General features: G+C 70.2%; 60 protein-coding genes (1 of these 60 cut by a window edge). 28 read left to right on the top strand and 32 right to left on the bottom strand.

The features are described from left to right. The 4 genes in view from ACEU5R_RS11530 to ACEU5R_RS11515 are tightly spaced (at most 52 nt apart) and all read right to left on the bottom strand, a layout consistent with a single transcriptional unit that may run on beyond the window. Positions 1 to 427, bottom strand: the beginning of a protein-coding gene (locus ACEU5R_RS11530) for an AMP-binding protein (protein ID WP_233772465.1). It extends 1,139 nt beyond the left edge of the window; only the first 427 of its 1,566 coding nucleotides appear in the window; the start codon lies at positions 425 to 427; its stop codon lies off the left edge, out of view. Then, entirely contained in the window at positions 424 to 1,281 is an 858-nt protein-coding gene (locus tag ACEU5R_RS11525) for a MaoC/PaaZ C-terminal domain-containing protein (RefSeq protein WP_392410234.1), read from the bottom strand. The genes ACEU5R_RS11530 and ACEU5R_RS11525 overlap by 4 nt, the downstream gene beginning before the upstream one ends. Before the next feature lie 52 nt (positions 1,282 to 1,333). Then, positions 1,334 to 2,317 carry a Bug family tripartite tricarboxylate transporter substrate binding protein gene (locus ACEU5R_RS11520; protein WP_392410233.1) on the bottom strand — a complete coding sequence of 328 codons (984 nt, stop codon included), beginning with the start codon at positions 2,315 to 2,317 and terminating at the stop codon, positions 1,334 to 1,336. 41 nt (positions 2,318 to 2,358) lie between these two features. Then, positions 2,359 to 3,324 (bottom strand): tripartite tricarboxylate transporter substrate binding protein, encoded by a 966-nt coding sequence (locus ACEU5R_RS11515; RefSeq protein ID WP_392410232.1) that lies wholly within the window; start codon positions 3,322 to 3,324, stop codon positions 2,359 to 2,361. Between the two features lie 197 nt (positions 3,325 to 3,521). Between ACEU5R_RS11515 and fabG the strand changes: the two genes are divergently transcribed. From fabG to ACEU5R_RS11480, 7 genes are all read left to right on the top strand, one after another. Continuing rightward, a complete protein-coding gene (fabG, locus tag ACEU5R_RS11510) occupies positions 3,522 to 4,274 on the top strand; it encodes a 3-oxoacyl-ACP reductase FabG (RefSeq protein ID WP_392410230.1) in 753 nt (250 codons plus the stop codon). A gap of 35 nt (positions 4,275 to 4,309) precedes the next feature. Further along, positions 4,310 to 4,774 (top strand): MaoC/PaaZ C-terminal domain-containing protein, encoded by a 465-nt coding sequence (locus ACEU5R_RS11505; protein ID WP_103274791.1) that lies wholly within the window; start codon positions 4,310 to 4,312, stop codon positions 4,772 to 4,774. Further along, a complete protein-coding gene (locus tag ACEU5R_RS11500; RefSeq protein ID WP_392410229.1) occupies positions 4,771 to 6,870 on the top strand; it encodes an acetate--CoA ligase family protein in 2,100 nt (699 codons plus the stop codon). Before ACEU5R_RS11505 ends, ACEU5R_RS11500 begins: the two co-directional genes overlap by 4 nt. Positions 6,871 to 6,887: 17 nt before the next feature. Further along, positions 6,888 to 8,042: an acyl-CoA dehydrogenase family protein gene (locus ACEU5R_RS11495; RefSeq protein WP_103274793.1), complete on the top strand. Its 1,155-nt coding sequence runs from the start codon at positions 6,888 to 6,890 to the stop codon at positions 8,040 to 8,042. Between the two features lie 49 nt (positions 8,043 to 8,091). Continuing rightward, positions 8,092 to 8,829, top strand: a complete 738-nt coding sequence (locus ACEU5R_RS11490) for an IclR family transcriptional regulator (RefSeq protein ID WP_103274794.1) — start codon at positions 8,092 to 8,094, stop codon at positions 8,827 to 8,829. A gap of 180 nt (positions 8,830 to 9,009) precedes the next feature. Then, positions 9,010 to 10,140 (top strand): CaiB/BaiF CoA transferase family protein, encoded by a 1,131-nt coding sequence (locus ACEU5R_RS11485; protein ID WP_392410228.1) that lies wholly within the window; start codon positions 9,010 to 9,012, stop codon positions 10,138 to 10,140. A 23-nt stretch (positions 10,141 to 10,163) separates the two neighbouring features. Then, positions 10,164 to 10,967 (top strand): enoyl-CoA hydratase/isomerase family protein, encoded by an 804-nt coding sequence (locus tag ACEU5R_RS11480; RefSeq protein ID WP_392410227.1) that lies wholly within the window; start codon positions 10,164 to 10,166, stop codon positions 10,965 to 10,967. Between the two features lie 39 nt (positions 10,968 to 11,006). On the opposite strand, the gene ACEU5R_RS11475 is transcribed toward ACEU5R_RS11480, so the two are convergent. Continuing rightward, positions 11,007 to 11,519: an AAA family ATPase gene (locus ACEU5R_RS11475; protein ID WP_392410226.1), complete on the bottom strand. Its 513-nt coding sequence runs from the start codon at positions 11,517 to 11,519 to the stop codon at positions 11,007 to 11,009. A 238-nt stretch (positions 11,520 to 11,757) separates the two neighbouring features. Here ACEU5R_RS11475 and ACEU5R_RS11470 point away from each other — a divergent pair, with 238 nt between their 5' ends. Next, positions 11,758 to 12,270: a GNAT family N-acetyltransferase gene (locus tag ACEU5R_RS11470; RefSeq protein ID WP_103274798.1), complete on the top strand. Its 513-nt coding sequence runs from the start codon at positions 11,758 to 11,760 to the stop codon at positions 12,268 to 12,270. 16 nt (positions 12,271 to 12,286) lie between these two features. Here ACEU5R_RS11470 and ACEU5R_RS11465 read toward each other — a convergent pair whose 3' ends face one another. After that, entirely contained in the window at positions 12,287 to 12,670 is a 384-nt protein-coding gene (locus ACEU5R_RS11465) for a VOC family protein (RefSeq protein WP_103274799.1), read from the bottom strand. Between the two features lie 149 nt (positions 12,671 to 12,819). On the opposite strand from ACEU5R_RS11465, the gene ACEU5R_RS11460 reads away from it, so the two are divergent. Next, a complete protein-coding gene (locus tag ACEU5R_RS11460) occupies positions 12,820 to 13,737 on the top strand; it encodes a LysR substrate-binding domain-containing protein (protein WP_392410225.1) in 918 nt (305 codons plus the stop codon). A gap of 5 nt (positions 13,738 to 13,742) precedes the next feature. Here ACEU5R_RS11460 and ACEU5R_RS11455 read toward each other — a convergent pair whose 3' ends face one another. After that, positions 13,743 to 14,702, bottom strand: coding sequence for a LysR substrate-binding domain-containing protein (locus tag ACEU5R_RS11455; protein WP_103274801.1), 960 nt, complete (start codon positions 14,700 to 14,702; stop codon positions 13,743 to 13,745). Positions 14,703 to 14,873: 171 nt separating this feature from the next. On the opposite strand from ACEU5R_RS11455, the gene ACEU5R_RS11450 reads away from it, so the two are divergent. From ACEU5R_RS11450 to ACEU5R_RS11440, 3 genes are read left to right on the top strand one after another with little or no spacing between them, the layout of a single operon-like run. Further along, positions 14,874 to 16,007, top strand: coding sequence for an ABC transporter substrate-binding protein (locus tag ACEU5R_RS11450; RefSeq protein ID WP_392410224.1), 1,134 nt, complete (start codon positions 14,874 to 14,876; stop codon positions 16,005 to 16,007). 31 nt (positions 16,008 to 16,038) lie between these two features. Next, the gene (locus ACEU5R_RS11445; protein WP_103274803.1) at positions 16,039 to 17,253 is read left to right on the top strand and encodes a thiolase family protein; all 1,215 of its coding nucleotides are present in this window, start codon (positions 16,039 to 16,041) and stop codon (positions 17,251 to 17,253) included. Continuing rightward, positions 17,250 to 18,761 (top strand): AMP-binding protein, encoded by a 1,512-nt coding sequence (locus tag ACEU5R_RS11440; RefSeq protein WP_392410223.1) that lies wholly within the window; start codon positions 17,250 to 17,252, stop codon positions 18,759 to 18,761. The genes ACEU5R_RS11445 and ACEU5R_RS11440 overlap by 4 nt, the downstream gene beginning before the upstream one ends. Before the next feature lie 7 nt (positions 18,762 to 18,768). Here the strand turns inward: ACEU5R_RS11440 and ACEU5R_RS11435 are convergent, their stop codons facing one another. Then, positions 18,769 to 19,548: an IclR family transcriptional regulator gene (locus ACEU5R_RS11435; protein ID WP_392410222.1), complete on the bottom strand. Its 780-nt coding sequence runs from the start codon at positions 19,546 to 19,548 to the stop codon at positions 18,769 to 18,771. Between the two features lie 197 nt (positions 19,549 to 19,745). Here ACEU5R_RS11435 and ACEU5R_RS11430 point away from each other — a divergent pair, with 197 nt between their 5' ends. From ACEU5R_RS11430 to ACEU5R_RS11405, 6 genes are all read left to right on the top strand, one after another. Next, entirely contained in the window at positions 19,746 to 20,477 is a 732-nt protein-coding gene (locus ACEU5R_RS11430; protein WP_392410221.1) for an RraA family protein, read from the top strand. 29 nt (positions 20,478 to 20,506) lie between these two features. Beyond that, complete coding sequence (locus tag ACEU5R_RS11425) at positions 20,507 to 21,391, top strand: SMP-30/gluconolactonase/LRE family protein (RefSeq protein ID WP_392410220.1); 885 nt, start codon at positions 20,507 to 20,509, stop codon at positions 21,389 to 21,391. Positions 21,392 to 21,474: 83 nt separating this feature from the next. Further along, positions 21,475 to 22,419 (top strand): Bug family tripartite tricarboxylate transporter substrate binding protein, encoded by a 945-nt coding sequence (locus ACEU5R_RS11420; protein ID WP_392410219.1) that lies wholly within the window; start codon positions 21,475 to 21,477, stop codon positions 22,417 to 22,419. A 5-nt stretch (positions 22,420 to 22,424) separates the two neighbouring features. Then, complete coding sequence (locus ACEU5R_RS11415; protein ID WP_392410218.1) at positions 22,425 to 23,366, top strand: 2-hydroxyacid dehydrogenase; 942 nt, start codon at positions 22,425 to 22,427, stop codon at positions 23,364 to 23,366. 22 nt (positions 23,367 to 23,388) lie between these two features. Continuing rightward, complete coding sequence (locus ACEU5R_RS11410; RefSeq protein WP_392410217.1) at positions 23,389 to 23,706, top strand: NIPSNAP family protein; 318 nt, start codon at positions 23,389 to 23,391, stop codon at positions 23,704 to 23,706. 12 nt (positions 23,707 to 23,718) lie between these two features. Continuing rightward, positions 23,719 to 24,561 carry an HpcH/HpaI aldolase/citrate lyase family protein gene (locus ACEU5R_RS11405; RefSeq protein ID WP_392410216.1) on the top strand — a complete coding sequence of 281 codons (843 nt, stop codon included), beginning with the start codon at positions 23,719 to 23,721 and terminating at the stop codon, positions 24,559 to 24,561. Here ACEU5R_RS11405 and ACEU5R_RS11400 read toward each other — a convergent pair. The 10 genes from ACEU5R_RS11400 to ACEU5R_RS11355 are packed head-to-tail and all read right to left on the bottom strand — an operon-like array spanning position 24,530 to position 34,082. Next, the gene (locus tag ACEU5R_RS11400) at positions 24,530 to 24,946 is read right to left on the bottom strand and encodes a hypothetical protein (protein ID WP_103274806.1); all 417 of its coding nucleotides are present in this window, start codon (positions 24,944 to 24,946) and stop codon (positions 24,530 to 24,532) included. The genes ACEU5R_RS11405 and ACEU5R_RS11400 overlap by 32 nt on opposite strands. Further along, a complete protein-coding gene (locus ACEU5R_RS11395; protein ID WP_392410215.1) occupies positions 24,943 to 26,550 on the bottom strand; it encodes a GMC family oxidoreductase in 1,608 nt (535 codons plus the stop codon). Before ACEU5R_RS11395 ends, ACEU5R_RS11400 begins: the two co-directional genes overlap by 4 nt. Continuing rightward, positions 26,547 to 28,037: an aldehyde dehydrogenase family protein gene (locus ACEU5R_RS11390; protein WP_392410213.1), complete on the bottom strand. Its 1,491-nt coding sequence runs from the start codon at positions 28,035 to 28,037 to the stop codon at positions 26,547 to 26,549. Before ACEU5R_RS11390 ends, ACEU5R_RS11395 begins: the two co-directional genes overlap by 4 nt. 11 nt (positions 28,038 to 28,048) lie before the next feature. Continuing rightward, positions 28,049 to 29,089, bottom strand: a complete 1,041-nt coding sequence (locus ACEU5R_RS11385; RefSeq protein WP_392410212.1) for an ABC transporter substrate-binding protein — start codon at positions 29,087 to 29,089, stop codon at positions 28,049 to 28,051. 28 nt (positions 29,090 to 29,117) lie between these two features. Continuing rightward, complete coding sequence (locus ACEU5R_RS11380) at positions 29,118 to 29,924, bottom strand: ABC transporter permease (protein ID WP_233772467.1); 807 nt, start codon at positions 29,922 to 29,924, stop codon at positions 29,118 to 29,120. A gap of 2 nt (positions 29,925 to 29,926) precedes the next feature. Next, complete coding sequence (locus ACEU5R_RS11375; protein ID WP_233772468.1) at positions 29,927 to 30,772, bottom strand: ABC transporter ATP-binding protein; 846 nt, start codon at positions 30,770 to 30,772, stop codon at positions 29,927 to 29,929. 8 nt (positions 30,773 to 30,780) lie between these two features. Beyond that, positions 30,781 to 31,383 (bottom strand): glutathione S-transferase family protein, encoded by a 603-nt coding sequence (locus ACEU5R_RS11370; RefSeq protein WP_392410211.1) that lies wholly within the window; start codon positions 31,381 to 31,383, stop codon positions 30,781 to 30,783. Between the two features lie 36 nt (positions 31,384 to 31,419). Then, on the bottom strand, positions 31,420 to 31,803 hold the full coding sequence (locus tag ACEU5R_RS11365) for a RidA family protein (protein WP_103274812.1): 384 nt from the start codon (positions 31,801 to 31,803) through the stop codon (positions 31,420 to 31,422). Between the two features lie 2 nt (positions 31,804 to 31,805). Then, positions 31,806 to 32,942 (bottom strand): LVIVD repeat-containing protein, encoded by a 1,137-nt coding sequence (locus ACEU5R_RS11360; protein WP_103274813.1) that lies wholly within the window; start codon positions 32,940 to 32,942, stop codon positions 31,806 to 31,808. A gap of 12 nt (positions 32,943 to 32,954) precedes the next feature. Next, the gene (locus tag ACEU5R_RS11355; protein WP_103274814.1) at positions 32,955 to 34,082 is read right to left on the bottom strand and encodes a cupin domain-containing protein; all 1,128 of its coding nucleotides are present in this window, start codon (positions 34,080 to 34,082) and stop codon (positions 32,955 to 32,957) included. Between the two features lie 271 nt (positions 34,083 to 34,353). Between ACEU5R_RS11355 and ACEU5R_RS11350 the strand changes: the two genes are divergently transcribed. Continuing rightward, on the top strand, positions 34,354 to 35,022 hold the full coding sequence (locus ACEU5R_RS11350) for a FadR/GntR family transcriptional regulator (protein ID WP_103274815.1): 669 nt from the start codon (positions 34,354 to 34,356) through the stop codon (positions 35,020 to 35,022). Between the two features lie 148 nt (positions 35,023 to 35,170). On the opposite strand, the gene ACEU5R_RS11345 is transcribed toward ACEU5R_RS11350, so the two are convergent. Further along, positions 35,171 to 36,073: a LysR substrate-binding domain-containing protein gene (locus ACEU5R_RS11345; protein ID WP_392410210.1), complete on the bottom strand. Its 903-nt coding sequence runs from the start codon at positions 36,071 to 36,073 to the stop codon at positions 35,171 to 35,173. A 147-nt stretch (positions 36,074 to 36,220) separates the two neighbouring features. On the opposite strand from ACEU5R_RS11345, the gene ACEU5R_RS11340 reads away from it, so the two are divergent. Continuing rightward, positions 36,221 to 36,625, top strand: a complete 405-nt coding sequence (locus ACEU5R_RS11340; RefSeq protein WP_103274817.1) for a RidA family protein — start codon at positions 36,221 to 36,223, stop codon at positions 36,623 to 36,625. Between the two features lie 65 nt (positions 36,626 to 36,690). Here ACEU5R_RS11340 and ACEU5R_RS11335 read toward each other — a convergent pair whose 3' ends face one another. The 4 genes from ACEU5R_RS11335 to ACEU5R_RS11320 are packed head-to-tail and all read right to left on the bottom strand — an operon-like array spanning position 36,691 to position 38,172. Next, complete coding sequence (locus tag ACEU5R_RS11335; RefSeq protein ID WP_392410209.1) at positions 36,691 to 36,948, bottom strand: hypothetical protein; 258 nt, start codon at positions 36,946 to 36,948, stop codon at positions 36,691 to 36,693. Beyond that, positions 36,945 to 37,280, bottom strand: a complete 336-nt coding sequence (locus ACEU5R_RS11330; RefSeq protein ID WP_392410208.1) for a hypothetical protein — start codon at positions 37,278 to 37,280, stop codon at positions 36,945 to 36,947. Before ACEU5R_RS11330 ends, ACEU5R_RS11335 begins: the two co-directional genes overlap by 4 nt. A 24-nt stretch (positions 37,281 to 37,304) precedes the next feature. Beyond that, complete coding sequence (locus ACEU5R_RS11325) at positions 37,305 to 37,550, bottom strand: hypothetical protein (RefSeq protein WP_103274820.1); 246 nt, start codon at positions 37,548 to 37,550, stop codon at positions 37,305 to 37,307. 31 nt (positions 37,551 to 37,581) lie between these two features. Further along, positions 37,582 to 38,172, bottom strand: a complete 591-nt coding sequence (locus tag ACEU5R_RS11320) for an HD domain-containing protein (protein ID WP_103274821.1) — start codon at positions 38,170 to 38,172, stop codon at positions 37,582 to 37,584. A gap of 354 nt (positions 38,173 to 38,526) precedes the next feature. Between ACEU5R_RS11320 and cml the strand changes: the two genes are divergently transcribed. Beyond that, complete coding sequence (gene cml, locus ACEU5R_RS11315) at positions 38,527 to 39,747, top strand: CmlA/FloR family chloramphenicol efflux MFS transporter (RefSeq protein WP_392410207.1); 1,221 nt, start codon at positions 38,527 to 38,529, stop codon at positions 39,745 to 39,747. 13 nt (positions 39,748 to 39,760) lie between these two features. On the opposite strand, the gene ACEU5R_RS11310 is transcribed toward cml, so the two are convergent. Genes ACEU5R_RS11310 through tetR form a run of 3 tightly spaced genes read right to left on the bottom strand, consistent with a single transcriptional unit; the run spans position 39,761 to position 41,651 of the window. Then, positions 39,761 to 40,318, bottom strand: a complete 558-nt coding sequence (locus tag ACEU5R_RS11310; RefSeq protein WP_392410206.1) for a helix-turn-helix domain-containing protein — start codon at positions 40,316 to 40,318, stop codon at positions 39,761 to 39,763. A gap of 47 nt (positions 40,319 to 40,365) precedes the next feature. Then, positions 40,366 to 40,992 (bottom strand): LysE family translocator, encoded by a 627-nt coding sequence (locus tag ACEU5R_RS11305; protein ID WP_392410205.1) that lies wholly within the window; start codon positions 40,990 to 40,992, stop codon positions 40,366 to 40,368. Continuing rightward, entirely contained in the window at positions 40,989 to 41,651 is a 663-nt protein-coding gene (gene tetR / locus ACEU5R_RS11300) for a tetracycline resistance transcriptional repressor TetR (RefSeq protein ID WP_392410204.1), read from the bottom strand. Before tetR ends, ACEU5R_RS11305 begins: the two co-directional genes overlap by 4 nt. Positions 41,652 to 41,797: 146 nt before the next feature. Between tetR and tet the strand changes: the two genes are divergently transcribed. The 5 genes from tet to ACEU5R_RS11275 all read left to right on the top strand — a co-directional run bounded on the left by tet (position 41,798) and on the right by ACEU5R_RS11275 (position 45,917). After that, complete coding sequence (gene tet, locus ACEU5R_RS11295; protein WP_392410203.1) at positions 41,798 to 43,069, top strand: Tet(A)/Tet(B)/Tet(C) family tetracycline efflux MFS transporter; 1,272 nt, start codon at positions 41,798 to 41,800, stop codon at positions 43,067 to 43,069. A 96-nt stretch (positions 43,070 to 43,165) separates the two neighbouring features. Beyond that, positions 43,166 to 43,723 carry a methylated-DNA--[protein]-cysteine S-methyltransferase gene (locus ACEU5R_RS11290; RefSeq protein ID WP_392410202.1) on the top strand — a complete coding sequence of 186 codons (558 nt, stop codon included), beginning with the start codon at positions 43,166 to 43,168 and terminating at the stop codon, positions 43,721 to 43,723. Continuing rightward, positions 43,720 to 44,442, top strand: coding sequence for a 2OG-Fe(II) oxygenase (locus ACEU5R_RS11285; protein WP_392410201.1), 723 nt, complete (start codon positions 43,720 to 43,722; stop codon positions 44,440 to 44,442). The genes ACEU5R_RS11290 and ACEU5R_RS11285 overlap by 4 nt, the downstream gene beginning before the upstream one ends. 78 nt (positions 44,443 to 44,520) lie before the next feature. Then, complete coding sequence (locus ACEU5R_RS11280) at positions 44,521 to 45,222, top strand: DNA-3-methyladenine glycosylase family protein (protein ID WP_392410200.1); 702 nt, start codon at positions 44,521 to 44,523, stop codon at positions 45,220 to 45,222. After that, positions 45,219 to 45,917 carry a 2OG-Fe(II) oxygenase gene (locus ACEU5R_RS11275; RefSeq protein ID WP_392410199.1) on the top strand — a complete coding sequence of 233 codons (699 nt, stop codon included), beginning with the start codon at positions 45,219 to 45,221 and terminating at the stop codon, positions 45,915 to 45,917. Before ACEU5R_RS11280 ends, ACEU5R_RS11275 begins: the two co-directional genes overlap by 4 nt. Before the next feature lie 8 nt (positions 45,918 to 45,925). Here ACEU5R_RS11275 and ACEU5R_RS11270 read toward each other — a convergent pair whose 3' ends face one another. The 5 genes from ACEU5R_RS11270 to ACEU5R_RS11250 form a co-directional block, all read right to left on the bottom strand. After that, positions 45,926 to 46,417, bottom strand: coding sequence for an AlpA family transcriptional regulator (locus ACEU5R_RS11270; protein ID WP_103274830.1), 492 nt, complete (start codon positions 46,415 to 46,417; stop codon positions 45,926 to 45,928). Positions 46,418 to 46,441: 24 nt separating this feature from the next. Next, complete coding sequence (locus ACEU5R_RS11265) at positions 46,442 to 46,687, bottom strand: hypothetical protein (protein WP_103274831.1); 246 nt, start codon at positions 46,685 to 46,687, stop codon at positions 46,442 to 46,444. A 276-nt stretch (positions 46,688 to 46,963) separates the two neighbouring features. Continuing rightward, positions 46,964 to 47,845 (bottom strand): NAD(P)-dependent oxidoreductase, encoded by an 882-nt coding sequence (locus ACEU5R_RS11260; protein ID WP_392410198.1) that lies wholly within the window; start codon positions 47,843 to 47,845, stop codon positions 46,964 to 46,966. A 77-nt stretch (positions 47,846 to 47,922) separates the two neighbouring features. Further along, positions 47,923 to 48,546, bottom strand: a complete 624-nt coding sequence (locus ACEU5R_RS11255; RefSeq protein WP_103274833.1) for a TetR/AcrR family transcriptional regulator — start codon at positions 48,544 to 48,546, stop codon at positions 47,923 to 47,925. Between the two features lie 59 nt (positions 48,547 to 48,605). Further along, positions 48,606 to 49,178: a TetR/AcrR family transcriptional regulator gene (locus ACEU5R_RS11250; protein WP_103274834.1), complete on the bottom strand. Its 573-nt coding sequence runs from the start codon at positions 49,176 to 49,178 to the stop codon at positions 48,606 to 48,608. Positions 49,179 to 49,297: 119 nt separating this feature from the next. Here ACEU5R_RS11250 and ACEU5R_RS11245 point away from each other — a divergent pair, with 119 nt between their 5' ends. Further along, on the top strand, positions 49,298 to 50,548 hold the full coding sequence (locus ACEU5R_RS11245) for an MFS transporter (protein WP_392410197.1): 1,251 nt from the start codon (positions 49,298 to 49,300) through the stop codon (positions 50,546 to 50,548). A 150-nt stretch (positions 50,549 to 50,698) separates the two neighbouring features. Further along, on the top strand, positions 50,699 to 52,102 hold the full coding sequence (locus ACEU5R_RS11240; RefSeq protein ID WP_392410196.1) for a 3-deoxy-D-arabino-heptulosonate 7-phosphate synthase: 1,404 nt from the start codon (positions 50,699 to 50,701) through the stop codon (positions 52,100 to 52,102). Here the strand turns inward: ACEU5R_RS11240 and ACEU5R_RS11235 are convergent. Continuing rightward, on the bottom strand, positions 52,092 to 52,993 hold a 902-nt coding region (locus ACEU5R_RS11235; protein ID WP_392410195.1), incomplete at its 5' end, for a 4-hydroxyphenylacetate 3-hydroxylase C-terminal domain-containing protein. The two genes, ACEU5R_RS11240 and ACEU5R_RS11235, sit on opposite strands and share 11 nt — an antisense overlap.

The following is a 52,993-nucleotide window of genomic DNA, read 5'->3' as shown; positions in this document are numbered from 1 at the left end:
AGTCCGCCGCGCCCGCCGCCGCGCCGTCCATCGAGATCCGGATCACGCCCGCCGCGTCCAGCCGGGCCGGATCGAGTTCGGCCTGGGTATGGCTGGAATGGAACAGCACGCGCGCATCGCAGTCCGCGATGATGTACTGCGCCTCTTCGCGCTTGAGGTGGCGGCTGATGGTCGTGTAGTACAGACCGATGCGATGCGCCGCCCACAGCAGCTCAAAGTAGCGCGGATGGTTTTCCAGGAAGACCGCGACCACGTCGCCCGTGCGCAGGCCCGCCGCCAGCAGCGCGGCCGCGCAGCGCCGGCTGCGCTGCTCCAGCTCGCGCCAGGTCACGGTCGCGCCCGAGGGCAGCATGCGGTAGGCGACGCGGTCCGGCATCTGGCGGGCGTAGGCCACGATCGGCGGGATGTTGCGGGTTTCCTCGTTCATGCCGCCAGCTCCGCCACGCCGTTGTTCAGCACCGCCACGCCACGCTCCTGCGCCCAGGCGCGGAACTGCAGCCGCCCGCCATCGCGCCAAATGTCCACGCGCAGCGTTTCGCCGGGAAAGAACGGCGCGGAAAAGCGCGTGGCGATGCTAGCCAGGCGCTTGCCGCCCTGGCCGCAGGCCCGCGCCAGCGCGCGGCCGGCCATGCCATAGGTGCACAGCCCATGCAGGATGGGCCGGTCGAAGCCCGCCTCGCGCGCCATGCGCGGCACGGCGTGCACCGGGTTGAGGTCGCCATTCAGCCGGTACAGCAGCGCCTGCTGCGGCAGCGTGGGCAGCAGCACGGACTCGTCGGGCGCGCGCTCCGGCGGCGCCGGCAGCGCCGGCGGCGGTTCGTCGCCCGCGCCGAAGCCGCCATCGGCGCGGCAGAACGACACGTGCTCGACGGTGGCCAGCGGCTGGCCGCTGCCGGCGTCGGAAATCTCGCGCGCCGTGACCACCAGCGCGCCCTTGCCGGCGCCCTTGTCGACCACGCGCGTGACGCGGGTCCGGCTGCGCACCTCGGCCTGCGCGGGCAAGGGGGCATGGAACGCCATGCGGTGCTCGCCGTGCAGGATGCGCAGCCAGTCGATGCCGGTGGCCGGATCGGCCGCCCAGCCGTTGGGCGCGCCCACCGTGGCCAGGAAGGTGGGCGCCACCGCCGTGTCCTGTTCATGCACGTAGCGCAGCTCGGCTTCGTCCAGCGGATCGCCGCCATAACCCAGTCCCAGCGCATAGATCATGCAGTCGCGCGCGGTGTAGCGGTCGACGCGGTCGTCGAACGTCCATGCCCGCAGGCGTTGATAGTCGATAGCCATTGCCTCTCCTTGTGCGTCGCGGGCCGGCGCCGGAACGCCGCCCGCCCCGCCGTCACTCCGCCTTGATGCCGGCGGCCTTGATGATCTTTTCCCAGCGGACCTTTTCCGAGCGGATGAAGCCGTCGAACTCGGCCGGCGTGCCGCCCTGGACAATGCCGCCCTGCTGCGCCAGCTGCTGCTTCACGTCCGGGTCGGCCAGCGCGGCGTTCAGCGCTTCGTTCAGGCGGGCGACCACGGCCGGCGGCGTCTTGGCCGAGACCAGCACGCCCAGCCAGGCGCCGACGTCGATGTCCGGGTAGCCCTGCTCGGCCAGTGTCGGCACGTCGGGCAGGATCTGGCTGCGCTCGCGCGTGGTCACGGCCAGCGCGCGCAGCCGGCCCGCCTTGACCAGCGGCGCCACGGTGATGACGTTCTCCACCGTGAAATCGACTTGTCCGGCAAGCAGGTCGTTGGTGGCGGGCGCCGCGCCCTTGTACGGCACGGTGACGGCGGCGATGCCGAGGCGGTTCTTCAGCAGTTCGCCGCCCAGGTGGCCCGAGGTGCCGATCATGGACACCGCCATCGACAGGCCGCCGGGCTTGTCCTTGGCATGGGCGCGGAAGTCCGCCAGCGTCTTGACCGGCGAGCTGGCGTTGACCACCAGCGCGTTCGGCATGGTGATGACGCGCGCCACCGGCGCGAAATCCTCCATGCGGTAAGGCAGCTTGTCGTAGAGCGTGTAATTGACCGCGTTCGGTCCGCTGCTGCCCATGATGAGCGTGTAGCCGTCCGGCTCGGCCCGCAACATGCTCTGCATGCCCAGGATGCCGGCGGCGCCGGCCACGTTCTCGACCACGACCGGTTGCTTGAGCAGCTCGGACAGCTTCTTGCCGACCACGCGGCTGGTGATGTCGAGGATGCCGCCCGGCGAGCTGGGCGCGATCAGCCGCAGCGGCTTGTTGGGGTAGTCGCCGGCCGCCCGGGCGGATGGCGGCAGGGCAAGGCCGGCCGTCAGGCCGGCCAGCAGCGCCAGCGCGGCGCGTCTGGATACGTTCATGGTGGAGTCTCCTGTGTTTTTTTCTTGTGGTCCGGCCGCGCTCAGTTCACGGTCAGTCCGGTGGCCTGCACCACGTCCCGCCACTTGCGCTCTTCCGCCGCCAGGAAGGCCCTGGCCTCGTCCGGGCCGCCCGTCAGCGGACGCGCATAAATGCGGTCCATGAATTCGCGCACATCGGGTTCGCGGTTGATCTGCGCGACCGCCTCGGTCAGCGTCTTCAGGACCGGTTGCGGGATGCGCGCCGGCGCCGCCAGGAAATAGACGGCTTCCACGTCATAGCCTTTCAGCCCGCCCTCCTCGATGGTGGGCAGGTCCGGCATGGCCTTCATCCGTTCGCGCCCGGTCACGGCCAGCGCCTTGAGCTTGCCCGACTGCACCAGCGGAATGGCCGTGGAAACGCTGCCGAACATCATGTCGACGGTGCCCGAGACCAGATCCACCTCGGCCGGCGACACGCCCTTGTAGGGCACGTGGGTCATGTCCACGCCAGCCATCACCTTGAACAGCTCGCCCGCCAGATGGATGGAAGACCCCATGCCGGCCGAGCCGAAGGTCAGCTTGCCGGGCGACTTGCGGGCCTCGCGGACCAGATCGGCCACGCCGTTCAGCCGCGAGGCCGCCGGCACCACCAGGATGTTCGGGGTCGACGCCACCATGCCGATCGGCATCAGGTCGCGCTCCCAGTCATAGGGGTTGCGCTGCATCGCCGCGTTGGCGGCCACGTAGTTCGCCGCCATCGCGATCGTGTAGCCGTCGGCCGGCGCCTGCGCCAGGGCCTGGATGGCGATATTGCCGCCGGCGCCGGGCCGGTTCTCCACGATGAACGTCTGGTTGAACTTCTCGCCGAGCTTCTTGGCGTACAGCCGGGCCAGCAGGTCGGTGGCGCCGCCCGGCGCGAAGCCGACGTACAGGCGCACCGGCTTGTCCGGATAGGCGCCGGCGCCGCTGGCCGCGCCCGTCGCGGCCAGGCTCAGCACGGCGGCCAACAGTCCCTTCAACATTGCCATGGGTGGATCTCCTGAGAGGATGGAAGGCATGCCGGGCGCTGCTTATTTATCCGACATGCCAAACACTATACCCGCACATCGGATTTAATTGTCAACTTTTACGGCTGTGTGTATATTGATTCGGCATCTCGTATGATTAACACAGCGGACGCCGAGGCGGCCAGCCCGCCGCGCGGCCAGGAAAAGGGAACCGAAACATGGATTTGCAGCTCACCGGCAAAGTCGCCGTCATCACCGGATCCGGCCGCGGCATCGGCTACGCCTCGGCCCTGGCGCTGGCGCGCGAAGGCGCGCGCATCGTGATCACCGACATCGACCCCGACTCCGTGCGCCAGGCTGTCGCCGGCTTGAAGGAAGCCGGCTTCGAGGCCATCGGCGCCGTGCTGGACGTCTGCGACGACGGCCAGGTGCGGGCCATGGCCGACGAGGCAGCGCGCGCCTACGGCGGCATCGACATCCTGGTCAACAACGCCGGCTTCACCCGCGACAAGTATCTGCTCAAGATGCCGGAAGCGGACTGGGACGCCGTGGTCGACACCATCCTGAAAGGCGCCTACCACTGCACCCGGGCGGCCCTGCCCTCCATGATGGAAAGAAAGTGGGGCCGCGTGATCAACATCGCCTCGCGCGCGCACTGGGGCAACCCCGGCCAGACCAACTACTCCGCCGCCAAGGCCGGCCTGATCGGCTTCACCCGCGCGCTGGCGCTGGAGCAGGGCAAGTTCAACATCACCGCCAACGCCATCGCCCCGGGCCTGATCGAAACTCCGCTGGTGCGCGGCCTGTCCACCTACGACATGCTGCGCGCCAACGCGCTGGCGCGCCAGCCGGTCCAGCGCCTGGGCGTGGTCGAGGACATCGCCGACGCGGTCGCCTTCCTGGCCTCGGAGCGCGCCTCGTTCATCACCGGCGAACTGCTGCACGTGACCGGCGGCCGCTATGCCTCGTGACGCCCTCGTTCCCGCCATCGCCCCCGGAGCCGCCCATGCCTGAAGCCCCTGCCTGCGGCCCGCTGGACGTCGGCCATGTGTTCGAGTCCGCCGGCCGCACCATCACCGAGAGCGACATCGTCGGCTTCGCCTGCCTGTCGGGCGATTTCAACCGGCTGCACGTCGACCACGAATACGCCAAGGGCACGCCCTTCGGGCAGCGCATCGCCCACGGTCTGCTGGTGCTGTCGGTGCTGTCCGGCCTGACTACCCAGTCCAGCGGCTACCGCCGCCTGGAGCCCCATGTGCTGGCGCTGATCGATCTGCATTGCCGCTTTCCGAAGCCGACCTTCATCGGCGATACGATCTTCGTGCGGGTGACGGTGGCCGAAAGGACCGCCAACCACCGCCCCGGCAAGGACAAGGTGGTATTCCGGCGGGAAGCCATCAACCAACGCGGCGAAGTCGTGGCGCAAGCCGATTTCGCCATGCTGATGCGGCCCATGGAGAGCCAGGCATGAAACCCTTCGCGGACCTGACCCGCTTCATCAACCCGCGCGGCATCGCCGTGGTCGGCGCGTCGCCGCGCGAATCCAGCCAGGGACGCCGGCTGTACGAGAACCTGGCGCTGCATTCCACGGCGCCGGGCGAGGTCTATCCGGTCAACCCGGCCTACGAGGAAATCGGCGGACGCCGCTGCTGGCCCTCGATCAGCGACCTGCCGGCAGGCGACATCGACGTCGCGCTGGTGATGGTCAACGCCGCGCGCGTGCTGGACACGCTCAAGCAGTGCGTGCGGCGCGGCATTCCCTATGCCGTCGTCATGACCTCCGGCTTCTCCGAGGCCGGCGAAGAAGGCCGGCGCCTGGAACGCGAGATCGCAGAGCTGTGCCGCGACACCGGCCTGCACGTCTACGGACCGAACTGCCCCGGCTTCGTGAACGTGCGCGACCGCATCGGCATGACCTTCTCGCCCGCCTTCAAGGACGACCTGAACAGCGGCGGCATCGGCCTGGCCACGCAGGGCGGAGGGCTGGGCCGCAACCTGCTGCAAGGCCTGTCCCATGGCGAAGGCGTGGGGCTGTGGTTCTCCGCCGGCAACGAGGTCGACCTGGAGATTCCCGATTTCGTCGCCCACATGGCGGCCGATCCCCGGATCCGCGTGATCGCGCTGCTGATGGAAGGCGTGAAGGACGGCCGCCGCCTGACCGCCGCCTTGCAGCTGGCGCGCGAGCGCGGCAAGCCCGTGGTGGTGCTGAAGGTCGGCCGCTCCGAGGCCGGCGTGCGCGCGGCCCAGTCGCATACCGCCTCGGTGGCGGGCACGGCCGCCGTCAATAGCGCGGTGTTCCGGCAGTTCGGCGCCATCGAGGTCGACGACCTGGACCAGCTCCTGGCCGTATCGCAACTGCTGACGCGCGCCTCGGCCAAGAGCGGCAACGGGCTGTGCATCTACACGTTTTCAGGCGGCACCGCCGCGCTGGCCGCCGACCTGGCCGGCGCGGCGCGCCTGCCGATGGCCGGACTGGCGCCCGCCACGCAAGCCGCCCTGGCCGCGCTGCTGCCGGATTTCGCCAGCATCGGCAATCCGGTGGACACCACCGCCGACATCCTGCGCAATCCGGAAGTCTCGGCCGAATGCCTGCGCATCCTGTGCGCCGATCCCTCGGTCGGCACGGTGCTGTATCCGATTCCGATGGACTATGGCGCCATCACGGACGCGATGGCCGCATCCATCGTCTCGGTGGCCTCGCGGACGGACACCCTGATCGTGCCGGTCTGGATGAGCCGCCGGCTGAGCGACGGCTACTCCGTGATGGAACGGGCGGGCCTGCTGCCCTTCCTGTCGCTGTCGGACGCCATCGCCGCCCTGTCCCGCGCCATCGCCTGGAAAGCCGAGCCGGCGCCCCCCGCCGCCCTGCCCCCGGCGGCCAGCGACGCGCGCGCGCTCAGCGAAGCCGACGCCAAGGCGATGCTGCGCGACGCCGGCCTGCCCATGCCCGCCGGACGGATCGCGCGCAGCGCCGACGAGGCCGCCGCCCATGCCGCCGCGCTGGGCTTTCCCGTGGTCATGAAAGTGGTCAGCGCGCAGATCCTGCACAAGACCGAGGCCGGCGGCGTCAGGCTGGGCATCGCCTCGGAAGACGCGGCGCGCCAGGCCCATGCCGCCATCCACGAGGCCGTGGCGCGCCACCGTCCCGACGCCCGCATCGACGGCGTGCTGGTCGAGCGCATGCTGCCGCCGGGCGGGCGCGAGGTGCTGATCGGCGTGCACCGCGACGCGGCCTTCGGCCTGGTGATGACTTTCGGCCTGGGCGGCATCTACGTCGAGACCCTGCGCGACGTGGCGCACCGCATGATCCCGCTCTCGCCCGAGGATGCGCGCGCGCTGACGCGCGAGATCCGCCATGTCGAGATCCTGGACGGCGTGCGCGGCCAGGCGCCCGCCGATTTCGCCGCGCTGGAGGCGCTGATCCTGCGGGTGTCCGACTTCGCCTGGCAACATCGCGACACGCTGCACGAACTGGAACTCAACCCCGTCTGGGTCGGCGCCGCCGGACAGGGCGCGGTGCCGCTGGACGCGCTGCTCGCCTTCCAGGGCGAGGCGCGGGCCGACTGACCACTACCGGGAACATCATGGACTTCTCGCTGGATTCCACCCAGACCGAATTGCTGGATTCGCTGCGCCGCTACCTGAACGCGGAAGTCGCGCCCATCGTCGACCGCTACGAGGCCGAGGGCCGCATGGTGCCGCAGGAAATGCTGCGCGCCATGCGCGACTTCGGCCTGCTGGGCGGCATGCTGCCGGAACGGGACGGCGGCTACGGCCTGCCGGCCACGACCTACGGCATGCTGATCGCCGAGGTGGCGCGCGTCTGGCCCGCCCTGCGCAGCATTGTCAGCACCAGCAACCTGGCCGCTTCGGTGCTGACCGATGGCGGCTCGCCCGAACTCAAGGAAAAGTACCTGCCGCGCATCCTGTCCGGCGAAGCCATCGCCAGCTTCGCGCTGAGCGAGCCCAACATCGGCTCGGACGCGGCCAATATCGAAACCCGCGCCGACGAGACCGCCACCGGCTGGCGCGTCAACGGCCGCAAGCTCTATATCAGCCTGGGGCCGGTCTGCGAGCTGGGCGTGGTGTTCGTACGGACGCGGCGCCGTGACGGCGCGCAAGGCGTGTCCTGCCTGCTGTTCGAGCGCGGCATGGCCGGCTTTTCGTCCAGCCCGATCCCCAAGATGGGCATGCTGAGCTGTCCATTGGGCGAACTGCTGTTCGAGGACGTGGACATCCCCGCCTCGCACCTGGTCGGCACCGAAGGCAAGGGCTTCGCCCTGGCCAAGAAATACCTCAATATCGGCCGCTGCGTGGTGGCCTTCTCTGCCCTGGGCATCGCCCAGGCCGCCTATGACGCGGCGGTAAAATACGCCGGCGAACGGGTCCAGTTCGGACGGCCCATCGGCGGCTTCCAGCTGGTGCAGCAGATGATCGCCGACATGATGACGCTGGTCGAGACCTCGCGCCTGCTGTGCTATCGCGCCGCCGACGCGCTGGACCGCGACGCGGCGGACAGCCAGCTGCTGTGCTCCATGGCCAAGCGCCACGCCACCGACGCCGTGCTGCGCGTGGCCGAGACCGCCATGCAGGTGCATGGCGGCGCCGGCTACACCACGCTGTTCCCGGTCGAGCGCCATTACCGCGACGCCCGCCACCTGAGCATCGCCGAAGGCACCAACCAGATCCAGTCCCTGCTGATGGCGCAAGGCGTCCTGGGCCTGTCCGCGCTGAAATGATCGCTAGCGCCGGCCTCCCGGCCGGTTCCAACACCCACCGTCCCGCCCCATGCCTCAAATCATTCCGACCGCCCAACGCGTCCTGCAAGTCTTCGAAGTCTATGCCCGCGAACGCCGCCCGCTGACGAATTCCGAAATGGCCCGCATGCTGGACCTGGCCGACAGCAGTTGCTCCGACCTACTGTACACGCTGCGCCAGGCCGGCTATCTGCTGCGCACGCCCAAGTCGCGCTATTTCCATCCCACCGGACGGCTGCTCGACGTGGCCCAGGGCATCGCGGCGGCCGATCCGCTGCAGGCCTTCGCCGGCGAGGCGCTGGAGATCCTGACGCGCCAGTCGGGAGAATCATCGATGTGCGGCCTGCTCGACGGCAACAAGGTGAAGATCTACGCCAGCCAGGAAAGCCCGCGCGCGCTGCGCTACGTGGTGCAGCCCGGCACCACGTTCGCGCTGCACGTGGCCGCGCTGGGCAAGGCGCTGCTGGGCGAGATGGGCGAGGCCGAACGCAACGCCCTCATCGACACCATGCAGTTCGAGCACGTGACCGCCAGCAGCATCGCCGACGCCGCCACGCTGCGCGCGCAGATCGAGGCGCAGCGCGAGAAGCAGTACTTCACCAGCCGCGACGAGGGCAACGAGGGCGTCTCGGCCATCGGCATCGCCGGCCGCGTGGGCGGCCAGCTGACGGCCCTGTCCATCGTCGGCCCGACGCATCGGATGGACGCCAATATGGAGCAGTACGTCAAGGTCGCGCTGGAGGCTCGGGCGGAATTCTTCGAAAGGTAGGGGGCCCCCCCGAGGCGCTGCGCGCCTTCCCCCAGGGGCATGCCTGCGGACCGGCTGAGCCGGATCCGCGGCATCCCGATTGGGGGGCGGCGGCTTGGTGAGTGGCTGTGGTGCTGTGGCGCTTTGGTTTGGCGCTGTGGCTTGGCGGCGGTTGGACTGGCAGTCTTTGGGAGAGGGTGGATGACGGGTCCTTTGAGTGGTTTCACTATCGTGGAGATGGCGGGGATCGGCCCGGGGCCGTTCTGCGCGATGATGCTGGCGGACATGGGCGCGGACGTGATCCGGGTCGATCGGCTGACGCCGGGGTTCCTGGGCGGCGGTGGCACCGTGGTGGATCGGGGTCGGCGCAGCATCGCGCTGGATCTCAAGCAGCCCGGCGCCGTCGACGTGGTGCTGCGGCTGCTGGACGGCGCCGACGCGCTGATCGAGGGATTCCGGCCGGGCGTGATGGAACGGCTGGGCCTGGGGCCGGACGTCTGCCTGGCGCGCAATCGCCGGCTGGTCTATGGCCGCATGACGGGCTGGGGCCAGGATGGGCCGCTGGCCCAGGCCGCCGGCCATGACCTGAACTACATCGCCCTCACCGGCGCGCTGCACGCCATGGGCGAGGCCGACCGGCCGCCCGCCCCGCCGCTGCACCTGGTCGGCGACATGGGCGGCGGCGCGATGATGCTGGCCTTCGGCCTGTTGTGCGCCCTGCTGGAGGCCGGCCGCAGCGGCCAGGGCCAGGTGGTGGACGCGGCGATCTGCGACGGCGCCTCGCTGCTGGCCACCACCTATCACGGCAAGCTGCGCGACGGCGACTGGGTCAACCGCCGGCAAGCCAACATGCTGGATGGCGGCGCGCACTTCTACGGCTGCTATGCCTGCGCCGACGGCAAATATGTGTCGATCGGCGCGATCGAGCCGCAGTTCTACCGCCTGCTGCTGGAACGCTGCGGCATCGACGACCCGGATTTCCAGCGGCAGTGGGACCGCGCCCAGTGGCCCGCGCTGCGGGCCAGGCTGGCGGCGCTCATCGCCGGCAAGACCCGCGACGAATGGTGCGCGCTGCTCGAAGGCAGCGACGCCTGCTTCGCCCCGGTGCTCGATTTCGAGGAAGCCCCGGACCATCCGCAACACCGCGCGCGCGCCAGCTTCGTCGAGACCGACGGCATCCGCCACCCGGCGCCTGCGCCCCGGCTGTCGCGCACGCCTGGGCAGGCGCGGCCGATTCCGCAGCCCGGCCAGCACACCGAGGAACTGCTGGCCGGCCTGGGCTGGTCGCCGTCCGACATCCAGGCCCTGCGCGAACGCGGCGCCATCGCCTGAACCCGCCACCCGGAGACGCAGCCATGCCCACCATCACCCAGCCCTATCAAACCCTGCTGCATACGTGCGAGGACGGAGTCGCCACGATCACGCTCAACCGACCCGCGCAACGCAACGCGCTGGACATGGTGATGCGCGAAGAACTGGCCCATGCCGTGGACGCGATCCGGCGCGACCGCGAGGTGCGGGTCGTGATCCTGGGCGGTGCGGGCGGCGCGTTCTGCGCCGGCGGCGACATCGGCACCATGGACGCCGATCCGTCCGCCGAGCATGCGCGCGAACGCATGGTCCGGCTGCTGTTCACCGTCGAGGCCCTGATCACGCTGGACCGGCCGGTCATCGCCAAGGTCGACGGCGCCGCCTACGGCGCCGGCCTGGGCCTGGCGCTGACCGCCGACCTGGTGCTGGCCACGCCGCGCGCGCGCTTCTGCCTGTCCTTCCTGCGCCTGGGCGCGATCCCGGACTGCGGCACGCTCTACACCCTGCCCCGCATCGTCGGCTTGCAGCGCGCCAAGGAACTGGCGTACTCGGCCCGGGAATTCAATGCCGAAGAAGCGCGCGACATGGGCATCGTGCTCGACATCCTGCCGCCGGAACGCATCGACGCGCATGCGCGCCAGATCGCGCTCGCCATGGCCGGGCTGCCGGCCGGCGCGCTGTCCACCACCAAGCGCGGCCTGAACGCCTCGCTGAACAGCGACCTGCACACCATGATGGAGCTGGAAGCCTCGGGGCAGGGCGTGGCGCGCTCGTCGCCCTACCACCGCGAGGCCGTCGGACGCTTCCTGGCCAAACAGGCGCCGCGCTATCAGTGGCCAAGGTCCTGAAAATGGCCGCTGTCCTGAACGCCGGCGGCGCGCCCCGCGCTACGCCGTCCAGGCGTGTCGCTGCACCACGAAGCCTTCATCGTCCTCGGGCGCCGCGAAGTATGACGTGATGGCGTCGTACTGTTCCTCGCTGGTCGTGTACGGATGCAGGCCGGATTCGTTGCGCGCGCGCAGGCGCGCCTTGCAGACCTCGTCCGGCACATCCAGGAAATGCAGCCGGTGCGCGCGCCCCGACGCCGCCGCCAGCTCGCGCAGCCATGCACGGCTGCGCCGCGTGTTGGCGGGAAAGTCCAGCACCACGGTCAGACCCGCGTCCAGCAGCGCCCGCACATGCGGCGCGACGACCGCGCGCAGCCGGCCGGCGCAGCGCACGTAGTCATCCAGGCCGTGGATCTCGCCGGGGTACAGCGCCGCCAGCCAGTCGTCCTCGCTGATCCGCAGCGCGCCGGGCTGGCTGGCGAGCGCGGCGGCCAGCGTGGATTTGCCGGCGCCGATCTTGCCGCACAGGAAATGCAGCATGGGCGCGGACGGTTGCGATTGCGGGTCTGTCATGGAAACTCCTTGAGTGGAATAAACCGGAAGACGGGCCCATGAAACGCGAAACCCGCCTTGCGGCGGGTTGCTTGCACGAGGGATGGATGCGCGCTAGCCCGCCAAGGTCTGAATGGCGGGAATAATCGAAGCGGGAACGAACCGGCGCGGCATCATGGGTGTAAGCTTGCCCGCTGCGCCGCCCCCTTGTCAAACGCACGCCGCCTCTCCCGCCGGCGCGCCCCACGCCAGGAATTCCATGTCCGATTCGCCGATCTTGCGCCAGGCCGATGCGCGCGACGCCGACCTGATCGCCGCCATGCACGCCGACAGCTGGGCCAGGACCTATCGCGGACTGCTGCCCGACGGCTTCCTGGACCAGGAGGTCGTGCAGGACCGCCTGGTCCACTGGCAGCACAAGATCGCCGGCCCCGAACAAGGCGCGCAGGCGATCTTCATCGCCGAACTGGATGGCCGGCCCATCGGCTTCGTCTGCGTCAAGGATGATCCGGATTCACCCTGGGGCGTGCTGCTGGACAACCTGCACGTGCTGGCGCCCTGGCAGGGAACCGGCGCCGGCAAGCTGCTGATGCGGCGCGCGCTGGACTGGGCGCGTGCGCGCGGCGCCCGCCAGATCCATCTCTACGCGCTGGAGGGCAACACGCGCGCCATCGCGTTCTACGAACGCCAGGGCTGGACGCTTTCCGGCGTGGAAGACGACGAGATCGCCGGCATTCGCGCCCGGGCGCGGCGCTACGTCCATCCGCTGTAACGCGTGACGGCCGAGTTCAGGCCGGCGCGCGCTCCGACAATTCGATCAGGTTCAGGTCCGGATCCCGCAGATAGATGGAACGGATCGGATAGCGGGCGCCCGTGCGCGGCACCGGCCCTTCCACGATCCGCGCCCCGCTCGCCTGCACGCGCGCGATCACCTCGTCCAGCGGCACGGCGCAGATGAAGCACAGGTCCAGCGCGCCCGGCACCGGCAGATGCGCCTTGGGCTCGAACTCGCTGCCCTTCACATGCAGGTTGATTTTCTGCTGGCCGAACACGAAGGCCTTGCGGCCCTGGCCGAAGGTTTCCAGCTTCATGCCCAGCAGGCCCACGTAGAAGTCCACGCAGGCTTGTTCATCGGTGGTGGTCAGGACCAGATGGTCCAGGTGGTCGATCATGGCGCGCTCCGCCCGGATGGTCCGGGCTTCCCTGTTTTGCGAATACCAGGGACTCTATACCGCGTTCACCCCATAGGGGAATTGCCGGCCCGGCATATTGCCTTCGCAAAATGCGAACGCTGCTCCCCCGCCCGCTGCTACACTGCCGCATGCCCCAGGACCTGATCAACCCCGCGCGCGTGGACTTCGTGACCCTGCGTCTGTTCTGCGCCGTGGCGCAGAGCGGCAGCATCACCCAGGGCGCGCGCCACTGCCACCTGGCCCTGTCGGCGGCCAGCCGGCGCCTGTCGGATTTCGAGGCCGCCGCCGGCGCGCAGCTGCTCGAACGCAGCGCGCGGGGCGTGGTCCTGACCGCCGCCGGCCGCCTGGCGCTGCAGCACGCGGCGCGCCTGTTCCAGGGCTTTGAACTCTTCAGCAACGAACTCAGCGAGCATGCCAGCGGCGCGCGCGGTCATGTGCGGCTGTGGGCCAATATGTCCGCACTGGTGCAGTTCCTGCCGGCGACGCTGGCCGACTTCATGGCGCGCAGCCCCGGCACGCGCGTGGAGGTCGAGGAACAGCTGAGCGGCGACATCGCCCGCGCGGTGCAGGACGGCCTGGCCGACCTGGGCATCTGCGCCGCCGGCGTGCCCGGGCGCGGCCTGGACCTGATGCCTTTTCGCCGCGACCGGCTGGTGGTGGTGGCGCCGGCGGACCATGCGCTGGCCGCGCGCGACGTCACCGATTTCAGGCGCTGCCTGGCCTATGACTTCGTCGGCCTGAACCGGGGCAGCTCGCTGCTGGACACCCTCGCGCGCGCGGCGCAGGACGCCGGCCTGCCGCTGCGCCTGCGCATCCAGGTGCGCAGCTTCGACGCCATGTGCGAGATGATCGCCGCCGGGCTGGGCATCGGCGTATTGCCGCTGGGCGCCTGCGAGCGGCGGCTGGGGCCGTGGGGCTTGACGGCCTTGCGGCTGGAGGAAGGCTGGGCCGAGCGCCAGCTGCTGATCGCCGCCAGCGCCGAACGGCCCCTGTCGGCCTCGGCCGCGCTACTGCTGCGGCATCTGCGCGACGGCGCCGACGCCTGAGGCCGCTAGCCGAGCGGCGCCTCATCGCGCACCACTTGCGCCGCCGCGCGCAGCGTCTGTAGAAAAAGTTCGGTCGCGGCCGCGGCGCGCGCCTGGCGCCGCGTCATGATGCCCACCGGATGCAGCTTGGCCTGCAAGGCCAGCGGCAGGATCGCCAGCTGGCCGCGCGCGGCCAGCGAGCGCGCCACCCGCAGCGGCATGGCCGACAACAGCGGCGTGCGCTGCAACAGCGACACGATGGTGAGAATGGCGCCCGATTCCACCGCGACCTGCGGAAAGCCCGCGCCGCGCGCCGCGACGGCGCTGGCCACCAGGCTGTAAAGCGCGGCGTTGCGCGACGGCAGCACCCAGCGGTAGCGGTCCAGCTCGGCGCCGCCCAGCCGGCTGCGGGTCGCCAGCGGATGCGAGGGGCCGCAGACCGCCGCGGTGGCCTCTTCGTACAGGATCTCGCATTGCAGGTCGGCGTCCGCGCCCTCCACCACCAGCCGCCCGACGATGCAATCCAGCTCACCCGCGCGCAGAGCGGGCAGCAGCTGCTGCTCCAGCCCTTCGCGCAGTTCGATCCGCAGATCCGGATGCGAGGCCTGCAGGCGCTCCACGGTCAGGGGCGCCAGCAGATGGGCCACCACCGGGAACACGCCCACGCGCACCTTGCCCGACGCGCCGCTGGCCGCCGCCGTCAGCTCGGCGTGGGTCGCGTCCAGCTCGTTGAGCAGCAGCCGCGCGCGGCCGATCATCATCAGGCCCAGCGGCGTCGGCGTCACGCCGTGGTGCGAGCGCTCGAACAGCGTCTGCCCGGCCAGTTCCTCGGCCTCGGCCAGCAGCTTGCTCAGCGCCGGCTGGCTCAGGTGCATGGCCTCGGCCGCGCGGTGCATGTTCAGGCTGCGGCCCAGCTCGTCCAGCAACACCAGATGGCGGATGCGCAGACGCGAGCGCAGCTGCTGCAAGGTGGGAATCTGCGACATGGTCGGTCCTGCGCCATCCGGTTATCGATTGATCATGAAATGCAATTATCCAGTTATCGGGCGCATGGCCATACTAGGGCTTGTGCGGGGCGCCTTGCCGCGTCCGCGGCCGATGGCGATCCGCTGCGGCCGCAGCCACCGACAATGAACGCATCAACAAGGGGAATTGCCATGTATCGTCGTATCGCCGCGCTGGCCCTGGCCTGCGCGCTCGCGCCGGGCGCCGCCCTGGCCGACATCCGCATCGGCGTCATCGCCAGCAGCACCGGGCCGGGCGCCTCGATGGGCTCGCTGTACCGCAGCACCGTGCCCCTGCTGCCCAAGACGCTGGGCGGCCGCGCCGTGGAGTACATCGCGCTGGACGACGCGACCGATCCGTCGGCCGCCGTGCGCACCGCGCGCAAGCTGGTGACCGAGAACAAGGTCGACGCCATCATCGGGCCCAGCAACGTGCCGACCTCGCTGGCCGTAACGGAAGTGGCCCGCGAGGCGCAGACGCCGCAGCTGTCGCTGGCGCCCATCACCGTCAACCCCGACCGCGCCGCCTGGATCTTCGTGATCGCCCACGGCATCGACCTCATGATCGAGTCGCTGACCGCCGACATGGCGCGGCGCAACGTCAAGACGGTGGCCTACATCGGCTTCTCGGATGCCTGGGGCGACGCCGTCTACCGCGCCTTGCAGGACGCCGCCGCCAAGCGCGGCATCAAGGTGCTGAGCAATGAGCGCTATGCACGCACCGACAATTCCGTCACCGCCCAGATACTCAAGATCACCTCGATGAATCCCGACGCGGTGCTGGTCGGCGGCTCAGGCACGCCCGGCGCGCTGCCGCACCTGTCGCTGCGCGAGCGCGGCTACGGCGGCGTGCAGTACAACACCCACGGCGTGATCAACCGCGACTTCCTCAAGCTCGGCGGCAAGGGCGTGGATGGCGTGATCGTGCCCAGCGGCCCGGTGCAGGTGGTGGAGCAGCTGCCCGCCGACAGCCCCATCAAGCCGGTGGCCATGCGCTACGCGCAGCAGTACGAAGCGGCCAACGGCGCCGATTCGCGCAACGCCTTCGCGCCCTATACCTACGACGCGTACCTGCTGCTGGACGCCGCCGTGGCCAAGGTGCCCGCCGACGTGCAACCCGGCACCCCGGCCTTCCGGCAGGCGCTGCGCGACGCCCTGGAAGGCCTGAACGGCGTCGTCGGCACGCAGGGCATCTACAGCATGTCACCCGCCAACCACAACGGCCTGGACGAACGCGGCGTCGTGCTGATGCAGGCCCGTTCCGGCGCCTGGCATTTCCTGCCCTGACCCGCCCCACCCTCGCAACGCAGGAGTCCGCATGACTGGCGTCCATATTCCCTATGGCGTGTACTGGAGCACCCCTTTCGCCCGCTGGCAGGGCAGCCTGTCGCGGCTGCACAGCCTGCGCCTGGCCGCCTGGACCGCGGCCCGCGAACTGGCGCGGCGTGGCATCGATCCCGCCGGGCTGGACGCCGCCGTGCTCGGCTATTCGGTGCCCCAGCAAGGCGCCTTCTACGGCCTGCCCTGGGTGGCCGGCATGATGGGCGCCCCCCATCTGGCCGGCCCGGTGGTCGCGCAGGCCTGCGCCACGTCCGTGCGCGGCATGGCCACGGCGGCCGCCGACATCATGCTGGGCCAGGCCTCGACCGCGCTGGTGCTGATGGCCGACCGGGTCTCCAACGGGCCGCAGCTCTACCATCCCGACCCCGCCGGGCCGGGCGGCTCGGGCGTGCATGAGAACTGGGTGCTGGACAACTTCTCCAAGGATCCCTGGAGCGGGCTGGCCATGTTGCAGACCGGCGAGCGCGTGGCGCGGCGCCACGGCATCTCCACGGCCGAACAGAACGCCGTCACCCTGCGCCGCTACGAGCAATACGCGCAGGCCTGCGCCGACGAGCGCGCGTTCCAGCGGCGCTACATGACCCTGCCCTTCGAGCTGCCCGATGCCGCCTTCGCCAAGACCGTGGGCACGCTGCAGGGCGACGAGGGCATCCACGCCACCACCGCCGAGGGCCTGGCGCGGCTGACGCCGGTGCTGCCGGACGGCAGCATCACCTATGGCGGCCAGACCCATCCGGCGGACGGCAACGCCGGCATGCTGATGACCACGGCGGCGCGCGCGCGCGAACTGTCGCGTCGGCCCGAGATCGGCGTCGAGGTGCTGGCCTTCGGCCAGTCGCGCACGGAAACCGGCTACATGCCGCAGGCCCCCATCGAGGCCGCCCGGCGCGCGCTGGACCGGGCCGGGCTCAAGCCCGCCGACCTGCACGCGGTCAAGACGCACAACCCCTTCGTGGTGTCCGACATCGCGCTGGCCCGCGCCACCGGCCTGGACGTCATGGAGATGAACAACTACGGCTGCTCGCTGGTCTGGGGCCATCCGCAGGCGCCGACCGGCCTGCGCTCGGTCATCGAACTGATCGAGGAACTGGCGCAGCGCGGCGGCGGGCTGGGCCTGTTCACCGGCTGCGCCGCCGGTGACAGCGCGATGGCGGTGGCGCTGCGCGTGGACGCGGCCGGAGGCCGGCCATGAACGGCGCCCTTCCCGCGCGCATCGCGCTGATCCCGGAACTGCTGGAGCGCGCCGCCGCCGACTGGCCCGACCGCACGGCCCTGGTCTGCGGCGAGCGCCGCATCGACTACCGCCGCTACGCGGCCGAGGTGCGCGCGGCGGCGCGACGCCTGCGACAGGCGCTGCCGCCGGGCGCGCGCGTGGCCACCCTGCTAGGCAACTCCGACCTGGCCTGCGTGCTGACCCTGGCATTGCAAATGGCCGGCTGCCAGCACGTGCCGCTCAATCCGCTCTATACCGCGCGCGAACTGGATTTCATCCTGCGCGACGCCCAACCCGCGCTGCTGATCGCCGACGAGGCCTCGTCCGCCCTGGCCGCGCCGCTGGCCGCCGCGCAAGGCATCCGCCTGCTCGATGGCGCGGCGGCGCGCGCCTGGACGATTCCATCCGACGAAACGCCGGCGGCCGCGCCGGCCGGCGACGCGGACGCGCCGGCGCTGCTGCAATACACCGGCGGCACCACCGGCCAGCCCAAAGGCGTCATCCTGAGCCGGGCCGCCATCGCCACCAATGTGTTCCAGCGCGAGGCCGTGCTGCCCACACGCCACGGCGCCGAGACGGTGCTCTGCGCCATGCCGCTGTTCCATTCCTACGGCATGGCGATGGGGCTGTTCCTGGCGGCCAGCGCCGCCGCCACGCTGGTGGTGCTGCCGCGCTACCGGCCCGACGATGTGTTCGACGCCGTGGCGCGCGAGCGCGTGACGCTGTTCCCCGGCAGCCCGACGATCTATGCCGGCCTGATGGCGCATGCGCGCTTCGCGCAGACCGACTGGTCCAGCGTGCGCGTCTGTTATTCGGGCTCCGCCCCGCTGGCCGAGGAAACGCTGCGGCGCTGGGAGGCGGCGGTGGGCGCGCCGATCTATGAAGGCTACGGCCAGACCGAGGCCGGCCCCATCCTGACCTACAACGGTCCGCAAGGCAGCCGCGCCGGCTCGGTGGGCCGGCCCGTGCCCGGCACCGAGGTCGAAGTCGTGGACCTGGAGACCGGCGCGAAACCCCTGCTCGCCGGCCAGCGCGGCGAGATCCGCGCGCGCGGCCCGCAGATCATGCAAGGCTATCTGGCGCGCCCCGAGGCCACCGCCGAATCGCTGCGCGACGGCTGGCTCTACACCGGCGACATCGGCGAATTCGCCGAGGACGGCTTCCTGTACATCCGCGACCGCAAGAAGGACCTGGTGATCGTCGGCGGCTACAACGTCTATCCGCGCGAGGTCGATGAAGTCCTGTACCTGCACGCGGACGTGGCGCAGGCCGCCGCCGTGGGCTGGCCGGACAGCTACCGGGGCGAGGTCATCCGCGCCTTCGTGGTGCTGCGGCACGGCGCCAGCGCGGACGAGGCGGCGCTGCTGGCGCATTGCCAGGCCAACCTGGCGCGCTACAAGGTGCCGGCGGTGATCGAGATCCTGGACGCGCTGCCCTGCACCAGCGCCAACAAGGTCGACAAGAAGGCGCTGCGCGCCCGCGCCTGATTCCGCCTCAGGCGCGACGCCCGGCCTGCGCCACGTACTCGCGCGCGATCTCGGCCGCCACCCGCGCCAGCTCGCGCGCCCAGCGGATCTCCGCGTCGGGCGCCATGCGCTCGATCGGAAAGCTCCAGGCCAGGCTGCCCACCAGCGCGCCATCGTCAGGCAACAGAATGGGCACGGCCACGCCGCCCAGCCCCGGCGCGATCTGCTCGTGGCTGATGGCGTAGCCCGCCTTGCGGATCGCCGCCAGCGCGCGCCGGAAGGCGGCCCAGTCCTCGCCAAGCCCGGCCGCGGCGATGGCCTGCGCGCTGCGCAGATAGGTCTGGCGGATCCGGTGATGCGGCAGGAAGGCCAGCAGCGCCAGCGAGCCCGAGCCCTGGAATAGCGGAAACGGCTGGCCGCGCGCGCGCAGGATCACCGTGCGCCGGCCGGCGTGCTCCAGCACGTCCGGGCCTTCCTTATAGATGCACAGCACCTTGTCCTCGTACAGGTTCTGCAGCAGATAGGCGCTGTCTTCGCGCGACCGCCCTTTCAGCACGGCGCGGCCGGCCAGGTAGAGCGGATCGGTCAGCGCCACCAGGCGCTCCAGCTCGATGATGCGCGGCCCCAGCCCGTACTGGCCGCCGGACTGCGGCACCAGCAGGCCGGCGTCGCACAATTCCTTCAAGTAGCGATAGGCCATCGAGCGCGAATAGCCCAGCCGCGCGCTGACTTCCTCGCTGGTCAGCCTGGGCGTTTCCAGCGTGAAGAGGTCCAGGACATCGAAGGCGCGGGCAAGGCTGGAAGACATGGCGGGACGGATTCCTGGCTGGATCGGGAGCAAGCGCCAGTGTAGCTGGATTGATCATTAAATGATCGCAATCCTACTATTTAAAATTTTGTTCAATATCACAGTATCCGGGATAGCATGAAAAAAAGGAGTGGCCAACCGGCCCTCGCGCCCGCATGCCACCCCGCGCTTCGGCGCGCTTCCCTTCCCGGATGCCCATGCCCAGCAAACCCCTCACCGGCCGCGTGCCGCCCGACGCCATACGCCTGCTGTCCCTGCCGCGCCTGGACCCCGGCCTGCTGCGGCGCTACGCCGCGCTGGAAGACCTGAGCGGCGCCGTCTCGGATGCGCTGGACCAGCTCGGGCTCCAAGGCGCGGTGCCGGCGTCGGCGCTGGCGCCCACGCTGCCCGGCCGCCGCCTGGTCGGCCAGGCCGTCACGGTGCGCAACGTGCCGCGCGCCGACAGCGTCGCCGCGGCCGCCGCCAGCGGCAAGGGCATGATGGGCGAGCACGAAGCCTACAACCTCGCCGAGCCGGGCGACGTAGTGGTCATCGAAGGACTGCCCGGCGTGTCGAACCTGGGCGGCCAGTCCGCCGCCGTCGCCAGCCGCAGCGGCTGCGCCGGCGCCATCGTCGACGGCGGCCACCGCGATCCCGACGCCTCGCGCGAACTGGGCTTCCCTATCTGGTCGCGCGGCCCCACGCCCATCACCGGCAAGTGGCGGCTGCGCACGGCCGAGATCAACGGCACGGTCCATATCGCGAGTATGCCGGTCCAGGCCGGCGACCTGGTCGTGGCCGACGACGCCGGCGTGGTCTTCGTACCCCATGCCCAGGCGCTGGCGGTGCTGGAAGCCGCCGAGCGCGTGCACGCCGGCGACGCGCGCCAGAAGGCCGACATCGCGCGCGGCGTCGACCTGGCCACGCTGGCCGCCACCCGCTACAAGTAGCCCCGATTTCCAACCCGTTCCCGTCTGCCATGAACCCCGACATCCAATGCGTAGTCCAGAGCGCCGACATCCTCGGCGAAGTGCCCCTGTGGTGTGACCGCAGCCAGCGCCTGTGGTGGGTCGACGTGCGCCGCCCCGCGCTGCAATCCTATGATCCCGCCACCGGCCGCCACACGGCGCAGCGCCTGCCCGAAACGCTGCTGGTCGGCGCCATCGCGCTGCGCGAGGCCGGCGGCTTCGTGCTGGCCACCAACCACGGCCTGTACTTTTACGACCCCGCCAGCGGCCTGCCGCCGCAAGCCGTCGTCGACCCCGAAAGCGACAAGCCCGGCCACCGCCTGAACGACGGCAAGTGCGACCGCCGCGGCCGCTTCTGGGTCGGCAGCATGCTCGACCAGAAGCGCGAGCCCGCCGGCACGCTGTACCGCTTCGACCCGGACCATCGCTGCCATGCCATGCTCGACGGCTTCGTGCTGCCCAATGCGCTGTCCTGGAGCCCCGACGACCGCAGCATGTATTTCGCCGACACGCACAACCAGGTGATCTGGGTCTTCGACTACGACCTGGACGATGGCGCGATCTCGAACCGGCGCGTCTTCAAGGACTGGACCCATCAGCCCGGCCGTCCCGATGGCGCCACGGTGGACGCCGACGGCTATGTATGGAACTGCATGGTCGCCACCGGCCAGCTGGTGCGCCTGGCGCCGGACGGCCGCGTGGACCGCGTGATCCAGCTGCCAGTCACCAACCCGACCTGCCCCGCCTTCGGCGGCGCCGGCCTGGACACGCTCTACATCACCAGCCATTCGCAGCGGCTGACGCCGGAAAAACTGGCGCTGGAACCGCTGGCCGGCGGCCTGTTCGCGCTGAACGTGGGCATGAAAGGCCTGCCGGAACCGCGCTACCGGGGCTGACGCGCCCGCCACACACCCGGGGACCAGACGCGGCCACCGCGCGCCCCATCGTCGCCGCTCCAGCGGCACAGGAGGAGACAGACATGCAGAGGATATTCACCGCGGCGCTCTGCGCCGCCCTGTTGATGGCCGGCCCGGCGCGCGCCGAAGGCGTGGTCAAGCTGGTCGTGCCCTTCGCGCCGGGCGGCCCGGTCGACCAGGTGGCGCGGCTGGTGGCGCCGGACCTGTCGGCCGAGCTGGGCGCGACCGTGGTGGTGGAGAACCGGGGCGGCGCCGGCGGCACCATCGGCGCCAACGCCGTCGCCAAGGCGGTGCCCGACGGCCAGACCCTGCTGGTGGCGACGCTGGGCTACGTCATGTCCGCCGGCACCACGCCCCACCTGCCCTATGACCCGCGCAAGGACCTGACGCCGCTGTACCTGTTCGGCCAGGTCCAGAGCCTGCTGGTGGTGCGCAACTCGCTGGGCGTGTCCACGCCCGCCGAGCTGGTGAAACTGGCCAGGTCCGGCGCGCCGCTGAGCTATGGCTCCAGCGGCGTGGGCTCGACCATGCACATCGGCGGCGAGCTGTTCAATATCGCCGCCGGCGCCAAGGCCACCCATGTGCCCTACCGGGGCGCGGCGCCCGCGCTGATCGACCTGATCGCCGGTCGGGTGGACATGGTCAATGCCGACGTGCCGGTGCTGCAGCCCTATGTGAAGGACGGACGCGTCAAGGCCATCGTCATCTACGACACCCAGCGCTCGCCCTATCTGCCCGACGTGCCCAGCGCGCAGGAGGCCGGCCTGCCGGCGCTACAAATGAGCAACTGGTACGGCGCGCTGGCGCCGGCCGCCACGCCGCTGGCCACGCGCCAGCGGCTGGAACAGGCGTTCGCCAAGGTCATCGCCAAGCCCGAGCTGGCGCGCAAGCTGGCCGACGCCGGCCTCTCCGGCCCGCTGGGCGCGGCGGAGTTCCGGGCCAAGCTCAACGCCGACCTGGACCGCTGGGTGCCCATGATCCGCCAGGCCGGCATCCGCACGGAATGATCGCCATGAGGCAACGACACCGCCTGTTGATGATCGGCCCGCTGCCGCCGGGCCTGCGCGCGGCGCTGGCCGAACGCTACGAACTGGACGCGCTATGGGAGCAACCCGACCGCGACGCCTGGCTGCGCGCATCGCGCGGCCGCTACGCGGGCGGCGTGACCATGTCGCGCCACGGCTGCACCGAAAGCATGTTCGCCTGTCTCCCCGGCGGCGTGCTGGCCTGCTTCGGCGTGGGCCATGACGGCATCGACCTGGAAGCGGCGCGGCGCCACGGCGTGCAGGTCAGCATCACGCCCGACGTGCTGGACGACTGCGTCGCCGATCTGGCCTTCGGACTGGTGCTGGCCACGGCGCGGCGCATTCCCGGCGCCGACCGCCACGTGCAGGCGGGCCGTTGGCCCGGCGGTCCCTACCCGCTGGCGACGCGCGTCAGCGGCAAGCGGCTCGGCATCGTCGGCCTGGGCCGCATCGGCCGCGCCGTCGCGCGCCGCGCCGCCGGTTTCGACATGGCGCTGCGCTACCACGGCCGCGCGCCCAAGCCGGACGCGGACATGCCCTTCGAGCCCGACCTGCCGGCGCTGGCGCGCTGGGCCGACTTCCTGGTGCTGTCCTGCCCGGGCGGACCCGCCACGCGCCATCTGGTGTCGGCAGCGGTGCTGGACGCGCTGGGACCCGACGGATTCCTGATCAACGTGGCGCGCGGCAGCGTGGTGGACGAAGCCGCATTGATCCGCGCCATCGAGACGGACCGCATCGCCGGCGCCGGGCTGGATGTGTACGCCGACGAACCGCGCGTGCCGGCCGCGCTGCTGGGCCGCGACAACGTCGTGGTCCTGCCGCATGTAGCCGCCTCGACGCAGGAAACCCGCGCCGCCATGGAAAACCTGGTGCTGGACAACCTGGACGCCTTTTTCAGCCGGGGCGCGGTGCTGACCCCGCCCGCCTGAGCCGCCATAGGAGACACCCGCCATGATCATCGAACACCGCACCTACACCCTGCCGCATGGCGGGATGGATGCCTATCTCGCGCGCTACCGCGAACTGGCGCTGCCGCTGCAAATGCGCCACCTGGGCCGTCTGCTGGGATTCTTCGTCAGCGACATCGGCATGCTCAATCAGGTGCTGCACATCTGGGCCTACGACAGCATGGCCGACCGCGAAGCCCGCCGCGCGGCGCTGGAGGCCGATCCGGCCTGGCAGGAATTCAAGCGCGGCAATCGCGGCACCTTCGTGGCGCAGCAGGTGTCGATCTGGCGCGCGGCGCCGTTCAGTCCGCAACGGGTCTGACCCGGCACGGCCATGTCCGATTCCACGCTCACCAACCCATTGCTGCGCACGCTGCGGCAAGGCGGCCTGGCCGCCTCGCTGATCGTGCGCCTGTTCGACGGCCCCGAGATCGGCCGCATCGCCGCGACCGCCGGCCTGGACGCGCTGTACGTCGACCTGGAGCATTCCTGCCTGTCGCTGCAATCCGCCAGCCGCATCTGCAACGCCGCCCGCGAGGCGGGCGTGACGCCGCTGGTCCGCGTGCCCTCCATCGACGCCGCGCTGATCGGCCGCGTGCTGGACGGCGGCGCGCTCGGCATCATCGCGCCGCAGGTCGAATCGGCCGCCGACGCGGCGCGGGCCGTGGCCTGCTGCCGCCATCCGCCGCGCGGCCGCCGCTCCTACGCCGGCGGGCAGGCGGCGCTGTGCTACCGCGACGTGCCGCAGGCCGAGGCCATGGCGGCGCTGGACGCCAGCGTGCTGACGGCCGTCATGATCGAAAGCCGCAACGCGCTGGACGCGGTCGAGGCCATCGCCTCGGTGGACGGGCTGGACCTGCTGTTCATCGGCGCGCACGACCTGGCGGCGGACCTGGGCCTGGCCGGCCAATGGGACCACCCGGCGCTGCTGCGAGCGCTGGCCCGCATCCGCCAGGCCTGCCTGGATGCGGGCAAGGCGCTGGGCCTGGGCGGTCTGGCGGGCCAGCCCGCGCTGCTGCGCGAACTGGCCGCCCCGCCGCAGGGCTGCCTGGTCTCGACGGGCACGGACCTGGCCTGCCTGCTCGGCGCGGCCACGCAGCGCGCCGCCGCCGCGCATGCGCTGCGCGACCCGGCTGGCGCAAGCCCTAGCAGCAGTCGCACAGCAGCACGTCGTTGACCACGTTGCGCGGCCGCGCGCCCAGCCGACCGAAGCCGAAGGCCGCCATCACATCGTGGCAGACCTCCATGGCCTGGTCCTCGCAGGCGGCGTCGTCCACGCCCGGGCAGGTGACCAGCACGCGCCGCGCGCACATATGGTCCAGGAAGTCCGCCGACACCGCTCCCCCGACGACCGTCACCGAGCGCACGCTGGCCGGCAGGCCGTTCTGGCGCAGTCCGGCCAGCATGCATGAGCGGACGATCAGCGCCGCCGTGTCCGCCGGCAGGCACTCGTCGGCGTCCAGGCAGTCCACGGCAAAGAAATCGTCCAGCCTGCGCACCGCGCCCGCCGCCAGCGGCAGCAGGCTGACGCAGCGGTGCCGGCTCAGGGACAGCCGCATCATGATGCGCGGATCCAGTCGGCGGCGCGCTCGGCCAGCATCAGCACGGGCGCGTTGATATTGCCCGAGGTCAGGTCGGGCATGACCGACGCATCGACGATGCGCAGCCCCGGCACGCCCAGGCAGCGCATGCGCCCGTCCACCACCGCCATCGGATCGCGCTCCGCGCCCATGCGACAGGTGCCGCCCGGGTGGTGCACGGTGATGGCCGTGCGGCGGATGAATGCGTCCAGCGCCGGGTCGTCTTCGACGCCCTGCCCGGGCGCCAGCTCGTCGAGCACGAAATCACCCAGCGCCGGCTGACGCATCAGGTCGCGCGCGATGCGCACCGAATCGCGCACCCGCTCCCGGTCTTCCTGGCAGGCCAGGAAGTTCTGGTCGATGCGCGGCGCGGCCAGCGGATCCGCGCCCGCCACCGTGATGCGGCCCCGGCTGCGCGGATGCAGCAGGACGGTGCGCACGGCGAAGCCGTCCTGGAACGGCTGGCGCCAGGGCTTGAGCCAGGGCCGGGCCGTGAACGGCGCCGCCGTCAGCAGGAATTGCAGGTCGGGCGTGTCCATGCCCTCGGGCTGCACGAAGCCCACCACCCCGCCCGGCACGTCGCCGGCGAAACCTTCGCCGCCCAGGTAGGCGCGCACCATCGAGCGGCCGATGCGGTCCAGCCGCAGCTCGCGCACGAAGGGACCGGGCGCGCGCCGCCGCGCCGTCACGATGACCGAGATGTGGTCCTGCAGATTGGCGCCCACGCCGGGACGGTCCAGCCGCACCGACAGGCCGGCCTGTTCCAGCACTCGCGCCGGCCCGATGCCCGAATGCATCAGGATGGCTGGCGTGTTGATCGCGCCGGCGGCGAGGATGACCTCGCGCCGCGCCCGCGCCGTCTGCTGCCGGCCGCCGCGCAGATAGCGCAGCCCCGTGGCGCGATCTCCGTCGAAATCCAGGCCCAGCACATGCGCGCCGGTCTCCACGCGCAGGTTCGGCCGCCGCAGCGCCGGCCGCAGATAGGCGGTCGCGGCGCTGCAGCGCCGTCCCTGGCGGATCGACATCTGCAAGCGCGAGAAGCCGCCGGCGGGCCGCGCGTTGTAGTCCTCCAGCCAGGGATGGCCCGCCTGCCCGGCCGCCGTCGCGAAGGCGTCGAGCAGCGGATCCTGGTAGCGGCAGCGCTGCACGCGCAGGGGGCCGCCGCCGCCGCGCTCGGCGCCCGCGCCGTCCTCCCAGTCCTCCAGCCGGCGGAAATACGGCAGGGTATCCTCGAAGCGCCATTCATCCAGGCCATAGTCGCGCGCCCAGCGGGCGAAGTCGCCCGGATGGCCGCGCACGAAGGCCATGGCATTGGTGGACGAGCTGCCGCCCACCACCTTGCCGCGCGCGCACTCGATCGCGCGGCCGTCGGCGTGCTCGGCCGGCTCGGCGTCGTAGCCCCAGTCGTGCAACCGCTTCTGCAGGATCTTGCCCCAGCCCAGCGGCACGTGGATCAGCGGATCGCGATCCCAGGGGCCGGCCTCCAGCACCAGCACGCGGCAGTCCGCCTGCGCGCTCAGGCGGTTGGCCAGCACGCAGCCGGCCGAACCGGCGCCGACGATGATGTAGTCGTACTCGGCGCTCATGTCCTGGCCACCTGCCGGAAATTCACGTGCACATTCTTCTCCCGCGTGAAGGACAGCATCTCGCCAAAGCACTCGTCGCGGCCGATGCCCGACTGCCGCACGCCGCCGTAGGGCGCGCCCAGGAAATGCTTGCCTACCTCGTTGATCCAGACAAAGCCGGCGTCGATCTCGCGCGCCAGCCGGTGCGCCCGCGACAGGTCCGCCGTCCAGATGGCCGCCGTCAGGCCCACGTCCAGGCCCCGGATCTGGTCCAGCATCGCCGTCTCGTCGTGCCAGGGCATCAGCGCCAGCACCGGCCCGAACAGTTCCTCGCGCGCCAGCGCCGAATCGGCGGGCACATCGGCATACACGGTGGGCTCCAGATAATGGCCGCCCGCCGGCACGCCACGGGTCGGAATGGCGCCGCCATGCAGCAGCCGGCCGCCGCTGGCCTCGTCGATGACGCGCTTGACGCGGTCGCGGTGCTCGGCGCTGATCATCGCGCCCATCGTGGTGGCCGGATCGGTCGGATCGCCGGGCACGTAGGCGCCGCAGGCCTGGACCACATGGCGGCAGACCTCGTCGTAGATGTCGCGGTGGACGAAGGCGCGGCTGGTCGAGCCGCAGGACTGGCCGCACCAGGTGAAGTTCATGCCGTCGACGATGGCGCGCGCCGCCTGCGCCGGATCGACGTCGGCGCAGGCCACGAAGGGATTCTTGCCGCCCAGCTCCAGCGCCACCGGCTTGATGCGGCCGGCGGCCGCCTGCATGACCTTGCGGCCCGTGGCGATGCTGCCGACCAGCCCGATCATGTCCACGTCGGGGCTCTCGGCCAGCGCGGCGCCGGCCTCGCCGCCGCCCGGAAGTATGGCCAGCACGCCCGGCGGCAGCAGGTCGCCGATCAGCTCGGCGCAGCGCAGCGCAGACAGCGGCGCCTGCGCCGGCGGCTTGATGATGACGGCGTTGCCCGCCGCCAGTGGCGCGGCCAGCTTGCCCATGGCGAACAGCAGCGGATGATTGAACGCCACGATGCGCGCGACCACGCCCAGCGGCTCGCGCTCGGTGTAGTTCAGGGCGTCCGGCCCCATCGGGATGGTGTCGCCCTTCAGCTCCGTCACCAGCCCGGCGAAGAAGTCCAGCAGCGCGGCGGCCACCATGACGTCCGAGCCCATCTCGCTCACCGGATTGCCGCAGTCCAGCGCGTCCAGCAGGGCCAGCTGGGCGGCATTGTCGCGCAGCCGCTGGGCGACGCGGCGCAGCACCGCCGCGCGCGCCAGCGGCGCCGTGCGGCGCCAGATGGCATGGCCTTCCCGCGCGGCGCGCGCGGCCCGGGCCACATCCTCGCGGCCGGCCTCGGCCACGCGCATCAGCAGCTCGCCCGTGCCCGGCGCGCGGACCTCCATCCAGCGGTCGGACTGTGGCGCGTGCCAGGCGCCGCCGTAGTACAGGCCGGCCTGGGCCGGCAAGGCCACCGGGCCGCTGGCCGTGTCGTGCGTCTTCGGATTCATGCCTGGGTTCCTCAGCGTTTGACCGGGCCGGCCTGTTGCAGGAAGCGGGTATCGAAGCCCTTGCTGTCATCGAAGCTGGCCGCCAGCGCGCCCTGTTCCTTGTAGAGCGTGGCGGTGGCCCGCCACTGCGCCGGATCGATCCAGCCCAGCCCGTGCTCGCGGGTATGGGCGCTGAAGAAGGTGTAGTCCAGGTCGGCCTGAAGCTGCGCCACCAGCATCTCCTTCTTGCCCTTGTATTCCGGGTTGTTCCTGATCAGCGAGTCGGCCGCGGCGCCCGGATCCTGGATCACGTCGGCGTAGCCCTTCATATAGGCGGCCACGAAGCGGCGCACCAGGTCCGGCCGCTCGGCGATGGTCTTGTCGGCCGTGAACATGCCCGAGCCATAGCTCTGGATGCCCAGATCCGCGCCGTGCAGCACCGACAGCGAGCCGGGGCCGCCGGCCTTGTGCTCCAGCTCGGGCACTTCGGCGTCGATATAGCCCGGCACCGCGTTCACGCGGTTGAGCAGCAGGAAGTTCTCATAAGGCGGCGACACCGTGGACTGCTTGATGTCGTTGAGCGAAATGCCGTTCTTGGCCAGCGCCGCCTTCAGGAAGATGTAGGTGGACCCGGCCGGATGCACGCCGATATTGGCGCCCTTGAGCTGCTGCACGGACTTGAGGTCGAAGTTCTTCTTCACCGAGATGATGGCCAGCGGCGTCTTCTGGTTGACCGCCACCAGCGCCGTGTTGGCGATGCCCTGCGACCTGCCCACCATCAGCGTGGGCAGGTCCGAGAAGCCGAAGTCGGCGTTGCCGTTGGCCACCAGCCGCAACGCGTCGGTGGAGCCGGTGCCCTTGCGGATCGTACCGGCGTCGATGCCCTGCTCGGCGAAATAGCCCTTGTCGCGCGCCACGAAGAACGGCGCATGGTTGCCGCGCACCACCCAGTCCAGCTGCACGGTGACGGCATCCTTGGTCTGGGTCTGGGTCTGGGCCTGGGCCTGGGCCTGGACCGCGCCGGCCAGGGCCAGCGCGCCCAGCAGGCCGCACAGCTTGCTACGCTTGATCATGATTTTCCCCTTGTTGATTGTCGATGCTTCAGCGCGCCGCCCAGCCCAGGAACCGCAGCTCGGCCAGCTCGATCAGGTAATAGAAGAAGACGCCCAGGACGGATATCTGCACCAGCGCGGCGAACACCAGCGCCGTATCCATCTGGCTGGAGGCGAACTGGATCATGTAGCCCAGCCCGGCCGAGGCGCCGACGAATTCGCCGACGATCGCGCCGATCACGCTCAGGGTGATCGCGACCTTCATGCCCGCCATGAGGGCCGGCAGCGAGGACGGGATCTTCACGCGCGCCATGATCTGGCCCGGCGTCGCGCCGATGGACTGCAGCAGCGACATCAGGTTGGCGTCGGCCGAGCGCAGGCCCACCAGCATGTTCAGCGTGACCGGGAAGAAGGCCATGATGACGATCAGGGCGATCTTGGGCAGCAGGTCATAGCCGAACCACAGGATCAGCAGCGGCGCCAGCGCGATCTTCGGCACGTTCTGGAACAGCACGATGAGCGGATAGCTGGCGCGGCCGAACCAGGCGTATCGGTCCACCAGCAGCGCCAGCGTGATCCCCACCACGCAGGAACACAGAAAGCCGTAGAGGATTTCCGCGCCCGTGACCAGGCTGGCCTGGAACAGCTCGTCCTGGCGCTCGAACAGCACGGCGACGATGGCCGACGGCGCCGGCACCACGAAGGCCGACACCTGCAGCAGCCGGACCGCCGCCTCCCACAGCGCCACGATCAGCAGCACCAGCGCGAGGCTGGGCAAGGCGGCGCGCCAGGCCTGGCGCAGCCGGCCGGACGCGGGCCGCGCGGGCGCGGCGGGTTCTTTCAAGGTCGTGCTCATGCTCATTTTCCGCTCCCCGGCGCATGCCCTGCCTTGAGCAGCTGCCGCAACTGGAAAGACTTCTGGTGGAACATCGGGCTGGAAAACGTCGCCTCGTTCTTGGGCTGCGGCAGGCCGATATCCAGCTTCTGCACGATGCGCGCCGGATTGGTGGCCATGACGTAGACGCTGTCGGACAGGTAGACCGCCTCGTCGATGGAGTGCGTGACGAACACCACCGTCTTGCCGGTGCGCCGCCAGATATCGAGCAGGAAGTCGCTCATGTGCTCGCGCGTGATGGCGTCCAGCGCGCCGAAGGGCTCGTCCATCATCAGCACCTCGGGATCCAGCGCCAGTGCCCGTGCGATCGATACGCGCTGGCGCATGCCGCCGGACAGCTGCGCCGGATACCGGTCGGCCGCGTACTCCAGGCCGACCAGGCGCAGCAGTTCCAGCGCGCGGTCGCGTTGCCGCTCGCGCGGCACCGCGTCCACCAGCGCCATCAGCGAACAGACGTTCTCCAGCGCGGTCTTCCAGGGCATCAGCGCGGCTTCCTGGAACACCATGCCCACGCGCCGCTGCCGCACCGCCTCGCCCGGCGGCACGCCGGCCACCGAGACCTCGCCGCCGGTCGGCGGCACCAGTCCGGCGAACACCTTCAGCAGCGTGCTCTTGCCGCAGCCCGAAGGGCCGATGATGGAGGTGAACGAGCCTTTCGCGATCTCGATGTCGATGTCGCTCAACACCCGCACGCAACCGGCGCGGGTGTCGAAATCCACGTTCAGGCCGCGGGCCCGTATCTGCGCCGCCAGGGGCGCCGCCTCCCGCGCCGGGCCGGGCCCGGCGGATGCATTCGCCTGCATGTCCATGGCCCGCCTCAACCCGCGGCCACGGCCGCCGCGAAAGCCGGCCGCTGCTCGATGCGCGCCATCCATTGCCGCAGATGCGCCAGCTCGGGCTTGGGATGGGGGAACTTCAGGCAGCGGCGCACCAGCGGCGCCAGGCAGATGTCGGCCAGGGAGAAGGCCTCGCCCGCGACCCAGGGCCGGCCCGCCAGGTGCCCGTCCAGCAGCGACAGCTCGGCGGACAGCAGCTTGGCGGCCGCCTCGCTCAGTTGCTCGGGCGGCAGCTTGGCTTCCTTGAAGCCGGCCAGGTAGGCCACGTTGAGCGAGGCCAGCGTCCAGTCCATCCAGCGCTCGACCTGGCTGCGCGCGGCGGGATCGCGCGGATACAGCGCGTGGGCCTCCTGCTTGTTGGCCACATAGCGCAGGATGGTGTGCGATTCCCACACGTGCAGCTCGCCGTCGCGCAGGGTCGGCACCTTCTGCGTGGGGTTGATGGCCTGGTATTGCGGGGTGAGCGTGGTGCCCTCGAAGGTCTTGCCGTAATCGTGGCGCTTGTACGGCGCGCCCAGCTCTTCGAGCAGGAACAACACTTTCTGCACATTGCCCGAGGTGGCGCGTCCCAGAACTTCCAGCATGATGATTCTCCCTTGATATATGGTTTGCGCGGCCGTTCAGGACCGCTGCGGCTTGTAGGCGATGCACTCGATCTCGATCTTGGTGTCGATGACCGCGCGGGCCTCCACGGTCGTGCGCGCGAGCATCCCGTCCGGGAAGTACTCCTTGAACACGCCGTTGTAGCGGCCAAAATCGCGCGCGTCTTCCAGGTAGACGGTGGCCTTGACCACGTCGGCCAGGTCGCAGTCGGCCGCCCGCAGCGCCCGCCGCATCGCTTCGATAGTGGCGCGCGTCAGCTGTTCGATGGTGCCTTCCAGCATGACGCCGTTCTCGTCCTTGGCCACCTGGCCCGACACGAAGACGTAGTCGCCCGCCCGCACCGCCGGATGGAACGGCAGGTTGGGATTCTTGTTGCCAAAGGCTTGTTGCAGATAGGTCATGGTCAGGTCCCGTAGACGGAGCTTTCGATGATGTCCAGGCCGCGCTGCCGGTCCAGCAGGTAGAGCAGCCCGCGGTCGTCGGTGGTGACGTCGTTGGACGACGCGCGTTCGCAGCCGGCCGGCGGGTCGGGCTCATAGCAGCCCACTTCGCGCGGCCGGAACGGATCGCTGATGTCCAGCAGTCGCAGGCCGCGCGCGAACCAGGCGAAGGGCAGCACATTGCCGCTGAACTTCTCGGCCGGCTGGTGACAGCCGGACATGGCTTCTTGCGGCTGGCCGTCAGGGTCCACGCCGTCGACCTGGAAGGTGGAGATCGGCATGGGCTGGCGCTCGTCCGTGATGTCGAAGAACCAGGTGAAGGCCGGCGGCGACGGCCGCAGCTTGGCCACGTCCTCGTCCGCCACCACCAGGATCTGGCGGCCCTTGAGCAACCCCGGTATGGGCAGCGCCGTGTGCGTGGGATGCGGATGGGCCGGCCCGGTGTTGAACTGCGACACCAGGCGCGGGCGCGCCATGTCCTCGATGTCCAGGATGAACATGCCGTGATGCCAGTACGACACGTACAGGCGGTTGCCCATGCGCAGCGGATGGTGGCAGCGCGGCGGCACGTAGTTGTCCCAGGGATAGGTTTCGCCGCCGGCCTCGTGCTGGCCGGGAATCCACCAGCGCCCCACTTCCTCGGGCTTCGCCGGATCGCGCAGGTCCAGGATCTTGACGATGTTGCCGATGTAGCCCGGCGCCGTCGGCGAGATATAGGCGTAGCGGCCGTCGAAGTCGTAGCGGTGCACGCCGCCGCCCTGGGTGCCGGTCTTCCAGTGCGTGATCAGGCGCGGACGGTCCGGCCGGCTGACGTCGTAGATGCCCAGTCCGCCGCCGAAATCGTCGGCGCCGCTGCGGAACTTCTCATAGTTGACGATCATCAGGCCGTCGCGCACGCGCACCTTGTGCGAATGCCAGCCGATGGGCACTTCCAACGACGCCAGCAGGCGCGGGCGGCGCGGGTCTTCGACGTCGTAGATCGAGGTGCCGTAGGGCGGACGCATGTGCGAGACATACATCGTCGCGCCCTCCACCCAGACCTGTCCGCCCCCCTCGCAATCGACGTGGGCGAGCAGCGAGGTATTCCATTGTTTAGCCAAGGCCGGGCTCCCTCAGACCAGCTCGACCAGGTCGCCGCCGGCCGTGCGTCCCCACTGGTGGAACAGGCCCATGGCGCGCAGCGCCGGCTCGTCGCTGGCGATGAACAGGATCAGCGGCTCGGTGGCGTCGTTGCGGTACTGCACCCAGTTCTCGCTGGGCACGGCGACCGTGTCGAACGGTTCGAGCGCATGCCGCTGTTCGCCCACCGTCATGCTGCCCTGGCCGCTGAACGGCGACACCAGCAGGTTGGCGGTCTGCTTGAGCGGCAGCGTGGTCTCGCCCGGCCGCACCATCTGCATGAAGAAGGTCATGGTCCGGTAGACCGGGCCGCCCCGAAGCGGATGCGTGTATTCGATCGACACGCCCTCGTGCGGCGATTCGTCCCAGTCGCGAAAGCGATACAGCAGCTCGCGCATGGCTTCGTAGCGGTACACGAACATGGGCGAGGAATCGCCGCCGCCGCGCCGGTGGTCGAGAAAGCGCGGCGTCAGTCCGCCGGCGCCATAGACCATGCGCGAATACTCGGTCTGGAAGCGCGCGCTCTGCTTGCGCACGACCTCGCCGTTTTCCTGGTAGTCGTGCTGGAACGACAGGGCGTTCAGGTTCTCGACCAGCGGATAGTCCAGCACTGACAGATTGATGGCCGGCTCGCCGCCCAGGTTGCCGTGGTTGTGCCAGGTGTCGCGCGGCGTCAGCACCATGTCGCCGGGCAGGAAGGTGATGTCCTCGCCCTCCACGCCCGTGAAGTTCTGCCGGCCCGTCAGGCCGAAGCGCACGGCGCTGGCCGTGTGCGCGTGCGGCGGCATGAGTTCGTTGGGATCGTTCTGGCGATAGGCGGTGTACAGCGTGGACACCGTCGCGCGGCGCGGCGCCAGGCCCGGGTTGATGAGGATCAGCGAGCGGCGGTCGGTGTTCTCGGTGGAGATCAGGCGCGCCGACTGGGCCAGCAGGGGCTGGATGTCGTCGCGGTACGACCAGCGGTGCGGCACCGGCTTGGGGCCGTTGGTCAGCTGGCTGATGTCGTCGTGCGCGCTGTCTCCGCGCGCCCAGAACGGAAACATGTGCCTCCGTTCGATCTGCTCATACATGGACAGCAATTCCGCCGCGCGCGCATCGCCGGCGACCTCGGTCGCGTGCATACACATTCCCCTTTGAATGGTTATCAGGATTCAGCGGAACAAAATCTAATAACAACCAATGGTTGTGTAAACGCGATTCTGGTTTTTTTATGGAAAACCCCTAAACCTGATTTTCCGACCCTTATTTTTCTGCGCTTTCCCCATGCAAATCAGGCATTTGCGAATTAGCAACCGAATAACCGCCAATTAACAACCATTCAGGGTTTTCGATATTGCTGGGCGTATATTCCGCCCATAAGATGTACGCAAAAAAACCGGAGGCGGGAAACTCATGGCACGCACAAGGCAACCCGAAGTTTCGAATGACGTCACGCGCCTGATCACGCAGATCCGCGCCATGATCGGCAAGGGCGAGGAGCTGCCGCCCGAGCGCCTGCTGGCCGATCAGCTGAAGGTGAAGCGGCATCGCCTGCGGCTGGCGCTGGAGACGATGCGCGACGCCGCCGAACTGCCCCGCCCCATCATCCGCCGCAACGACAGTCCGGTGCTCAAGAGCGACGTGGTGGTCCAGGGCACCAATGCGCTGGAGGTCATCGAGCTGCGCATCGTGCTGGAGCCGGCCATCGCGCGCTTGGCGGCGGTGCGCGCATCGCCGGTGCAGATCGCCAAGATCCTGGAAGCCGCCACCACGCCGCAGGGCGTGACGCGCACCATCGGCGACATCGCCTTCCACAAGCTGCTGGCCGACAGCTCCGGCAACCAGCTCGCGGCCAGTCTGTATGCCTTCCTGCGCCGCGTCGGCTCCGACCACAGGCTGCACGTGCCCATGGCCAGCGCGATCACGAGCGAGCGCATCCAGCAACGCGACCAGGAACACCGCGCCATCGCGGAAGCCATCGCCGCGCGCTCGCCGGACGCCGCCGAACAGGCCATGCGCCAGCACTTGCGGCGGGTCCAGCGCGAGATCGCCGATCGCTTGAATCCGCTGGAGACGGCCTGAATTTCTGGCCTGAGTCTCTGGCCTGAGTCTCTGGCCTGAGTTTCTGGCCTGATTTCCTGGCTAGCGCTTTCAGGCTGGGACGTTCAGACCTGGAGTGCCGACCTGGAGCGCCATGCCTGCCCCTAGCCCGCGCCGCCGGGCGGCGGTGCTACGCCTGCCTCTCCATCAATTCCACGACCCAGTCGATGAAGGCGCGCAGCTTGGCGCTGACGTGGCGGTTGGGCGGATAGGCCAGGTACATCGGCATCGTTTCCATGTCCCAGTCCTCGAACAGCCGCGCCAGCTCGCCGCTGGCCAGATGCGGCCGCGCCATGTAGTCGGGCAGCCACAAGATGCCCAGCCCCGCCAGGCCGGCCTGCAGATAGGCGTTGCCGTCGTCCACCGCCAGCGCGTAGCGTCCGTGCACGCTCAGGCGTTCGCCGCCGCGCTGCATGGCATAGGGCAGCGCCCGCCCCAGCCGCGCCCACAGATAGCCCACGATGCGATGGTGCGAGTCTTCCAGCTCGCCCGGATGCCGTGGCACGCCCGCCATCGCCAGATAGCCCGGCGACGCGTACACGCCCAGCCGCAGGTCCGCCACGCGGCGCGCGCGCAGCGATTGGTCCTGCAGCTCGCCGCCGCGGATCACGCAGTCCACGTTCTCGCCGATCAGGTCCACCTTGCGGTCGCTCACGCCCAGGTCCAGCTGGATCTCGGGATAGCGCGCGTGGAAGGCCGGCAAGGCCGGCACCAGCACCATGCGCGCGAAGGGACTGGGCACGTCCACGCGCAGCCGGCCCCGGGGCGAGGCCGAGGCGTCGGACAGGCTGGTCTCGGCATCGTCCATGTCGGCCAGCAGGCGCAGCACGCGTTCGTAATAGGCCGCGCCGTCGGCCGTGACATTGACCTGGCGAGTCGTGCGGTTCAACAGCCTGACGCGCAGCCGCGCCTCCAGCTGCTGCACCAGCTGCGTCACACTGGTCCGGCTGATGCGCAGCGTCTCGGCCGCCTTGGTGAAGCTGCCTGTCTCCACCACCCGCGCAAACGCTTGCATTGCATCGAATCGGTCCATGCGTGTCTCCTGCCCTTCGCCAGATTGTTTGCATTCTACAAACAGTGCTGGACAGGCTTGCCCGTTTATCGGCGGCGCGCCGCCTCCTACAGTGCGGCATCGGTTCACACACATCCAGGCCAGCCGGCCTGTACACGGAGATCAGGCATGACCCAACGCGACGTCGTCTTTCCCCCCGGACGCCAGGCGCTTTATGAGCGCAACCGCTATTCCCCGGCGATCAAGGCCAACGGCTTCCTGTTCGTCTCGGGCCAGGTCGGCAGCCGCGAGGATGGCTCGCCCGAGCCGGACCTGGACGAACAGGTGCGGCTGGCGTTCCGCAACCTCAACGCCGTGCTGGCCGCCGCCGGCTGCAGCTTCGACGACGTGGTCGACGTGACAGTGTTCATCGTCGATCCCGCATCGACGTTCGAACGGATCTGGCGCATCGTTCCCGAGTTCTGGGGACAGGCGCCGTATCCCACGCTGACCGGCGTGGGCGTCACCTGGCTGTATGGGTTCGACGTTGAACTCAAGGTGATCGCCAGGCTGCCGGACGGCGCGGCGGGCTAGGGCCTGTCAATGCAACGGCGCGCGGGATTCGGGAGGCGCGCTTGCGGGTGAAAAACCGTCGTCGCTCACGACAGCCCGCGCTTCGCCTTCCGGGTCTCGACCCAGGAAATCAGGAAGCCCGCCTCGCCGAAGGCGTTGTTGGCGTCCGTCAGATCCTCGGCGCCGACGTCCATCCGGTACGGCGCATCGCCGACCTGGGCCAGCCCGTCTTGGCCCACGCGCTGAGCGATGAACGCCCGCAGCGAATGGCGGGATGCGAGGCCGAGCGCGATGTCCGTGGCAGGCGCGGTCGCGCCGGGAGACTTGGAGGCGGAGCCGGTCACTTGAAGCTGTCGTACTCTCGGTAGTGATTCACCTGGGCGATGAATTCGGCCGGGTCCTCGCCATTCAACCGGCCGGCGATGTATTGCACATTCCCGGCCAGCATCCAGCCACGCAAGTCCAGGCCCCGGACGGCTACCGGCATTTCCAGGTCTTCGTCGTCCAGGTAGACCTCGTCATCGTCCAGTTCCTCCAGATACGTTTCCGAAATGGAATAGAACACGGCCTGCTCGGGCGTCGCGCGCCACGCGTCCAGGTTCACGTAGATCCACTCCCCGGCCTGCAGCGCGGGGATGGCCCGCAGCAGCTCGGCCAGCGTCTTGAACACCTGCATGTCAATCTCCCGTCGGCACGCGATTCAATCGAAGATCCTCATGGCGAGAGAACAATAGCCCGAAACGAAGTCCATCAGGTCATGAAGGTAGTCTTCATGCTCCGGCGCCGCCACGGCCATGGACGCCAGCTCCGCGTACATGCGGTCCCGCGTCCAGCCCGCCGCGCGATGGCGAAGCAGCATTTCCCTGGCGGGCGCGTGGGCCATGCCAGCGGTCGCGGCGTTCAATATGTCCTGCCGGAACGGGCCGGCTTCCGGGGTGCTGCGCATGTTCTCTGGACCGGATCAAAGCCGGATCGATTCAAGCGGATGATGAATCGGCGCGCGGGATCGCCATCCTGCGCGCCGTGGCCTCGTCGACCAGGGTCCGCAGCGCGCGCAGCACCTCGTCGTGCTGCGCGTAGTCGCGGCCATAGGTCAGGTTGAAACCGTAATCGAAATCGGGCGGATTGTCGCCCTGGCTGTGCTGCAGAATGGTTTCCATCTTGTCCAGCGCCTTCACCGCGCGGGCTTCCGGCGTCGCGGCGGCCTCGTACTCGTCCCACAGCGCCAGCAGCCGCTCGCGCGCCGCCGGGTCCAGGCTGCGGGCCAGTTGCAACAGGTCGCGGCGCTCGCGCGCGCTCTTGTCCGGATGCGCGTCGCGCACGATCGCCGGCACATCGCCGCCCAGCGCCTCGCCCAGGTCGTGGACCACGCACAGCTGCAACACGCGCAGCGGATCCAGCCCCGCGAGCCCATCCTGGAACAGCATGGCCATCAGGCACAGACGCCAGCTGTGCTCGGCCGTGCTTTCCTGCCGGCCGCCGGAGCTGCGGCCGCTGCGCAGCACGTCCTTGAGGCGTTCGGCCTGGCGGATGAATTCCAGCCGGCCTTCGAGTGTCGCGGCATCCATGCTTCATGACTCCTTGCGTGTCGGCCGCGCGCTGGGTTCGAATCGCGCGCGCCAGACTCGGATATTGCATCGCCGCCGGATGCGCGTCCACGCATAAAAAATGATCGCAGCGAGACGCGAACCCGCGTACCGCACGGCCACGCGTGGCAGGCTCGCACCCGATCGGATAGACTTCAGCGTCCAGATTCCATGCCACACGCATTCTCTCCATGACGCCAGGCCCGCTCACGGATCGCTGAGCCGCAACGACACCCAACCCCAGTCGTTGCGGCGATCGCCCCTCATTGAGCCCCCTCTCTGAGCCTCATCCAGGCAGATCGCCGCCGGATTCTCTTTCCGTGCGGAGGCTTTGCCATGCCCACCCATTCTTCCCCTGCCCGCCCCGACATCTGGGCCGGTCCCCTGCCGCCTGCGCTCGCGCTGATGGCGCCCTTCGACCTGCTCGCCTCGCTGGCGATGGACGTGTACCTGCCCGTGGTGCCGGCCATGCCCGCGGCCTTGCAGACCACGCCCGCCATGGTCCAGCTGACCCTCAGCATCTACATGCTGATGCTGGGACTGGGCCAATTGATCTTCGGCCCGCTGTCCGACCGCATCGGCCGGCGGCCGGTGCTGCTGGGCGGCGCGCTGCTGTATGCCGCCGCGTCGCTGGCGCTGGCCGCCGCCGGCAGCGGCGGGCTCTTCGTCGCGTTGCGGCTGCTACAGGCGCTGGGCGCCTCGGCCGCGCTGGTGGCCATGTTCGCCACCGTGCGCGATGTTTATGCCGACCGGCCGGAAGGCAGCACCATCTATGGCCTGTTCAGCGCCATGCTGGCCTTCGTCCCCGCGCTCGGGCCGATGCTCGGCGCGGCCATCGCGGCGGGCTTCGGCTGGCGGGCGATCTTCGTCGCGCTGGGCGCGGCGGGCCTGCTGGCGTGGTTGCGCGCCATGCCGCGCTGGCGCGAGACCCGTCCATCCACGCCGGGCGCGCGGCGGCCCGGCTTCGCGCCCATGCTGGGCAGCCTGCGGTTCTGGATCTATACGCTGGGATTCAGCGCGGCGATGGGCGCCTTCTTCGTGTTCTTCTCGACCTCGCCGCGCGTGCTCATGGGCGCCGCCGGCTACTCGCACATGGCCTTCAGCGCGGCCTTCTCGACGGTCGCGCTGGTCATGATCGCGGCCACGCGGCTGGCGCCGCGCCTGGTGGCGCGCTGGGGCATCGCCGGCAGCTTCGCGCGCGGGGCGGCGACGATGCTGGCGGGCGCGGCGCTCCTGGCCGGCTGCGCCGCCACGACGGCGCCGTCCTTTGCCACCTTCGTGATGCCGATGTGGCTGGTGGCGACCGGCATGGTGCTGGTGGTTTCAGTCAGCGCCAACGGCGCGCTGCGGGACTACGGCGACGCGTCGGGCGCCGCGGTGGCGCTGTACTACGCCGCGCAAAGTCTGATCGTGGCCGGCTTGGGCACGCTGTCCACACTGGCGCTGGATGGCGGCAGCGCCTGGCCGCTGGTCGCCTATTGCGCCGCCATGCCGGCGGCCAGCCTGCTGGGGTTGGCGCTGTTGCAACGCAGGGAAGTGGCCGGACGCGAGGACTGAACCCGAGGCCGCGTCACAGCGTCTCGACCAGCCGCGCCGCCGAGCCGTCCGCCAGCACGATGCGCGTCCAGCGGCAGGCGCTCTGGCGGATCGGCACCTCATCCGAGCGATTGGCGCCGGTGCAAAACTCGATGGCGGGCGGGGCTTGCGTTTCGCGCCAGCCCATGGCTTCCAGCGCCGCTTCCATGCGCTGGATTTCCGGCGTGGCGTAGCGCCACAGCGAACGGCCCATCAGCCCGGACAAGGGCGCGCCGAACTCGGCGGCGCGCGACGGCGAGCAGGCCAGCAGCGCGTGACTCAGGTCGCAGACCAGGTGCATCGGCGACGGACCGGCATCGACCAATCGGGCCAGCGCCCGATCCGCCGCCGCGTCCAGCCTGGCGGACAGCCGACGCTCGACCTGCGCGCGCTCGGCCGGCTCCATCTCCTGCACGCCGCTTTCCCAGCGAGATATCGTGGACTGCGCCACGCCGAACAGCTCGGCGGCATGCGTCTGCTTGATCCGGTTCAACAGACGCCAGCGCCGCAACGCGGCGCCCAGTCGCACGGGTTTGAAATCGAGAACCGTCATGGCGGCCAGGGGTGGATGTCGTGCGGGCGCATCTGCGGGACAGCGCACTAGCGCTGCTGCATCGCCATGCGCACGCCCAGCGCGCAATAGACCGTGCCGACCGCCTTGCCCTGCCAGCGCCAGATCGCCGGATGGCGGCGCAGGAAGCGGCCGACGCGGCCGGCGCACAGCGCCACCAGCCCCGTGCTCAAGGCGCCCATCAGCACGAACAGCACGCCCAGCGTGGCCAGCTGCAAGGCCACGGGACCGTTCTGCGGACGCACGAACTGCGGCAGGAAGGCCAGGAAGAACAGCGCCGACTTGGGGTTCAGCACCTCGGCCAGGATCGCCTGCCGGAACGCCGTGCGCGCGTCGACGCGCGCGGCCGGCGTCAGTTCGGGCAGGTCGGCCCGCTCCAGGAAGGCGCGCACGCCCAGGTAGACCAGATAGGCCGCGCCGGCGTACTTGACCACGTTGAACAGGAAAGCGGACGTCATCAGGATGGCCGACAGCCCCAGCACTGCCATGCAGGTATGGATCAGGTCGCCGGCCGCGATGCCGAGTCCGGTCGCCATGCCCACGCGCGTGCCCGAGGTGGCCGCCCGCGCCAGCGTCAGCAGCACGGCGGGGCCGGGAATCAGCACGAAGCCGGTCAGCACGGCGAGATAGGTAAGCAGCGTGGCGTGGTCGATCATTGCGTGTTTCCCTTGGAGGCGCGGCGAGCAGGCGGGCGCGCGCCGCCCTGCTCCAGGCGGCAGGCCAGCCCGTCCAGCAACAGGGCCAGGCCCTGTTCGAACGCCTGGTCCGGGCCGCCGCCTTCGAGTATATCCATGGCGGCGCGCAGCAGCGGCGCGTCCTGCGGCAGTTCCTGCCGGGTCATGCCCTGCCCCGCGCCGTCCTGTGCCGCCTGCTGCTCCAGCACCGCGCCCACCGTGTACTGGCTGACCGCCAGCAGCGCATGCACGCTGGCGTCCGGCGCAAACCCGGCGTCCCGCAGCAGGCGCAGCTGCGCCTCCACCGCGCCGGCCTGCGGCCCGTCCGGCCGCGTGCCCGCATGAATGCGCGCACCGTCGCGATAGGCCAGCAGGCCGCGCCGGAAGCTCATGGCGTTGTCGTGCAGGAACGTGCGCCAGTGCTCGCCCGGCTGCGGGATGCCACGGGTGTGGCGTTCGACCAGCATCTGCCGGGAAAGCGCGTCCAGCAGTTCGCGCTTGTTCTTGAAGTGCCAATAGAGCGCGGGTTGCTGCACGCCCAGGCGCTCGGCTAGGCGGCGCGTGCTCAGGCCGTCCACGCCGACCTCGTTCAGCAGGTCCAGCGCGGCGCGGATCACGGTTTCGCGGCTGAGTTTGGTCACGCGGCTTCCTCTGTATCGACCCATCCGCCGGCCCGGATGCCGCTGTGCGTCCGCGCCGGCGTTCAGGTCCGTTCACTGAAATTCCAGGCTTGACAATTTATCACTGATAGATTTTCATACGCAAACTTATCACTGATAAATTTCTAATGAAATCCGACAAAGCCCTGTTCGTCATCCTGACGACCGTCGCGCTGGACGCAGCCGGCATCGGCCTGATCATGCCGGTGCTGCCCGGCCTGCTGCGCACGCTGGCCGGCGCCGATCAGGTCGCCAGCCACTACGGCGTGCTGCTGGCGCTGTATGCGCTGATGCAGTTCCTGTGCGCGCCGCTGCTGGGCGCGCTGTCCGACCGCCACGGACGCCGTCCGGTGCTGCTGGCCTCGCTGGCCGGCGCCGCGGTGGACTACGCGGTGATGGCGGTCGCGCCGGCGCTGTGGGTGCTGTACCTGGGTCGCGCCGTCGCCGGCCTGACCGGCGCGACCGGCGCGGTCGCCAGCTCATGCATCGCCGACCTCTCGCGCGGCGAGGACCGCGCCCGCCGCTACGGCTACCTGAGCGCCTGCATGGGCCTGGGGCTGATCGCCGGGCCGGTCATCGGCGGCCTGGCGGGCCAGTGGTCGCCGCATGCGCCCTTCGCCGTCGCCGCCGCGCTGAACGCGCTCAATTGCCTCATGGCCTGGCGCTTCCTGCCGGAATCGCGGCCCGCGTCCGACGCCACGACATCGGCCGCAACAGCCCCCGCCGCCGCTGGCATCCGCGCGGCTCGCGCGCTCCAGGCGCTCAATCCGCTGGGCGCCCTGCGCTGGGTTCGCGGCCTGCCGGCGGTGCCGGCGCTGCTGCTGGCCTACGTGCTCGCGCAGATCTCTGGCCAGGTGCCTGGATCCTTGTGGGTGCTGTACGGCGAAGACCGCTACCACTGGGACGCCGCCATGGTCGGCCTGTCCCTGGCGGCCTTCGGCGTGCTGCATGCGCTGGCGCAGGCCCTGCTGCCCGGCCCCGCCACCCGGCGTTTCGGCGAGCGCGGCAGCGCCATGCTGGGCTTGCTGGCCGATGGCTGCGCCTACGTGCTGATCGCCTTCGCGACGCAGGGCTGGATGGCGTTTCCAATCCTGTTGCCGCTGGCGCTGGGCGGCCTGGTCGTGCCCGCGTTGCAGGCGCTGCTCTCGCAGCAGGCCGGCGCGTCGCGCCAGGGGCAGTTGCAAGGATCTCTGGCCTCCCTGGCGGGCCTGACCTCCGTCATCGGCCCGCTGTGCGTCACCGCCCTCTATGCCGCGCCCGGCCAGGGTTGGAACGGCTGGCCCTGGCTGGCCGGCGCGGCGCTGAACCTGGCCGGACTGGCGCTGTTGCTGCGGCGTGCCAGGCCCGCGCGCGACCTGTGCGCCGGGAACGGGCCGGCGACGGCGCGACAGCGGCAGTGACAAGCCCCTTCGCGGAACGCCCAGCAAGGACCGGAGTGGCGAACGCGACCGGCCTGCCTACACTGGCTTCACTGCCCGAACCCCAGGAGACCCGCCATGATCCGCCAAGACGCAGCATTCACCTGCCGCTACCGCGCGCCCGGCAGCGCGCCACAAGGCCCGATCCGCTACGCCATCGGCCAGACCACACTGGGCATGGTCCTGGCCGGCAAGACGGAGCTTGGCATCTGCGCGATTCTGCTGGGCGCGGACCGGGACGCGCTGCGCGCCGAGCTGGCCGCCGCCTTTCCCGATGCGACGCTGCACGCGGATCCGCGATCGCTGCAACCTGAGCTGGCCGCCATCGCCGCCTATATCGACCACGGCAACGCCGATGCGCCGCTGGCGCTGGACGTGGGCGGCACCGCCTTCCAGCAGCAGGTGTGGCAGGCGCTCGCCGCCATCCCGGCCGGCCAGACCCGCAGCTACGGCGAGCTGGCGCGCCAGCTCGGCGCGCCCGACGCCTCGCGCGCCGTGGCCGGCGCCTGCGCCGCCAACGTGCTGGCCGTGGCCATTCCCTGCCATCGCGTGGTGCGTGGCGATGGCGCGCTATCCGGCTATCGCTGGGGCGTCGAACGCAAGCGCGCGCTGCTCGCCGGCGAGCGCGGCCGATGATGCCGGAAACCTGCGCCATGGCGCCGGACCTGGACCGCCACGATTGGGAAGCCATCGCGCGCGCGCTCGACGCGCGCGGCAATGCGCGGCTGCCCGGCTTGCTGGACCCCGCGCAATGCGCGGCCCTGGCAGCCGGATACGCCTCGCCGGACGGCTATCGCAGCCGTATCGTGATGGCGCGCCACGGCTTCGGGCGGGGCGAGTACAAGTATTTTTCCTACCCGCTGCCGCCGCTGCTGCAAGCGCTGCGCCAGGCGCTGTATCCGCGCCTGGCGCCCATCGCCAACCGCTGGAACCAACTGCTCGGCGATCCGCAACGGTTTCCCGCCACGCACGACGCGTTCCTGGCGCAATGCCATGCGGCCGGCCAGAAGCGGCCCACGCCGCTCATCCTGCAATATGGGGCGGACGACTACAACTGCCTGCACCAGGACCTGTACGGCGAGCGGGTCTTTCCCTTGCAGGTGGCCATCCTGCTGTCGCGGCCCGGCCGGGACTTCAGCGGCGGCGAATTCGTCATGACGGAGACCGCCTCCAGCGGCCAGCGCGCCGAGGTCATCGCGCTGGACCAGGGCGACGCGCTGGTCTTCACGGTCAATCACCGGCCGGCTCCGGGCAAGCGCGGCGGCACGCGCAAGGTCGCCATGCGCCATGGCGTGAGCCGTGTGCGCGGCGGTTCGCGCCATACCGTGGGTCTGATTTTTCATGATGCGCGTTGACCCCTGCCCGGCCCGGCGCGCATGCGTTAAAAAGACTGCCAGGATCCCTTCCGTGATGAACCCGCAACAAGGACGCTGATGCCGCGCGCCGCCATCCCCGCCGACCTGTCTCCCCGCGCCTACCGGCGCGCCGCTGATTTCCTGGCCGGCCTGGACGCCGACTGGGCGCGCCATGTCGCGGCCGTCGGTCCCTGCAGGCACGAAGCCAAGCCGGGCCGCGAACCGTATGAAGCGCTGGTGCGCGCCATCGCCCACCAGCAATTGCATGCCCGCGCCGCCGAAGCCATCCTGGCGCGCTTGCTGGCGCTGTACCCCGACGCGGACTTCCCCAGTCCGCAAGCGTTGCTGGCCACCGATGAACAGCAACAGCGCGCCTGCGGCCTGTCGGCCAGCAAGCTGGTCGCCATTCGCGGCATCGCACAGGCGGCTGCGGACGGCGTGGTCCCGAGCCGCGCCGACGCCTTGCGCCTGTCCGACGACGAGCTGATCGCGCGCCTGACGCCGCTGCGCGGCGTGGGCCGCTGGACGGTCGAGATGTTCCTGATCTACACGCTGGAGCGGTCCGACATCCTGCCGGTGGACGACTATGGCGTGCGCGAAGGCTATCGCCGCCTGAAAGGCCTGGACAAGACGCCCACGCCGCGCCAGATGCGCGACATCGGGCTGGCCTGGAGCCCGCATCGCACCGTCGCCGCATGGTATCTGTGGCGGCTGCCCGCCCAGGGCGTCCACCCGCCGGGCGATACCGTCCGAGCATCGGCCGGGGATGCACAGCCATGACCGGCATCGTCGCCATGCTGGACGGCAGGAACTGGACCGCCATCGCCCATGAACTGGACGTGGAAGGCTATGCGCTGCTGCCGGGACTGCTGACGCCGGCACAGGCGCGCGAGCTGGCGAACGCCGCGCCCGCCACGGCGCCCACCGCACGCGCCAGCGCCAGCGCGGACAGCGGCGAGCTGTTCGGACACGCCCCCACGGCGCCAGCGGCCTGGATGCCATGGCGCGAGGCGTTCTATCGCCATCTGGCGCCGATTGCCAACCGCTGGCAGCAGATCCTGGACGACCCGCTGCGCTATCCGGCCGAACTGCCGGAATTCCTTGCGCGGAATCGCGCCGCCGGCCAGACGCGGCCGCTGTCGCGCCTGCAACGGCTGCGCCAGGGAGACGAGGTGGGCCTGCATCAGCACGTCGACGGCGACTGCGTCTTTCCGCTGCAGGTCGTGGCCTTGCTGTCCGAGCCCGGACGGGATTTCACCGGTGGCGAATTCGTCATGACCGAGCAGCGTCCGCGCATGCAATCGCGCCCCATCGTGCTGCCGCTGGGCATCGGCGACGCCGCCATCATCGGCGCGGGTCAGCGGCCGTTCAAGGGCGGCGCCGGCTACTACCGCGTCAATCTCAAGCACGCCATCAGCCGCGTGCGCGATGGCGAGCGCGTCGGCCTGGAACTGCTGTTGCACGACGCGCCCTGAACGGCGCCTCAGGCGGAGGCCCGGCGCCTTTCCTTGGCCAGGTTGACCTGCAAGGCGGCCCGCGCCACTTCCGCCAGCGCGGGCGGCCAGGCGGCGTTGCCCCGGGCGCGCAGCCACTCCAGCAGGTCGGCCAGATGCCACAGGGACGTGGTGCCTTCATGCACCGGCACCGGGAAGCTGCCCGGATACGCCAGCATCAGCTTGCGCATGGCCTGCCGCGACACGCCGGCGATCTCGGCCACGTCGGTCAGGCCGACCAGGTCCGGCGCGGCCTCGATCAGGCGCGCGTCGGGCAAGGCGCGGCGTACATCGTCCAGCGCGCTGCCGACCGCGACCTCGGCGCTGGGCGCCTCGCGCGTGAATTCCAGCGCCAGGCGGCCCGGCAGGCCAATGCCCGCCAGCGCGTCGTCGCAACCGGCTTCGCCCAGGCGCTCGATGACGGCGTCCATGTCCTCGACATCGCTGCCCAGCTGGTATTTCAGGGTGAAGATGTATTCCATCGCTGTTCCTCGGCGCGCGGCGCGTCAGCCGCCGTGCGCGGTGCAGTTGTCGACCACGCGCCGCAAGGCGCGCGCATGATTGCCCGGATTCCTGGGCGTGCTCCAGACGCTGGTGATGCAGAACTCGCCACAGCGGCATTCGTCGTGCCGCCTGGGGCAATAGATCTTGCCCCAGGCATGGGCCCCGCCCACCGTCACGCGCCAGCCATGCGTTTCGGCATGCCTGAGCGCCGCCTCGACTTCTTTCTTCGGATGCAAAGACCTGGTCATCAAGCGCCTCCATTATCGAAAACCACACACAGGGTTGTCAATAGACAACTTCAAACAATCACTGTCGCAACGGCATGTCTGCAATGAACTAGGACAGAATTACCGGCGATCGCGCCGGCGGCTCAACATAGCCGTATGGCGACCGGACAGCCAGTATGCGACGCCCGCGGGGCGCGCAGCGCCGCAGGGGACAGGAAGATCACTTGTGGTTTGCCGCGATGGCGGCGGCAGGCGCGCGCGGCGCCCGCCTGATCAGGAGCGGCTCGCCCCGACGCCTTACTCCAGCCCGGCCCGCCGCGCCGGCGTGCGCGACAAGGCGGCCCAGTCCAGCTGGCCCTCGCCGCGCGCCAGGCTCTCGATGTGCGCATCGCGCAGCACGCCGGCCAGTTGCAGCGGCACGTGCACCTGCTCGGCCGCTTCCTGCGCCAGGCGCAGGTCCTTCAGGCCCAGCGCCAGCTTGAAGCCGGCCGGCTCGAAGCGCTCTTCGGCGATGGCCTGCCCATAACCCTGGTACACCGGCGCGGCGAATGCGGTGGACGTGGCCATCTCCAGGAAGGCCGCCTTGTCCACGTCGTAACCGCGCACCAGGGCAACCGCTTCGCTCATGGCGCCGATGGCGCTGCCGATCATGAAGTTCACCGCCAGCTTGACGGCGTTGGCCTGCTCGGGACGTTCGCCGAAATACCAGGTCTTGCGGCCCATCGCGTCGAACAGCGGCTGCACCGCCAGCAGCGCCCGCGCCTCGCCGGCCGCCAGGATATTGAGCTGGCCGGCCTCGGCCACGTTGACCCGGCCCAGCACCGGCGCCGCCACATAGGCCACGCCGCGCTCGCCATGCAACCGCGCCAGCTCGGCCGCCAGCGCCACCGACACGGTGGCCATGTTGACGTGCACCGCGCCGGGGGCCAGCGCGGCCAGCGCGCCGGCCTCCAGCACCGCATAACGCGTGGCCGCGTCGTCGGCCAGCATGGACACCAGCGCATCGGCGCCCGCGGCGGCCTCGGCCGGGCTGGCCGCCGCCTGCGCGCCCAGCGCCGCCAGTTTCCCGAGCGGCGCGGGCGAACGGTTCCAGGCGCGCACGACATAGCCCGCGCGCAGCAGGTTGGCGGCCATCGGCAGGCCCATCGTGCCCAGACCCAGGAAAGCGATCGTCTTCATGGTTGCTGCTCCTTAATTGGAAATATTCATTTCCTAAATTGGCAAAAAAAAGCCGGCGGGACCCTCCCGGCGGCCGGTCATTCCAGCGCCTTGAGCGCCATGTCCACCACCGCCAGCATGTCCTGCCGCCGGCGGCCCGTCTTGCCGACCACGCGCATGCCTTGCACCAGGCACAACAACATGCGGGCAGCGTCTGCCGGATCGATATGCGCGGCCAGCGAGCCGTCTTCCTGCCCTTCCCGGATCAGGCCGGCCAGCAGCGCCTCGTTGCGGCCCAGCGCCGTGGTCACGCGTTCGGCCACGTCCTCGTCGAAGAACGACAGCTCCGCCGCGCTCTCGACCACCAGGCAGCCCTGCCGGCCCTGCCGGCCTTGCGACGATTCGGCGTAGAAGGCCAGCAACCTGCGCAGTCGTTCACGCCCGCTGCCGCCGGCGCCGATGGCCCGCGCCATGCCTTCGACGCGGCGCGCGCGGTAGTGGTCCAGCGCTGCCAGGAACAACGCGTGCTTGTCCTTGAACGCCTTGTACAGGCTGCCCTGCGCCAGCTCGGTGCCGCGCGCCAGATCGCCAATGGAGGTGCCGTGGTAGCCGCGCTGACTGAACACGTCCACGGCCCGGTCCAGCGCCTGTTCCATGTCGAACTCGCGCGGCCGGCCCCTGGCGCGGGACGCGCTGGCGGTATCGGTCGTGCGATCTGGCATGGGATCTCAAAAATGGAAATGAACGTTTTCCAATTTAGCACGAATCACGGCGCGCGGATTCACGCCGCGCCGGCGCGCCGGGCGGCCTCCACTTCCCGAACCAGCGCCAGCATCCTGGCGGCGCTCGGCGCCTGGTTGGCGAACAGCACGCCATACATGAGCGGCGCCACCACGCGCGTGATGATCTGCTCCGCCTCGGCGGCCTGCTCGCCCCGGCCGATGGCGCGCTCGCGGATCGCCTCGATCTGCTGGCGCGTGAAGCCGTCGCACTTGCCGGCCCCTTCGTGGCCCGGCGTGCCCAGCACGTCGCGCAGCATGGCGCGCCCGGGCACCGAGGACATTTCGTCGAAGTACTGTTCCAGCCAGGCCAGCAGATCGCCGTAGAACGAACCGGTGTCGGGCGGCGCCTGCTCGGGCTGCAACTGCTCCACCGCCACGTCCGCCAGCAACTGCGACAGGTCGCCCCAGCGGCGATAGATGGTCGACGGGGTCACGCCCGCGCGCGCCGCCACCGCAGGCACCGTCAGCCCATCGCGGCCCTGTTCCCGCTGCAATTCGCGCACCGCCTGGTGCACCGCGGCCTGCACGCGCGCGCTGCGCCCGCCGGGGCGTGGCCCTGATTTGTCGGTCATGCCTGGTCCTGCCGTCATGGATATGCTTATGCGCCAATTCACTAAAGCAAAATATTTGCGTTAGTGAGCATGATCTTGTATTCTCACTAACGCAAATATTTTGCATTTAAAGGCGCGCCATGTCCACGACCTCATCCGAATCCCTGGCTTGCCCCGTCATCCAACCGGGCAAGCTATCGCGTCGCGGCGCCACCGCCTTCCACGCCTTCGTACTGATGTCCTTCCTGGCGGCCTCGGCGGCGCCCACCCCGCTGTACCGCGTCTACCAGCAGGAATGGGGATTCAGCGCCACGCTGCTCACTGTCGTCTTCGGCGCTTACGCGCTGGCCTTGCTGACGGCGCTGCTGACCGCCGGCCGGCTGTCCGATCACATCGGCCGGCGTCCGGTGATCGCGCTGGCGCTGCTGTTGCAGAGCGTGGCCATGTGCGGTTTCCTGCTGGCCTCGGGCCCCGGCTGGCTGGTCGGCGCGCGCCTGCTGCAAGGCGCGGCCACGGGGCTTGCGACGGCCTCGGTGGGCGCCGCGCTGCTGGACCTGCACCGCGAGCGCGGCGCGCTGATCAACGGCATCTCGCCCATGATCGGCATGGCGGCCGGCGCGCTGGGCAGCACGGCGCTGCTGGTGCACGCGCCCGATCCGCTGCATACCGTCTACGCGCTGCTGCTCGCGCTCTTCCTGCTGGCGCTGGCGCTGCTGTGGCGCGTGCCCGAGACCGCGACGCGCCGCGACGGCGCCTGGGCCAGCCTGCGTCCCCGCATCACCGTGCCGCCGCAGGCCCGCAAGGCGCTGCTCGGCGTCACGCCAGCCAATGTCGCGGTATGGATGCTGGGCGGCTTCTACCTGTCGCTGATGCCGTCGCTGATCGTCTCGGCCACGCAGGCCCGTTCGCCCTGGCTCGGCGGTTTCGCCGTGACGGCGCTGACGCTGAGCGGCGCCCTCGCCATCGCCCTGGTCGCGCTGCGCCGGGTCGGCACCTTCCGCACCTTGCTGTCCGGTGAAATCGCGCTGGCGTCCGGACTGCTGCTGATCCTGATCGCCGCCAACGCCGGCTACCCCGCCCTGCTGCTGGCCGGTTCCATCGTCGCCGGCCTGGGTTTCGGCGCCACCTTCCTGGGCGCGGTGCGCACCGTGCTGCCGCTGGCAGAGCCGCACGAACGCGCCGGCCTGATGGGCGCGTTCTATGTCGAGAGCTATCTGGCCAACAGTGTGCCGACCATGATCGCGGGCTACATGGCGCAGCGCGCCGGGCTGCTGGCGGCGGCCGACGCGTATGGCGCGATCATCCTCGCGCTGGCGGTGGCGGCCATCGTGCTGGCCGTGACGCGGCGACGCGCCTGCTTGCGGCAGGCGGCTGCCGGCCAGCCGCTGTGAATCGCTGACGCGCGCCGCGCCGGCGCCACGTTTGCGGGGCAGGCAATCGCAACAACGGTCCCGGCTTATCATTGCTGGTCCCGCCGCCGCGCTCGCGGGATGCGCGAGCGCGGCGACGACAGCTTCTTTTCCGCGCCCGACCGACACGCCATGAACCAGCCTTCCGCCACGCTCGCCGCCATCCTGCGCGCCATACCCCGGCGCTATCGGAGCACGGCCCGGCCCGCCCCTGGCGCCGTCGCGCAGCCCGATCCGGACAGCCCCATCGCACGGCTGGCGCGCGCCATCGAACCGCTGCAGGCCGCCGACGCTTCTGCCCAAGCGCCCGATGGCGCAGTGCGCCACGCGTTCATCGACGCGCTGGCCGCGCTCATCGACGAGGCCCTGCGACCCGATGCCGGCGACCCCGTGTTCCAGGGCGCGCTGCAGGAATACCGCCACCCCGTCGTCCGTGAATACCTGGAACTGCGCCACCAGGAAGCCGCCGACCAGCGCCAGCTGCGCGCCGCCATCAACACCGTCGCGCATCCGGCCAAGCCGCCGCGCCTGGCGCCCGGCGCGGGACGCGAATCCCTGGCGCGGCTGCACGCCGAGGTTTCTTCGGGATCATGGCAACAGGCGGCGCAGACCGCGCAAGCGTTGCTGAATCTACCGCAGGTCCACACCGACGCGGACCTCGCGTCCGCGCTGCGCGCGCTGCTCGACGCCCCGGCGCTCGCCCGCCTGCAACGGCTCGACGCGCTGGCGTCGGACCCGCGGGTGCGGCAGTACGAAGCGATCCGCGAGAAACAAGGCCCGCGCTCCGGCAGCGAAGAGGCCAATGCGCAAGGCCTGCTGGCCAGGCAACGCGGCGTCGCGGTCGAGATCCTGGCCGCGCGCGCGCTCGAAGCGCTGGCGCGACATCTGGACCAGGCGTCCCCTTCCGAATCACGCCATGGCGACGCATCGCCCGGCTACCGCGTGGTGACCTCGCTGCGCGTGCCATCGGCCCTGGCCGCCAATGCCGACCGCGCCAAGACCGAGTGGGACGCGGTGCTGCTGCGCCGCGCCGACGGCAACGCGAGCGAGACGCCGCTTTGGGATGTCTGCCTGCTCATCGAGGCCAAGGCCTCCGTGGACGCCGCCACGACCGACCTGCCGCGCCTGTTGCGCGGCTTGCGCCTGCTGGCCCAGGCCGAACCGGACGCGTCCTATTCCTGCGCCACGCAGCAAGGCCAGGTCCGGCTGCGCGGCGCCTCGCTGCGCGCGCTGCCGCAGGAAATGGAGAATCTGGCCGACGCCGTGCTGTACTGCTGCGACGCGCCCGACGAAACCTGGACGCCGGCGCTCAACGCCGCCAGCCGCATGCAGCTGCTGTCCGCGCCGCCCAGCCTGGCCTACGCCGCCCTGCTGGCCGCCGGCGAGCCGGCCGACGCGCGCATGCTCGAGCCGCTGTGGCAGGACCTGCGGCAGAACCCGCGCTGGCAAGCCATGCTGAATCTGGGCGCCACCCGCCGGCTGGCGCGCGAGCTGATGGTGCATCCCGACGATCTGCTTGCGTCGATCAACGCTTGAGCGCGGGCAGCGGCACCATGATGGGCTGCCCTGGCGCGCTGCACCCCATGTCGCAGCAGCGTCCGGGCTGGCGGTTCTTCGTGGCCGCGCGCGCCTCGTCATGCAGCACGCCCCGCTCCAGCAGGCGTTCCACCAGTTCCACCTTGGAACCCAGGGGATAGTTGCGCCAGATCTCCTGCTTCATCGCCGCCGGCGAACCGCCGCCGTGCAGGCTGATGACCGAATACCAGCCGCCCTGGTACGAGGCGGTCAGGTCCTCGATGAAGCGCGCCGTCTGTATGCGACGGTCGTAGGGCACGGCGGGATTGGCCTGCAGCGCCTCCGACAGCCGGGCGGCCGTGGCGGGATTGTGGTCTTCGTCCGGGCCGGGCAAGGCGACGATCAGCCCGCCGGACACCTCGTGCGCCAGCCGGTGCATGTCGTAGATCTGCGTGGCCAGCAGCAGCTTGCCGATATTGCTGAACACCGGGTCCGGCATGAACGAGCCGCTGTGTTCATCGCGCGCGGCATAGACGCTGGCCGCGACGCCACAGGCGTAGAAGCCTTCCGTGATCTTGATCAGCTCCACCATCGGCTCGCGCAGATTGGCCTTGACGTCCGGATCCAGCCCGTTGGCCTCGCACATCAGCGCGCCGGCGCCGATCAAGAGGTCGCCGAATCCCGCCCTTGCCGCGATGCAGCTGTGGCGGTGGTGGGTGGCATAGCTGTAGGTCAGCACATGGCTGTGCTCCCAGTCCCCCGCGTAGAACACGCGCTCCCAGGGCACGAACACCCGGTCGAACAGCACCACGGCCGTGGCCTGGCCGTACTTGCGCGAGAACAGCGCATCGCCGTGTTCCAGCTTCTCGCCGGGGGGGGGGGGGGGGGGGGGCCCCCCCGGGTTTGGGGGGG

The organism is Achromobacter sp. 413638 (assembly GCF_043119405.1).
Classification (GTDB): domain Bacteria; phylum Pseudomonadota; class Gammaproteobacteria; order Burkholderiales; family Burkholderiaceae_B; genus Achromobacter.
This window is presented reverse-complemented; position numbering and strand designations above follow the sequence as displayed.

Excerpts from the sequence above, each read along its gene's own strand:
- ACEU5R_RS11520 (WP_392410233.1), bottom strand. The coding sequence starts at position 2,317 with ATGAACGTATCCAGACGCGCCGCGCTGGCGCTGCTGGCCGGCCTGACG.
- ACEU5R_RS11460 (WP_392410225.1), top strand. The coding sequence starts at position 12,820 with ATGCCCCAGGACCTGATCAACCCCGCGCGCGTGGACTTCGTGACCCTG.
- ACEU5R_RS11240 (WP_392410196.1), top strand. The coding sequence starts at position 50,699 with ATGAACCAGCCTTCCGCCACGCTCGCCGCCATCCTGCGCGCCATACCC.
- ACEU5R_RS11385 (WP_392410212.1), bottom strand. The coding sequence starts at position 29,089 with ATGATCAAGCGTAGCAAGCTGTGCGGCCTGCTGGGCGCGCTGGCCCTG.
- ACEU5R_RS11400 (WP_103274806.1), bottom strand. The coding sequence starts at position 24,946 with ATGATGCGGCTGTCCCTGAGCCGGCACCGCTGCGTCAGCCTGCTGCCG.
- ACEU5R_RS11420 (WP_392410219.1), top strand. The coding sequence starts at position 21,475 with ATGCAGAGGATATTCACCGCGGCGCTCTGCGCCGCCCTGTTGATGGCC.
- ACEU5R_RS11425 (WP_392410220.1), top strand. The coding sequence starts at position 20,507 with ATGAACCCCGACATCCAATGCGTAGTCCAGAGCGCCGACATCCTCGGC.
- ACEU5R_RS11260 (WP_392410198.1), bottom strand. The coding sequence starts at position 47,845 with ATGAAGACGATCGCTTTCCTGGGTCTGGGCACGATGGGCCTGCCGATG.
- ACEU5R_RS11255 (WP_103274833.1), bottom strand. The coding sequence starts at position 48,546 with ATGCCAGATCGCACGACCGATACCGCCAGCGCGTCCCGCGCCAGGGGC.
- ACEU5R_RS11340 (WP_103274817.1), top strand. The coding sequence starts at position 36,221 with ATGACCCAACGCGACGTCGTCTTTCCCCCCGGACGCCAGGCGCTTTAT.
- ACEU5R_RS11285 (WP_392410201.1), top strand. The coding sequence starts at position 43,720 with ATGATGCCGGAAACCTGCGCCATGGCGCCGGACCTGGACCGCCACGAT.
- ACEU5R_RS11380 (WP_233772467.1), bottom strand. The coding sequence starts at position 29,924 with ATGAGCACGACCTTGAAAGAACCCGCCGCGCCCGCGCGGCCCGCGTCC.
- ACEU5R_RS11310 (WP_392410206.1), bottom strand. The coding sequence starts at position 40,318 with ATGACGGTTCTCGATTTCAAACCCGTGCGACTGGGCGCCGCGTTGCGG.
- ACEU5R_RS11440 (WP_392410223.1), top strand. The coding sequence starts at position 17,250 with ATGAACGGCGCCCTTCCCGCGCGCATCGCGCTGATCCCGGAACTGCTG.
- ACEU5R_RS11505 (WP_103274791.1), top strand. The coding sequence starts at position 4,310 with ATGCCTGAAGCCCCTGCCTGCGGCCCGCTGGACGTCGGCCATGTGTTC.
- ACEU5R_RS11245 (WP_392410197.1), top strand. The coding sequence starts at position 49,298 with ATGTCCACGACCTCATCCGAATCCCTGGCTTGCCCCGTCATCCAACCG.
- ACEU5R_RS11320 (WP_103274821.1), bottom strand. The coding sequence starts at position 38,172 with ATGGATGCCGCGACACTCGAAGGCCGGCTGGAATTCATCCGCCAGGCC.
- ACEU5R_RS11430 (WP_392410221.1), top strand. The coding sequence starts at position 19,746 with ATGCCCAGCAAACCCCTCACCGGCCGCGTGCCGCCCGACGCCATACGC.
- ACEU5R_RS11475 (WP_392410226.1), bottom strand. The coding sequence starts at position 11,519 with ATGACAGACCCGCAATCGCAACCGTCCGCGCCCATGCTGCATTTCCTG.
- ACEU5R_RS11265 (WP_103274831.1), bottom strand. The coding sequence starts at position 46,687 with ATGACCAGGTCTTTGCATCCGAAGAAAGAAGTCGAGGCGGCGCTCAGG.
- ACEU5R_RS11455 (WP_103274801.1), bottom strand. The coding sequence starts at position 14,702 with ATGTCGCAGATTCCCACCTTGCAGCAGCTGCGCTCGCGTCTGCGCATC.
- ACEU5R_RS11415 (WP_392410218.1), top strand. The coding sequence starts at position 22,425 with ATGAGGCAACGACACCGCCTGTTGATGATCGGCCCGCTGCCGCCGGGC.
- ACEU5R_RS11495 (WP_103274793.1), top strand. The coding sequence starts at position 6,888 with ATGGACTTCTCGCTGGATTCCACCCAGACCGAATTGCTGGATTCGCTG.
- ACEU5R_RS11480 (WP_392410227.1), top strand. The coding sequence starts at position 10,164 with ATGCCCACCATCACCCAGCCCTATCAAACCCTGCTGCATACGTGCGAG.
- ACEU5R_RS11280 (WP_392410200.1), top strand. The coding sequence starts at position 44,521 with ATGCCGCGCGCCGCCATCCCCGCCGACCTGTCTCCCCGCGCCTACCGG.
- ACEU5R_RS11350 (WP_103274815.1), top strand. The coding sequence starts at position 34,354 with ATGGCACGCACAAGGCAACCCGAAGTTTCGAATGACGTCACGCGCCTG.
- ACEU5R_RS11445 (WP_103274803.1), top strand. The coding sequence starts at position 16,039 with ATGACTGGCGTCCATATTCCCTATGGCGTGTACTGGAGCACCCCTTTC.
- ACEU5R_RS11275 (WP_392410199.1), top strand. The coding sequence starts at position 45,219 with ATGACCGGCATCGTCGCCATGCTGGACGGCAGGAACTGGACCGCCATC.
- ACEU5R_RS11395 (WP_392410215.1), bottom strand. The coding sequence starts at position 26,550 with ATGAGCGCCGAGTACGACTACATCATCGTCGGCGCCGGTTCGGCCGGC.
- ACEU5R_RS11410 (WP_392410217.1), top strand. The coding sequence starts at position 23,389 with ATGATCATCGAACACCGCACCTACACCCTGCCGCATGGCGGGATGGAT.
- ACEU5R_RS11500 (WP_392410229.1), top strand. The coding sequence starts at position 4,771 with ATGAAACCCTTCGCGGACCTGACCCGCTTCATCAACCCGCGCGGCATC.
- ACEU5R_RS11465 (WP_103274799.1), bottom strand. The coding sequence starts at position 12,670 with ATGATCGACCACCTGGACCATCTGGTCCTGACCACCACCGATGAACAA.
- tet (WP_392410203.1), top strand. The coding sequence starts at position 41,798 with ATGAAATCCGACAAAGCCCTGTTCGTCATCCTGACGACCGTCGCGCTG.
- ACEU5R_RS11515 (WP_392410232.1), bottom strand. The coding sequence starts at position 3,324 with ATGGCAATGTTGAAGGGACTGTTGGCCGCCGTGCTGAGCCTGGCCGCG.
- ACEU5R_RS11450 (WP_392410224.1), top strand. The coding sequence starts at position 14,874 with ATGTATCGTCGTATCGCCGCGCTGGCCCTGGCCTGCGCGCTCGCGCCG.
- ACEU5R_RS11405 (WP_392410216.1), top strand. The coding sequence starts at position 23,719 with ATGTCCGATTCCACGCTCACCAACCCATTGCTGCGCACGCTGCGGCAA.
- ACEU5R_RS11485 (WP_392410228.1), top strand. The coding sequence starts at position 9,010 with ATGACGGGTCCTTTGAGTGGTTTCACTATCGTGGAGATGGCGGGGATC.
- ACEU5R_RS11330 (WP_392410208.1), bottom strand. The coding sequence starts at position 37,280 with ATGCAGGTGTTCAAGACGCTGGCCGAGCTGCTGCGGGCCATCCCCGCG.
- ACEU5R_RS11345 (WP_392410210.1), bottom strand. The coding sequence starts at position 36,073 with ATGGACCGATTCGATGCAATGCAAGCGTTTGCGCGGGTGGTGGAGACA.
- ACEU5R_RS11375 (WP_233772468.1), bottom strand. The coding sequence starts at position 30,772 with ATGGACATGCAGGCGAATGCATCCGCCGGGCCCGGCCCGGCGCGGGAG.
- ACEU5R_RS11525 (WP_392410234.1), bottom strand. The coding sequence starts at position 1,281 with ATGGCTATCGACTATCAACGCCTGCGGGCATGGACGTTCGACGACCGC.
- ACEU5R_RS11490 (WP_103274794.1), top strand. The coding sequence starts at position 8,092 with ATGCCTCAAATCATTCCGACCGCCCAACGCGTCCTGCAAGTCTTCGAA.
- ACEU5R_RS11370 (WP_392410211.1), bottom strand. The coding sequence starts at position 31,383 with ATGCTGGAAGTTCTGGGACGCGCCACCTCGGGCAATGTGCAGAAAGTG.
- ACEU5R_RS11435 (WP_392410222.1), bottom strand. The coding sequence starts at position 19,548 with ATGTCTTCCAGCCTTGCCCGCGCCTTCGATGTCCTGGACCTCTTCACG.
- ACEU5R_RS11305 (WP_392410205.1), bottom strand. The coding sequence starts at position 40,992 with ATGATCGACCACGCCACGCTGCTTACCTATCTCGCCGTGCTGACCGGC.
- ACEU5R_RS11325 (WP_103274820.1), bottom strand. The coding sequence starts at position 37,550 with ATGCGCAGCACCCCGGAAGCCGGCCCGTTCCGGCAGGACATATTGAAC.
- ACEU5R_RS11470 (WP_103274798.1), top strand. The coding sequence starts at position 11,758 with ATGTCCGATTCGCCGATCTTGCGCCAGGCCGATGCGCGCGACGCCGAC.
- ACEU5R_RS11250 (WP_103274834.1), bottom strand. The coding sequence starts at position 49,178 with ATGACCGACAAATCAGGGCCACGCCCCGGCGGGCGCAGCGCGCGCGTG.
- ACEU5R_RS11270 (WP_103274830.1), bottom strand. The coding sequence starts at position 46,417 with ATGGAATACATCTTCACCCTGAAATACCAGCTGGGCAGCGATGTCGAG.
- cml (WP_392410207.1), top strand. The coding sequence starts at position 38,527 with ATGCCCACCCATTCTTCCCCTGCCCGCCCCGACATCTGGGCCGGTCCC.
- ACEU5R_RS11290 (WP_392410202.1), top strand. The coding sequence starts at position 43,166 with ATGATCCGCCAAGACGCAGCATTCACCTGCCGCTACCGCGCGCCCGGC.
- fabG (WP_392410230.1), top strand. The coding sequence starts at position 3,522 with ATGGATTTGCAGCTCACCGGCAAAGTCGCCGTCATCACCGGATCCGGC.
- ACEU5R_RS11390 (WP_392410213.1), bottom strand. The coding sequence starts at position 28,037 with ATGAATCCGAAGACGCACGACACGGCCAGCGGCCCGGTGGCCTTGCCG.
- ACEU5R_RS11365 (WP_103274812.1), bottom strand. The coding sequence starts at position 31,803 with ATGACCTATCTGCAACAAGCCTTTGGCAACAAGAATCCCAACCTGCCG.
- ACEU5R_RS11355 (WP_103274814.1), bottom strand. The coding sequence starts at position 34,082 with ATGCACGCGACCGAGGTCGCCGGCGATGCGCGCGCGGCGGAATTGCTG.